We start from the raw sequence: 57,671 nt of genomic DNA, 5'->3' as shown, positions 1-57,671 counted from the left end.
TGTTCTTTTTTCAAATTCATAATCTGTGGGAACTTTGACTTCATCAATCCGAGCTCCGCGCAAATAATGTTGTAAATAATTGAGATTGTCAGAGCCGATGATATCTGTATAGATATTTAGCTTACGATTTTCATAACGATGACAGATCATCTGGCAGGCCTTCAAAAAGTCCTCCGATTGAAGATTACTGAGTTGGTCATCCAATGTGATTCCCAATAGTTCGCTGATCGATGTACTGCTCTTATTACCATAGACAAGAATGATATCAAGTTCTTCGGCTTTCGATTGCTCTATACTATGAATCACAAAAAAAAGTGAATCAATCGTAAAATCACTTGGAATCAATACACGCATTGCCTTTGCCATATCCAATTATTTTTATACAAAATTAATAGGTCATCATGGCAACCGAATGAATCTGGAATTAACTTTCTATTAGAATTTTAAGACCGATATTAAAATGAGATTAAAAAAAAGATACAGATTAAAATGGGATTAAAATTTAGTTCCGGCTTTGTAATATAATTCCGCTAGTGCCTTTCTGTAGTCCGTAACAAGCTTCTCTTGCTTGATCCGCATTTCGATCAGCTTGTTTTCCCTACTATTAACTACAAACAAGGTTGATTCACCCAGTTCAAACTTATTTAATTCCCCCCGAAGAAGCAGTTCCTGATTACTTATATTGATCGATTGAAGTTCAATCTGTTTACTGTAAGCATTTAAATCATTATATTTTTTAACGACTTCATTGTAAATATTTCTCTCGGTCGCAACCTGTTCAAATCGTAGCTGATCTTGCTTAATACGGACCTCTTTGAGCTTCCCTCGTTCGGCGCGAATAAAAAGTGGAAATGCAAATTCAAAACCTACCTTATAATTCTGCCAATTAAAATCATACTGCGGTGGTACAAAGTCATTAAAACCGTGACGGCTAGAAATAAGCGTGCCCGACACATTAAATTTAGGTTTAAGCATTTCTTTTCGATAACGTTCTTCAAATAGAAGTTGTTGATTTTTACTCGCCAACTTTATCATTTCGGGATGAGCAATTTTTGCCGAATCAAGTAGCGCCTCGATCACACTATTATCTGGCAAAATAACAGGATCTTCGAGCTTATGCGGTATGGCATGATCGGGAAGTTCTACTGGAAATTGTTGATCATTCCACAGATGATTGGACAATACAATTTTCGCGTTTTTAAGTTCAACTTCATACTTTGAAAGTTCTATCCGCCGTTCTTTTACAACGACCGAAGCTTCGATGGAATCAATTACAGGTTTATCTCCCAGCGTCGTCTGTTCACTGATTGCTTTAAACCGTTGATCAGCCAATTTTACACCCTCCAATAAAAGCTGATACTGTTGATAGGCAAAATACCAATTCCAGTAATCTGAAAGTGCCTGAAACCAAATGGCATTTATTTGTTTTATCTTTTCGCCTTCCAGGTAGCTGATCATAGCCTTTGCCTGCTGCAACGTATTTCTTCTGCTATCGACAATTAAACCTTGCCCCAATGGAATACTTAAACCGATTGCGGAAAGCCCTGCATTATTTGTTCGGGATTGCGGGTTTGTATAATCACCAACATTTCGATCATAAGCAATTTTCAGATCTGCGCCAGCTAACCAAAGTGGAATTTTCAACTCACTATTCCATTGATTGTAATAATCCGTCTTGCCAAAATGCTTATTTTTAAAACTGGAATTTAGCGTCGGATCAAACTTCCCTAAAGCCTGTGTTACCTGGGCTTTTGCAGTTTCACTCAGCAGATTCACTTGTTTAACGATGGGATGATTGGCCATTAAAAGCTCTTCCATGTCATCCACGGTAAAAGTATTCCTTGCTCCATACTCCTTTTCCTGAGCCGAAAGATGAGGAGAGAAAAAAATGCAAAACAGGATAAAAATAAAATTCAATTTATTCATATAACAATTACTTTTTCTCACTTTCTTTTGGTTCTCTTTCCAAACTCGGTGGAAAACCATTCAACTGTCGCCATATCTCATACCATAAAGGAACTTTATTTAAAATAACTCTGCCATATGCACCTGAGCCCTGATTTAACTGAACAGGCCAAGGCTCATCTCCTTCCGGAACAGGATCTGTTGCACGTATCAAAATCCTAAATCGACCATTCGTACTGCTCACCTTGTCAATGACCGAGACTTTGCCGGCAAAGGTACCCACCGCGACAGACGGCCATCCGGAAAATTGGATCGATGGCCAGCCATCAAATTGTAGCCTTACATCACTTTCCGGCTCAATCAGTGGGACATCCATCGCGTTTACATAAAGTTCTACGGCAAGCAGTGGTTTTTTAGGCTGTAATGTCGCAACGGACTCACCCTCCTTCATATTTTCACCAATTCCTGCCTTAAAGGTTTTTACAATAAAACCATCTTGCGGAGCCCTCACGACATATAACCCTCGTCGTACATCAATATTGGATATCTCATTTCTCAATTTGGCGATATCCCCTTGAACTGAGGCTTTGGAGGAAAAGGCGGAACTTAAATCGGACTGCGCTTTCGCCAATGATTCATTATACTTTGCACGGATGTTGTTCAATTCGATACTGGCGTTCGTTAATGATTGTCTTGAATTCGACAACTTGTTATCTGCACTTACAACTTTAGCTCGATCATTTTGCAGATTTAAGCGCCTTGTTTCGATATCTGTTAACGAAAATAAGCCGTCACGATAGCCCTCTTCGTACCGTTTAAGCCGCTTTTCACTGGTCTCAAAAAAGCTCATGACAGCGACCAATTCTGCGCTATCTATTTTTACCAGATTTTGAGCTTGAATAACCTTATTTTTAGCTGACTTAAGCTGAAAATCCAAACCATTTTGTAAAGCCTGAATCTGCGCTTCAGTGGCTTTCATTTTTTGATTAGCAGCATCTTCTCCGCTTTGTTTGGCATTCAATTGCTCTTCTAACCGCAATGGTAACATGGGATCAAAATAAGATTGAGAAGTCTCCGAAAGCACTAAAATCGTATCACCTTTCTTCACTTCCTGCCCCTCAGTAACGGCCCAATATTCAATGCGGCCACCAATCTGATTTTGGATAGTCTGTGGTCTATCTTGTGGACGTAAAGCAGTAACCGTTCCTACTCCAGGAATTGTCTGCCTCCATGGGAGAAAAAGTGCTAGTACAAAAACAATCCCAGAAAACACAAGAATTCGCCCCAAGACTAGGGATCCCCGCTCTTTCAATAACTTATCAACCGCATCATGGGAAAGATCTCTCCATGAGAGCGTTTTCTGACTCGAACGATCCTTATTAATCAACATAAACCGCAGCGTCCTCCTCCAACGCAAGATCCGTTACAGCCGCCAATTTGACAACTCCAGTAAGCATATCAAAAATAGTATTCAAATTTGTCATCAGTTTTTCAATGGCATAACCAATTTGAACGATGACAACTTCAGCAGCAACAAATTGACCAAAAGTCATTTGCCGCTCAACAACAAAATAAGATCCAAGCAAGAGCATCGCTCCAAACAACAGGGTGCGAAGTAGGACAGAACCAATAAAAAAACGCTTTAAAACCTTAAAATGATCGTTCCTCGCCCCTAAATACTTACTGACAATATAATCTGTTGTTTTTGTCACTTCGTTCATTTTCGTCTCATCAGCACGATAATGGTCAATTTGTCCGGCAACAGCTTCCAAATAGGCTACCGTCTCATATTTGTATTCAGACTCTTCAATACTTGTTTTCAACCCTCTTTTATAGTATAAAACAAGTATCGTAATAACAGAAAAAATGACAATAAGGCCAAAGGCTAGAAATGCAGGATGATAAAATGATAATAAGACCACACTAAAGAAAATTGTCACCACTGCAGCGATAATATCGATCAAAAGTTTGATAATTCCCTTTTGGATAATGATAACATCAAAAAATCGGTTGACCAACTCCACAAGATTTTTTCCAAGTAACTCTTCAGGTTTAATTCTCGGCAGGCGATAAGAAAATTCAACCGCCGATTTTAGAAAGATTTTCTGCTCTAAATACTCTACTAAGGTCAATTGTCCAATCAATAGTACCCCGCCCACAATCACGCCAAATAACACAAAAGCAATTAAGATATAGGTAGAGCTATACATCGCTCCATTGCTTAAAAAATTAAAGATAGCTGTTATCCCTATTGGAATAGTCAAACTAAAAATACCGATGACGATGGCATAAATAAATATATAATTGATCGTTTTTCGTTCAGTATGTAATAAGCTAGCCAACCGTTGTAAAGGTGATGGTCCGCCTTGTATATGCCCCATAAAAATAGATAGAAGATAAGTTATAAATGATGAATTTCAGCTAAAAACAACAGTAAAAACTCCGATCGATCATTCAATTAGTCCGATCTCTCTGTTTCTAATAGTTGATTGCTCCTTAAATGAAATCGTAGCACGAATTTGACTCTCGACTTTACGGAGTGCATTAGCGACATTAAAAAAATTGCGTGTTTTCTTTTTATAGGTATAATCGCGTGGTATTATGACCTCATTCACAGACTGTCCTTTGAGGTAATGCTGCAAATAATGACTGTTATCGGTACCCAAAATATCTGCAAAAATACTGAGCTTACGGTTTTTATAGCGCTGATAGATTCCGCTACAGGCTTTTAAAAAAGATTCAGATTGAAGTGTCTCCAGTTGATCTTCCAATCCAATTCCGAGTAATTCACTCGCAGAAGTGCTGCTTTTATTGCCATACACAAGGATAATATCGATAGAATCAGCCATTGACTCTTCAATACTTTGACGCACAAAATGGAGTGAATCAACTGTAAAATCACTAGGTATTAATATACGCGTTGTTTTAGCCATGCTTTTTTTTAGCAAAGTTAAAACGCACATATGGCAACGGAATGAATCTAAAATTAGCTTTCCATTAGAAAGCGAGCAGCAGTATTAAAATGAGATTAGAAATACGATCAAAATTAAAACTACATTAGAATCGAAGGTAAGTGGGTAGTTCAATTTCTACAGTGGTGCCTTCACTCACAACAGAATTGACCTTCAATGTCCCACCATGCAACTTAATAATATTTCTGGCCAAAGGAAGTCCTATACCATAACCGTCAATGCCACTCGTATTGGACGCTCTAAAATAAGGATCGTAGATATGATCCAATTCGCGGGAGGGTATTCCGATACCTTTGTCTTTTATTAGAATAAAGACTTTATTGTCCAATGCCCCCAAAGCAATATAAGCAGTCCTATCGGATGAATATTTACAGGCATTACTGATAATATTGGATAGCGCAAGCTGTAGCAAAATTGCATTTCCATTCACCTTAAGTCGCATACTATCATCTGGTAACAGACTGAAATCTGTTATAATCTTAAATTTATCATTGATGGCCTTAACAGTCAGCTCGGCGTCCATCACGATCTGATCAATACGAACGGGGCTAAATGCAGTCGCATTATTAACAAAACCTGTACGCGCCAACAGTAAAAGTGCTTTTGTTTTCTTTTCCAAATGCTCTGCCGACTCAATGATCTTAAATAATGTGCGTTGGTACTCCGCTGTTGTTCGCTCTTTGGATAAAGCAAGATCTGCCTGTCCTATGATGGATGTCAAGGGTGTATTTAGCTCATGTGACGCATTGCTGATAAAGTTCTTTTGTGTTTCGAAAGAAGTTTCCAAGCGCGTCAACATCCGATTAAATGTGAGTGCAAGGCCATGAAGCTCACCTTTGTACTTATCCTCATCTAATCGTTTATAAAGATTTTCCGAACCAATCTCTTGCACCTCTTTCATCATGGTTAGTATTGGCTTTAAGAACGAACGTTTCATAAAAACCGAAACAACGAATATAAAGAGAATTCCCAAAATCAGACTTATAATAAGCAGATTACGAAGGTAGGCCAAATGGTGTGTATAAAAGTAATTTTCAGCGGAAGCGCCTACAATATACTTTCGACCATTTTGCGAAAAATATTTAGTTGAATAGAATTGATTACCCGACTTGAAATTTGAGCTTCCCTTTTTATTGATTTTATCCCAAAGTTCTTGATGAAATCCCTGGCTTCTTAAAATAGCACCATTGCTATCAAATTCCACTAAAAATTCATGCTGATTATTGAGATTTTCTATAAAATCAAGGCTCCACTGATCAGCTTGGGATGCGGATTTACTATTCAGAAATTTTTCAGCAGCAATATTTCGCCGCAGATCCAGCCGTTTATAAAAATCTGTAAAAGCAAAATTCGTAACGGAATAAAAAATAAAGCCAACAAAACAACTCACATAAATGACCAGAATTGCAATGAGATAAATAAGCTTTCGATTATAATTGTGCATTTTGAAATATTCAGTCTTCTATTTTTAGAACATATCCCATACCAATAACCGTATGGATCGCTTTTTTGCTCGTTATTTTTTCAATCTTTTTTCTCAAATAATTCACATAAACATCGACGACATTTGATCCAATATCGAAATTTATCCCCCATATTTTGTCCAAAAGCTCCGTTCTCTCAAATACCTTTTTGGGGCTCTGAATAAACAACAAGAGTAAACGATACTCTGTACTTGTCAGATTGAGTTCCTGCCCCTCACAGTAGGCTATTTTTTTATAATCATCGATACTCAGAAAACCATAACTAAATGTGTCTTTCGAGGGCTGTAACTCACGTTGTGTTGCCTGTACGATAGACTGTTGCCTGCGGATCAATGAACGTATCCGAGCCTTCAATTCAATTAGCTTAAAGGGCTTGGAAAGATAGTCATCGGCACCATTATCGAGTCCGAGCACCACATTTTCTGGAGTACCAAGTGCAGTCAGCATCATAACAGGTAAATCGGTATACCCCCACTGTCTGATCTGCTTACAAATATCCAGGCCATTGGTTCCCGGCAAAAGAATGTCCAATAGCACAAGAGAGACATCTTGCTTCGCCAAAAGCTGTTCCAGACCTTCCGAGCGCCCCAGATGAATGACCCTATAGCCATCCTCGCCTAAGCCTTGTACGATCAAATCAGCAACATCCTGTTCATCTTCAACCAAAATAATTTTTTGCTCCTCCATATTCGTCATGATGTGTAGCTCTCTGTAATGAACTACGATCCAAACCATAAAAATAACGTTTTGACACAAGAGACACAAATCCCATTTTTGCCCGAATCCACACAAAAAGATCCTTGCTCTATTTTGCAAAAGCGAAAGCGCTGTGTTCATCGATCGTGAAACAGCGCTTTCGTCCTAGTATTTAATTGGTTCAGCTATAATTTTACTTTACCCATCAACGGATCCGTCTTACTTGATTTACCAGTCTCTATATGTCCAGCATAGCAGAATTTGACCGCATGATCTTCTGAACACGTTATTTCGATATCATACCAACCTTCACTCTTGCTGCAATCGATTTCAACCAAAGCAGGATCATCCTTGCGCATTGCCTTCGCATGGAAAAGATCATAGGAACAGTCTTTAAGATGTAAATCCCAATTTGGCGACTCTGATTGTACACAAAGAATAGGCTTTCCAGCAACTACTTTCGTATACACATCAATAGCTGGAATATGTGACTTTGCGCCTTCAATCGCACGATAGAAACCATTAGGGCCATGCAATGCAAATGATATGTACTCTCCTACAATTTTATCGAGTTCCCATTCATACGCTAATTGATCCCCTTCCCGTACCGTAAAATTCCAAACTTTACCCGCCGCATGGCCATCATACGCCACATAGGAAATAACATAATAAGGCATGCCCGCTCCCGCTTTAGCTGTATTGAGCCTTCTTTCCAAGGTTGAGCTGATGGAAAGCATCGTTGGTGTATACTGTACTTTTAGCTGCAATTCATAAGGTAAAGCACAAGCATCCTTCCATCCCTGCTCTTGCATCTGCATAGCTGCATGATACTGACCTGTCGATTTGATTTCCTCCAGTTTTTGGCTGTCGATTTTCACAAAATCTGTTGGGAGTTTTTTATTCCTGGCGGAGAATATACGTTCAACATACCCGTCTCTGTCTACCGGATTAAGCCTTGTTTTGGAAATGTTATCTACAGGACGAAAAGAAGTTGTTAAGTCGCCACAGACCATTCTTCGCCATTGACTGATGTTTTCTTCCCGTATCACCTTACCCGTTTTCTTCTCCAAAAAATGTTCTAAAAATTGAAGACAGGAGGTGTGGTCAAAAACTTCGGAATTGACCCAACCACCCTTAGACCAGGGTGAAGCTATCACCATTGGTACGCGATAGCCCAAACCAATAGGACTTTCAAAACTTACATTATTACTATTTTTCCTTTTTCGCTCCTGTTCTAGCGTAACATATTCATCCGAAGTGTCGATTTCTGACACGGCACCCTGATCTTTGTTCGTGCTCAATGGCGGAACAAAAGGAGCGATATGGTCAAAATATCCATCATTTTCGTCATAAGTTAAGATGAAAATTGTCTTTTTCCAAACCTCAGGGTCTTTGGTCAATATATCGAGGACTTCGGATACGTACCATGCCCCATACCAAGGTGAGCCCGGATGATCCGAAAAACGACAAGGTGCCACTAACCACGACACTGTAGGTAATTGGCAATCTTCAACATCTTTTCTAAACTGATAAAAAACATCTCCGGCTGGCACCTCAACTTCCTGCCGCTTTCCACCTTCTTTATAACTTAATTTATCAAGTTTGTGAAAGTTGGGATCAGCTAGATTAGTCACAAATGCATTGCGATGGATATCTTTTTCGAACTGGGATAGCTTTTCAAAATTCTCAGGGGTATAATGAATGACATCTCTTTTCAAATCTTCCAATTCCGCTTTGGCTTTGTGCAGCAATTCTTCTTTTGGATTTGTTTCCAAAAATTTATGCAGCTCTTTTACCCGTTCTTTCATCCACTGATAATGTGCCAAATGATATCTTACACCATACTGTTGGTGAAACTCCAGGTTGTTATCGGTAAAATTGGCCAACCAATCTTCCTCTTCTCCTTTAAAGCCTACTGGTAAACTTAGTTCATTTTGATAAACTTTCCACGAGACCCCTGCTTTTTGCAGTCGTTCAGGATAGGTTTTCCATTTGACATCCTTGTAGTTGATCTGACCATTGTCTACATGCGCAACAGATTCGGGATTACGGGGTTCTTCGCGCACTGTACCAGTCCAAAAATACGATCGATTAGCGCTCGTTCCCGTCAGTGAAGAACAAAAATGCTGGTCGCAAACCGTAAATGCATCTGCAAAAGCATAATAAAAAGGAATATCTGCACGGTTATAATAACCCATTGTTAAAGGCATGGCCTTATATTCTGAATTACCAGAGCTCTTTGCTTCCAACCAATTATCCATTTTCCCGTCATGACGAGCCGCAACCATATCACGCCAGCCATGCGGAAGCGACCCCATCCAAGTCGATTTACTATTGACGATATCTAAATGGAAAGGTGCAAAATATGCACCTTCCTTATTTCCTTGTATCCATACAGGTAGACCATTCGGCAATTTCATCGCGCGGGGATCGTTAAAGCCACGTACGCCCTTCAAAGTTCCAAAACAATGGTCAAACGATCTATTTTCCTGCATCAAAAAGACAACATGTTCGGCATCCAAAAAAGTTGATCCTTTTGGAGCTTCAATCGCCAAGGCTTTTTGTATTGATTCAGGCAGCCAGTTTATAGCGACTGTACTCCCTGCCAGCATGGCTGCTTTTTTTAAAAATACCCTCCTTGAATCCATTATTTTAACCACCAAGTCTCTAAATTAATATTGTCATTTCCGCCAAATTGTGATTTGATCGCATCAGATACATTCGCCGTATTATTATTGTACTCATCTTGAGGATACATCCAGCGATAGGCTGTTTTCACATTCGCCGATTTACGGAAACTCGGATACCCCGTGCGCAAATGATCAAAATAAGCCGAGTATCCCCCCTGATGAAATGAGCGCAGGTATTTCTGCATCAAGATGCGTTCGAGCTTTTGCTCATTGGAGCTAGCCCCGTCAAGACTTACCGAATTTTGTTCAAGATATTTGGCCGCTTGTGCTTCATTTGTATAAGTTCCTATATTTTTCGCATACTTTTCATAAAATTTGAACGATGCCTGTACTCCTTTGGTATACGTTGCATTGAGATCGCCCGTTATCCAACCTTTCAAAATGGCTTCAGCCAAAATAAACTGCATCTCCGAACAGCCCAATAAGACCAATGGCTCAGCTGTGGGATCTTGATAAAATCGTTCGTGGACTTTCGATAATTTACCTAATACAGCTTTTGCATTCACCTGCGCATAAGGAACAATCGGATCTCCGCCTTCATAAGCCGTAAAGTCATTAATCGCTTTACCCGCTTCTTTACCCAGTCTTGTTTGTGTAGCGACGGCAAATAACCGCGGATCTTTCAGGTCCTGCAATCGTTGGATAAAAGTGGAATCCATATACATTCCCGATCCATAACCGCTAGAGTTAAATTCAGGATAGCGATTACCCTCTTGATTCAAAAAGATGAGTTGCCCATCTTCACCACCACCAACATCAGTGATTCTAGACTCATTGGTAAATATTTTTGAAAATTCTGTTGCTGCATTAAATGGAAGATCAGTCGTTTTCTTCGAAAGCGTCAATAGTACTTTTAGGCGAAATGAATTGACTAACTTGTTCCAATTGCCACTATTTCCACCATAAATAATATCCCCATTTATGGTGTTATTGTTCTTCTTCAGAATAATACTTGCTTCCTCGAGCTCCTTCAATACACCCACCAAAACGTCTTTCTGTGTATCGTATTTCGGCGCAAAAATTGCTGAATTTTCACCCTTTGCTGCTTCTGAATAAGGGACATCACCAAACGTTAAGGTAAGATTATAAAAATAATACGCACGGAAAAATTTTGCTAATGCCAAATAACTGTCAGCGCCAATACGTTCAGCTTCTTCGGTCATCTTGGTAATATTGCGAAGATTACCATATTGCTCAAAGCTTCCCCTTTGCCAATTATAAATTTGATTCGCATTTTCACCATCTGTTTGCACAATCATTTTCAAGGCATATAGTGGTGAGGTACCGTGCCAGGTCCGAAAAGCATCCCATTCTACCTTCGTCAATAAAGCTTGCGGGTGGGTTGTTGTCGCTTCATTTGGATTAACATTTACTTCCGTCAATTTCTGACAAGAAGTCATGATTGAAAGAGAAAAGAATCCAAGAAATATATGTTTATTAAATAATTTCATCGTACTACGTTATTAAAACTTAAAATCTAGAGAAAAACCAATATATCGCGTGGAAGGGTCTTGTAAGTTTCCATCGTTTCCAACACCAAAATCAGGATCGATATAAGGTACTTTCTTCCACATAGCCAAATTATAGCCAAATAGTGATGCATTTAAGGCCGTAAGCTGTTTTAATTTAAACACCTTATTGACATCATAACCTACCGATAGTCTACGTAGTTTTACAAATGATCGATCAAATACATTGGCAAACAGTTTACTTTCAGACTCTGTAACTCTGGCCTGATAAGGATAATTTTGACTCCAAGCCTGCCAATCAACAGCTTTTGTATTATTTGTATACGTTCGGGTATCTGAAGTAATATTACCGTTCACGTCGCGGGTAAGCTCACCTCCTGTTACGATCACCCCATCTGGCACAAAAACTGGTTTCCCTGCATCATATTGTTCCTGACGATATAAGACCGAAGAAGGATGCTTTCCACCCCACCACATTTTTTCTATGGTTGTCGAATTCATCACGCCGCCAATAGATCCGTCGAAATCAAGATTTACCTGAAATCCCTTAAATTTGAACTGGTTTGCAAAACCAAATTGCCAGTCCGGTTGAAAGTAACCTAAATACTGTGGAAATGGATTTTTGGTCGGCATACCCGTATTCGGATTCAAGATAACCTTACCATCAGCCGATTTTTCCCAGACAGTACCATAATAGCTGTCTGCACGATCGCCTTTTTTAAGATTACCGTATTTCGCTTGGTTATTGTAAATTTCTTCCAAACGCTGAATTGCACGAGACCAGTTAACAGTAGACGTCCACGAAAATTGTTCATTTTTAATTATATTCCCTGTCAAAGAAATCTCCAATCCTTTTGTACGGTATTTATTTCCATTTACTTTACGCGAAGTAAAAGCGGATGCTTGGGAAATACTCAAATCGATGATCTGATTTTTATCAACAACATTATAGTACGTTACATCAGCCGAAAGCCTATTTTTAAAGAAAGCCATAGAAGCACCAATTTCTAAGGAAATGGACTGCTGCGGAAGGATATCAGGATTAATAATACCTACAGGATAGGTTACTGATGGCGTCGAACCATAGGTAACATCTTTTTTATAAGTCGCAGCAATGCTATAAGGATCCAGATCAGAAGATACTGATGCCCAGGAACTGTACAATTTAACAAAGTCAATTTGCGCTGGCAGTTTAAAATAATCGGAGATAACACTACTTAGTGAAACCGATGGATAAAAGAATGACTGATTTGCCTTTGATAATGTGGATGACCAGTCATTTCTTCCTGAAAAATTCAGATAGGTCGACTTAAACACATTTAAGTTTACCGACGCATAAGCACTTCGGATTATTTTCTCAGTTGTTGTATTTGTTGCCTTAACTGGACCTTGGGTATTGCCTAAGTTGTAGACAAATGGTACAACTAAACCATCAGTAGTTTGATAAAGCTCACGATAATCTCTTTTGAAAGTGGAAGATCCCGCATTAACGGTTACACCGAAATTATCAGACAACTGCTTAATATAGGTTGCTAAGACGTCCGCATCAAAATTGAGCTGCTTGCTATCCCAGTTTTTATAATCCCCATTCCGTGAATCGCCATAATTCATGTAAGACTTAGGACTCTGCATGTCCTGGAATAGATTTTTTTGTCTTGCTGCAGCACGACCTTTGATGGTAAATTCAGGTGAAATACGCCAAGTTAAAGCAGTCTGCCCGGCCAAAATATCCTGATCGTATACTTGGTTCAGCTCATTAGCTGCAAAATAAGGGTTGTTGTACCAAGCATAGTTATAGTTTGCTTGACGATAGCCTTCCTGTCCCGGAATATAGAGGTGATCCTTTAATTCCTGTCCATTTACATCATTTCCCATCCACAACAGAATCGTATACATATGATTTTTAGGTCCATATCCATACCTTGGATAATTTGGAGATTTCACTTTGTTATAGGATAAGTTAAGATCTAATTGTACCTCAGGAGTAAAACGGTAAGAGGTATTCAAATTTAATCCACCTGTAGAAAGCTTTGTATTGGGCACCTGACCTTTTTGATAGGCATATTTTCCTGTTCCAAATATGCTTACCTTTTCCGAACGATACGATAATGTCGCATTATTCTCGGTAATCAGTCCAGTTCCAAGGAAATCCTCTAAATTGTTATGTGCGACCCAATCAATCGGCACTCTTTCGTAACGTGACTTATCATTATACTTGGTTCCACTCACATCACCCCACCAAGGAATCACTTCACCAGTTTGCTTATCACGAATCGGACTGTTCCATTGAGCAACCTTTATTCCGGAGTTCAATTTGGGTCCCCATGTCATATCTCCATCTGAAATCCCCCCATCAGCACCATCCCAAAACTCATATTTACCGTTGGATCCACTTCCGAACTCCTTCTGCGATTCAGGAAAAACTGTAAATCCAGCAGAAAACATATTACTGGTTCCAACCGAAAACTCCAGCCTATCGCTTTTTGCACTTTTGGTTGTAATTAAGATCGCGCCATTTTTACCGCGTGATCCATATAAAGATGAAGCGGCTGTTCCTTTTAGTACATTGATATTCTCTATGTTTTGACTGGACATGTCGTAAAAATCAGATTCTACAGGAATGCCATCTACGACAATAAGTGGGGTCTTACCACGCAATTGAAAAGATGGTGCCTGAAAAATCCCCGTTGGATTATTAACGATCAGACCAGATACTTGTCCCGTTAGCGCTGTACCAATATTCATTGTTTTAGACTCTTTAAGTACGTCTAATTTAACTTCTTGAGTAGCGTAACCAATTTGCTTCTTTTGTTGCTTGATACCAATTGCCGTGACAACAACCTCATCCAACTTTGAATCATCCTTTTCCAAAACCACCACAAGATCCCCATCTGTAGCAGTTATTGTAGCTGTTTTATATCCTAAAGAAGAAACACGGATTTGGTCGCCAACCTGACCTTTCAGATTGAATTTACCATTAAACTCTGTACGCGTACTCTGTTTGCTGGTTTCATTGATGATCGTGCCGCCGTCAATAGGTTTGCCGTCCTGATCCTTAACAATCCCTTTAATAATAGCTTGATCGGCAATTTCGAGCTTGGTAGTTTCATTCGCAAAGTTTGCCCATACGCTATCGACATGTGCCGCATTCAGCAATGCAATAGCTAAGGTCACCTGAGCTGTTTTCCTAAATTGAGGTAGTTTAATAGGTTTCATTATTTTGAATTTTGCCCAAAAAAATGAAACCTATATTACTAGAAGATGAGTAGTATATTAACAATGCAATCTTAAAGATTGCTTAACTTAACATTAACATCGTTCGCGCTGCAACGTCTTATACATCAACTTGCATATTGAGCTTCCGCGTGCTTCGTCGAACCGCATAGATGACTATAATGAAAATAATCCAATCTATCGCCGCGCTCGCTACGTAAATGCTGTGTACACCAAAATATTTTGGTGCAATAATTAAGATAGGAATATAAAATACAACCTGCCGCAATACACTGATAAAAGTCGCAGGCTTGGCATGATCAATGGAAGGAAACCACACCATCGCCATAAAAATAAATGGAAGAACCAATAAAACACTCATGTAAATTCTGAAATCCATTAGCTGCTGTATTGAAAAAATCGCTCCTGGGATCATGATCGATATCACAGCAACGGGATGAAGCATCACCAGCAACCAGAACGGAAGCAGAATCAGCAGCCCAGTAATGGCAAATAAACGGTACGAATTGATACTTCTCGTATACTGCCCAGCACCATAATTCATCCCCGTTACAGGCTGCAAAGCCCGCATAAGCCCCCATAGTGGGGTATTTAATAAAATATAAAGCCGATTGATCGCCGTAAAAAACGTAATATCCATATTATTTCCGTAATTGGCCAATGCGTTGAAGACAACAATATTCTGGATTACAATCATGACCATCATGACAAAGCCGGGCATTCCTAATGAAAGCGTTTCTTTTAAAATCGATAAATCCCAAGATAAAGACCAAAACTTTGTTTTGAACGAAGCCTTTCCCCCGGCGTAATACCATACACCTAAAAATGTGTAGATGATCATCGATATATTGGTTGCCCAAGCTGCCCCTGATACACCCCAACCAAAGTGTTCTATAAAAACCGGTTTAAGTAAGACATCAACAAGCAATCCTATTGCAATCATCCAGGCCGCAGTTTTCATACGACCCTCTGCACGAATAATCATGTTGAGGGCCAAACCATAAATCCAGAAAAAACTACCCAATATGGTTGTTCGAAAGTAATCCACCCCAAGAGCCAATATATCACCTCTACCACCCATCATGTAGACCAATTTGTCGGCAAATGCATAGCAAGGGAGGGTAATTATAAGAGAGAAAATAATAGTCAAAAAATGCACCGTACCAAATGACCTATGTAATTTCTCCTGTTGATCCCCACCTATCCAAATACTAATTGCTGCCCCCATACCTGTTCCGATCAGGGTACCAAAACCTTGTGCAAATTGGGCTAAAGGATAGGTTACACCGACAGCTGCCAACGCTGTATTGTTAATCAGATGACCAACAAAAATACCATCCAGAAAATTGTTCAGACCATACAGGACCATTGCAATCACGGCAGGCCACGACATCTGCCACATCACCCTACTTAACTTACCGTTTAAGATCAGTTGTTTCTGTTTCTCCATAACCTATCGTAAACGTTAGGCCTGGATTTCTTCACTCTCACTACGGCGATCTGTAGCAGATTTATCTTCAGCAACTCCAGCTTTCCAATACGAATAAGCATAAAGCTCCTCTCTTCCCCAACCGAGATCCTTACGCAAATAATTGCGAATCTCCTTAACTGTCGAAAATTCAGCAGCTACATAAGCAAATTTATCCGCTACAGGCAAGGATCTGATCTTCACCAAATCCGCCAAAAGGCTACCTTCCTGTGGCGTATCATTATGTAACCAAATAAAATCAATAGCAGCCTTAGTCTTCAATTGCTGTATATCTTCGCTACCATGTACTTCAATCATACAGATTCCCTTTGCCGAAGGTGGCAAATCTTCTAAGATTGCCCCCAGAACAGGAATTGCAGTTGCATCCCCAACAAGGAGATAGTTAGCTGCAACTTCATATAGAGACGTCTTACCTGCTTTCATCAGAATCCCAAGCACGTCGCCAGGTTTTGCAGCCATAGCCCAAGCTGAAGCTGGCCCCTCATCACCATGGGCAACGAAATCAATCCATACTTCATTTCTATCAAGGTTGATACCGCGATGTGTATAAGTTCGAACTGTTGGCCTAATCGCCTCATCCATCGGCTTCCACTGCCCTCGTTCATAATCAAATTCTGGAAAATAAATGCGATCTACATACTTTGGCGGAATCAAGATCTTGTTATTGACTCCGACGGTCGTATTAGCGATTTGATCTACACCATCACCAGTCAAATAAACACGGATATAATGTGGCGTCAGGTATTCTTTTCTACTTACAGTCAGGGCGAGCTGTATTACTTTCATTTCAGTTTTTCCCATGATTTTCTAATTACGTACATATTTGATCAAAAGACCATTATTAAGAATCTTTCTAAACAAAGGTAATTATTCGACTTTTATCAAACCCGATTCATGCGCTATTAAAACTTCCGTAAGAAGGAATAAAAGGTCCGTAAAGTGTAAAAAAAACTATTCCACATTACAAGGTATTTTTTAGCTTACTCGGTGGGATTCCAAATTTACGTTTAAAGGCGTCCGAAAAATGGCGTTGATTTTTGTAACCGACCAAATCAGAAACTTCACCGATTGTTCGATCTTCATCTAAGATCAGTTTCTTGGCATGTTCCATTTTTGCGTCATGCCAAAAACCAAAAACAGTCGTACCAAATAGCTCCTTAAAACCTTTTTTCAATGTGAATTCATTGGTACCCACCAGATGCGCGAGATTGACTAGTGTACTATTGGTATCCATATTTTTTAGTAGAAACTCACGAACGGCATATATCTTATCGATATCGGCTTTTTTTAACGAAACTGCTACAAAATCCTCTTCCTGAAACTGTTCCAATTGAAGAAGCAAGAGCTCCATAATCTTTGCTTCCAGGAAAATTTTCTTAAAAATTCCCTTTCGTTGACAATTGATTACATCGTCGATAATTTCATACATATCGTGGGTAATCCGTCTATGCATATTGGTCAGCAATCCCGATTTACCACGGTCAATAGCATTCCGAAAATCTGCAAAGAATTTAGAATCTTCGGGCAGGAATCTTTTAAAAAATTCGGGCGATAAGTTTATTTCACATAACTGAAACTCCTGATTCCCCCACTCCATTTGACCACACATTGAATTTCCGTAAATAATATTATGCTGGTATGTCTCAAAATTTACACCTAAGGGCATCATTTCGCCACTCGCCTGACTATTGCCTTTTAAGGCAAAGTGCATTTCAACTGTTTCAAAATCACTTTCAAAACGAAACCGCATCCGTTTAAATAACTGTGCATGACCGTAACCAATATGAATACCATCGAAGAAAACCTCCTTATAAAAGCCTTTTCCAAATGTAGTATCTAAATGTGTTACAGATTCATAAATTCCAGTGTCGACAGAAAAGTAGGTACTTGGGTAAGTCCGCTCCAATAATAAATTGGGTGAATCAATATCATATAATCTTAGTGCCATTTTTAATTCCTTTTAGGATTCAAATAGTCTTACGCACATTAGGCAATATACCTTAACAGAAATATTCCCTTCGACGGACATTTTACTCCTTTATGCAGACCCCATAACAATAGAATGCCTGCTATCTTTGACTAAAGTATAAAATTATCTAGAATCATTCTTAATTATTTAAAAAATAATTCACTATGGATACAAATAGAAATCAGGATATGGCAGGCAACTTTCCACTCATCCAGGATAGCATTTATAATAACATCAAGATTGCCAATCCAAATGCAACGAAACATGACATTATTTTAGCCGCAGAAAAAGCGAAAGTCTTAGATTTCGCCTGGGAATTTCCAAAGGGGCTCGACACATGGATTGATGATAGCAGATATCCTTTATCCAGCATACAACAACAACAAATTCAACTGGCCCGTAAATTTTTAAGGGCATTGTCGTAATGACAATGCCCTCCTTATGCTATGCCGGGTAGCGTACTGGGGTGGCACAACTATTTAATCACCTCAGTTTACAATAACCAGCCCTTTACGAGATCGTTATGTTTCTTGACCCATTCTTTTGCCGTAAATGCTTTGTCCTGGCTTCCCTGCATTTTTGACAACAAATCAGCCATTGTTGATTCATCGAAGTAGACTTTGGAGAAAAATCGGGCTAGCTCAGGCTGCTCAATGTTAAAGTTTCCCCGTGCAAAAATTTTAATTTGCTCGGCATCACCCAATGTCTTTTTGGGGTCATCCAAAAACTTCAATTTCATTTTAGCAAACATCCAATGCGGCTGCCAGCCAGCTACCACAATCCAACGTTTTGCTTTGATTGCATTTTGCAATTCCGTGATCATAGCTACGGTAGATGAGTTCACATGCTTATAATCGAGGCTATAATCTTTGATCACCTGATCCACGGCACGTGTTATTCCAGCCCCTTTTTCTATTCCAATGATCCGTTTATCAAACTCTTTTTCATGTTTTTTCAACTCTTCAATTCCATCAATTGTTACGTAATCCGGTACAACAAGTCCATTTCGCGCATGGTTATAACTCGTTCCAAGCTCTTCAATATTGGGGAATTTAGCCACTTTACTTCCATGGGTCAATGGCAGCCAGACATCCATATATAGATCTGTATCGCCATTGTTCATGGAGGCTAAGATCATATCTGGCGTAGCCCGCTGGACAACAACATGATATCCCTTTTCTTCCATAATAACTTTTGCGACCTCTGTCATTGCGACCCCTTCGGCCCAGCCATCGACCATACCGATATGAATAATATTTTTATTCCGACCTGTGCTGCATGACGCAAGCAACAACACCATCAGACACAATACCATACTTTTTATTTTCCTCATACTATGCTTTCTTTTTTACAAAGCCCTGCGTGATTCGATCCAAAATAATAGCGAGAATCACAACGGACAAACCACTTTCAAAACCAAGACCAATATCCAAGTTATTAATACCCTCAAGCACTTTTTCTCCCAAGCCACCAGCAGCAATCATTCCGGCAATAACAACCATAGATAAAGACAGTAATATGGTCTGATTGATCCCTGCTAAGATTGTTTTTGTAGCCAAGGGCAGTTCTACTTTAAATAAGATCTGACTATTGGTCGCGCCAAATGAACGTGCAGCTTCAACGATATCTTTTGGAACCGCATCAATCCCTAAAGTCGTCAAACGGACGGCAGGTGGCATAGCGAAAATAATGGTAGCAAAAGCTCCCGGGACTTTACCGATACTAAAAAATAACACCGCTGGAATCAAGTAAACAAAGGCAGGCATCGTCTGCATTAAATCAAGTAAGGGCCGAATGATTTTCGCTGCTAGTTTATTCTTCGCGGCCCACACACCCAAAGGAACTGATATAACCAATGCTGTTAGTGTAGCGACCAACACCAGGGCCAAAGTCTCCATCGTTGCAATCCAAAATCCCATCAGATAGATCAATGTTAATCCCACCAACGTTGTCAATGCAACCCCTTTCCCAGATTTCCACCAGGCTAAACCTGTAAATAATGCGATGATAATAAAAAAAGGTATCGTTGTTAGCACCCATTCCAGTCCAATAATGGATGCATTCCCCGTATTTTTTATCAAGTTAAAAAATGGTTCTAAATGATCTGTCAGCCAATTTACAGCTACAGCGATGTATTGTCCTATATCGATTACTTTATTCATTTCTACTGATTATTTGCTTTCTCTTTTAATTCAATAATTTCTTCTTCATTATACTTTGTCGCTTCGATAATCAACGATGTCTGTGTTACGATCCCCAACAAACGATTATGTTCATTCACCACAGCGATTGGCGACCGGATCTCCGATATCAGGGGCAACATTTCTTCAACGGTCACCTCTTTTGATACTGTTGGAACGGTCGTATGTATAATGGATTCTACGGTAGGTTCCCTACGCTTTGCAGATTGAATGACTTCATTCATGTGAACAAAACCAAGAAAAGTCTCATGAGCATCAACTACAGGGAGAATTTCAATTCCTGTCGACCGCATTTTCCGTAGAGCCCCCTCGGGGCCATCTTTTTTGAAACGTACAACAGTAGGTTTCTCAAACATCAGGGAACCTGCCGAAATGATAGACTTGCGATCCACTTTTTCAACGAAGGCTTTAACATAGTCACTTGCTGGATTTGTCAAGATATCTTCCGCGGTACCGATCTGTTCGATGACACCATCCTTCATAATAGCAATACGATCGCCCAATTTGATTGCTTCATCGAGATCATGGGTAATAAAAACGATCGTTTTTTGTAAATTATCCTGCAACTCCAATAGCTGATCTTGCATTTCGGTTTTAATCAGGGGATCTAGTGCTGAAAATGCCTCATCCATCAGCAATACTTCGGGATCATTGGCAAGTGCCCGAGCCAGTCCAACCCGCTGTTGCATACCACCAGATAACTGAGACGGTAACTGTTGCTCAAATCCACTCAGTCCTACTACATCCAGCGCTTTCTGAGCTTTAGATTCCCGTTTTTCCCGTTCTTCCCCTCTTAGTTCTAAACCAAAAGCGGCATTGCTTAATACGGTGTGATGTGGCAACAGACCAAACTTTTGAAAGACCATACTCATTTCTGTCCTACGGACTTCAAGAAAATCTTTATTATTTTTCCCTGTAATATCCTCTCCATTGACAAATACCTTTCCCGATGTAGGTTCGTTCAATCGATTAAGACAACGGAGCAGCGTAGATTTCCCACTCCCTGATAGTCCCATTATAACAAAGAATTCACCCTCGAAGATTTCAAAATTAGCTTTGTTGATTCCGATCGTGCAATCTGTCTTTGCCAAGATTTCTTTTTTGGAGAAACCCTCATTTAGTAATTTCAAAGCTTGCTTCTTCTGTTTTCCGAAAACAAGTACCAAGTCTTCAACTTTTACTTTTACCTTACTAGTTTTATCCATTTTTTAATTTTTTTAAACATAAATAAACCATAAGGGCATGAGTGATCCACTAAGGCCATACGCCTACGCTATTTTCTTACAAATAAAAATATCCCTACAGTTGAGTTCGTTTGATCGAAATCTTACTCTTACAGTTCAATCAACTTATTAACTAACATACTTTACTCTCGGTTCGGTAAGAGCAATGATGAAAAAGAAACTAATCTTTTAAAGACGAAATGCTCCATTCAAAAAGCATCTCCAAAATATACTTCAACAAGTATAACGAACAACCTAGGCTGTGCCAAAGGCACAAAGCCATAGCGGAATAAACTCACGCCATTCTGTCTTTTGACAGTACAAAGGTACGAAAAATAAATTAAACGTCTTTCCCCCACCATATACAACTAAAATACAGATAGTTAAAAAAAACGTCGTTATATTAAAAAAATACGATCAGCAGGCGAAGGGCTCGACCACTGATCGTATTTTCTAAGGGGTATTATTCTCCCCAGTTTGGATTTTGGATGAGGTTAGGATTTAACTGTCGTTCTTGAACAGGTATTGGATATAAATAGTCTTTCTTTTCATCGAAAACTTTTTTGATATGTGCGTTAATAATCACATTTCCTTTATTTCCATTTTCCAATAAGATTTCCGACCCTAATTTCAATAACTGAATGCCTGAAGCACTAGGCTTGTCACCTTCATAAATCCAAACGTCATCTTTACCATCATTATCTAGATCAAACTTACCTGTACCTGGAAAATACATCCCTTTAAATTGCCTTGTGACCAACTGCCCGCTTTTCCATCTTAAGATATCATCCCAACGGAAAGACTCCATAACCAATTCCACACGTCGTTCTCTTCTTATTTCCAATAGTACCCCCTTCATATCACCAACTACATTCGGATAATCTTTAGCTAAAAATGCATCTGGGTTTGATTTAGCCGCTTGCAGATTTAGATTTGGCATACCTACACGATCGCGTAACAACTTAATTGATTTGTCCAAATCAGCCTGGCTCAATGTACCTAACTCTGCTTTCGCTTCAGCATAATTCAATAAAACCTCGGCATACCTAAAAATAGGCATATCATTTTCAGAACGATTGTAATTATCATACTTTACATCACCTACAAATTTGATCAATTGATATCCCGTTACCGAATTCCCAAAGTTCGGTGCAACAACAGCAGCACCTCCTATACGCTTATAGCCTGGTGTACGTATCGTCTGGCTTAGGCGTGGATCACGATTTAGAACCTCTTCTTTAAACATCATTGTTTGGTAATTCGATTTATCGGTAAACCTCGTTCCATCTTTCATCAGATAAGAATCCACCAAATTTTTATCCAATCCAGGTTTTCCATAGGAAGCCGTGATCGTATAATAATTTACATTGTGCCAAATTTGCAAAGCATCCGAGAATTTCCGCGCTAAAATAACCTCTTGCGGCAAACTATTAACACTATAAAACAACGCACCATAAGAGTCTGTTCCCGCGGCATTGTATACACTGTATTGCGCTCCCTCCATAAGCTTACTGGCTGCATCGGCTGCCTTCTCTAACAAACCGTTTGCATCAGTTAGATTAAATTCTGTGTGATATTTACGAAATGTTCCTTCAAAAAGTGCGACTCGGGATTTTAAGGCCAATGCAGTCCATTTAGTCACTTTTTCATCACTTTTGGTAGCTGATAGATTAGCAATCGCATAGTCCAGATCAGCGAGAATATTTGATACAACCAAAGTTCTAGGATCCCTTGCCTTCTTAAGTTGTTCTTCGTCATTTTGGTCAATGACCTTGTCATACCAAGGTACATCTCCAAAACGTTTCAGTTTATCGAAATAAAAATATGCCCTAAAAAAACGCGCTTCGGCAGCATAAGGCGCAGCAGTTGTTTCTGAAACTGTATTAAAGCAATTTGCCAAAAAGTAATTGATATTACGAAGATTTGCCCAAGTCCATCCACCGCCACTTATCGGAACCTGTCTTTTTCCGGTCAATTCATCATCCAATGTTGTCTTAACGATATTATCGACCGATTCGTTATAAATACCTTCGGCCGAAGGCAGTGCGGCATCGTAAAATGACTTTGTAAATAGTGCCAAATCCTTTTCAGTTTTAAAGGAAGCCTCAGGAGTAACCGACGACTCAGGCAAACGCTCCAAATAATCTTTGCTACAAGCCATCATGCCGCAGCTCAACAATGCATATATATATACTATCTTTTTCATACTATTAAAATGTTAAATCTAGACCAAATGAAAATGTTTTAGAGATTGGATATGATCTTCCGTTGACCTCTTGAGCCGACTGTTCGGGATCGATATATTTGGAACGGAGCTTAGTCGCCGTCCAAATATTTTCACCTGACACATAAACCCGTGCATTGGCCAATTTCACGCGCTTCAGCCAGGCCTGAGGAACCGTATATCCTACGGTTAGATTTTTTAGTCTTATATAAGCTAAATCCTGTAAGTAACGATCCGATTTGACGTTCAAAGATCCACGATCATTTAAGGCAATATAACCTCGTAGCAGTGGATAATAGGCATTTGCATTTTCAGGCGTCCAAATATCTTGTTCAAAATCCTTCGGTACAAAAGAATAATAGGGTCTTGAGTATGGCCCCCAAAACTTATCTGCATTTGCTCCAGGCCACCAATGTTGTCGACCTATCCCCTGAAAGAAAGCCGAGATATCGAATCCTTGCCAATTTGCCCCCAAATTAAAACCAAATGTATAACGGGGTCTGTTATTCCCGATGATAACTTGATCCCCAGGGTTCATCAATGTATTGTCTCCAGCATCAACCTTTCCATCTGGAACTCCATCCTTTCCACCAATGTCAACAAATTTCAAATCTCCAGGATGAAGCTTAGACCAGTCTCCCGGTGCAGCCAACCGTTGTTTGTCCACATAATCCTGATTAACTTTCCAATTGTCAATTTCCGCCTGAGACTGAAAAAATCCATCGGTCCTATAACCCCAAATTTCGCCCAAAGTCTGGCCAACGTAATAGTTACTCAGCAACATTTCCTTATTGTCAAAACGCGTAATCTTCGCTTTGGAATCCGATAGTCCCAATCCAACATTATAGCCAAAAGGTTTTCCATCCAGCTCCAGTTGATCCCGCCAGGCCACAGAAAGCTCCCAGCCCTTATTCTGTAAGTCGCCTGCATTGGTCCGAGGTGAACCGGAACCAAAAACCGCTGGCAATGTCTTACCTGGGATCAACATATCCAACGTATTTCGAATAAAATAGTCAGCAGAAACACTCAATCGGTTTCTAAAAAATTCAAGATCTGTTCCAAAATTTAACGTATTCGTCCTCTCCCAGGTTAAATCAGCTGAAATTGGTGTCGGAGCACTCAGGTATTGTGTTTTTGTACCATTGGTTATGTAATTGGACAACCCTGCATTCAACAATTGGATATAACCATACTCAGCAGCCTCTTGCGCATTACCCAATGCCCCATAAGAAACTCTAAATTTAGCTTCATTCAAAACAGGTTTCAGATTTGCCATAAAAGACTCCTCAGAGATCCGCCATCCACCCGAAAAAGACGGGAAAAATCCATACCGCTGATTGGACGGAAATTTAGAAGTTCCATCATAGCGACCATTAACTTCCAAAAGATATTTCCCTTTATAGTTGTAATTCAACCTTCCAAAGTATCCTCGTAGTGCCCATGTATTTGCATTTCCGAGTAGTTGCATCTGACCAGTCCCAAGAGCAAAGTCATTCAGATCCTCTGACAATAGGTTATTATGTGTTCCACCAATTCGTTTGTATCCGGTAGTCTCCTGGTTAAAACCCACCGTAGCCGCCAACTGATGGTCCCCTAACTGCTTGTTATAATTTGCAAAAAGGTTGAGTGAGTGTTTAGGTCGATTGATAATCGTTTCGGTAAACGTATCATTCCCTAGGTAATTGATCACTCCCGGGAAAACAGACCAAGGCGCTACAGTTCTCCTATTCCAATTGTGTATAGGGTTATAGGTAAAGGTGTAATTCCCCGTTAAGGTCAAGTTTGGCGCCAACTGAAATACCGTCTCAAACATATTGATAAACTCATATTTATCCTCGCCTCCTTTTGACTTTCCATGCAACAAATCTGCGTAAATACCATCACCAATATTATAATTGTTCAACTCGGTCCTATATGTTGCTGTACCATCTGGATTCATTGGCACATAAGATGGTAAAGCATGTACCGTTGTCGAAATAAAATTATTGTTATTATCTGGACTTGTCGCCCATCCCGGATAGGTATAATTCTGATAATTGAGCTGGGTATTTGCACTTACTTTCAACCAAGGGGTGACCTGCGCATTTATGCGCGATCGAACATTATATGCATCGAATTTATCTTGGTTAATTTTCATTAGCCCACCTTTTTCATAAAGACGCCCCGACACATAATAATCAATTTTTTCACTACCACCAGAGAAATTCAACGAATGTTCCATCGATGCCTGTGTTTTTCGATACATCTCATTCCACCAATCTGTATTGCCATAATATACATATTGATCTTTTCCATTTCTATTCTGAATCACTACGGAAGGCAGGCTCGGATCTGTTTTTCGTTTCAATAGTTCAGCATAGTCATCTTCTGTATATCCCGTATAACTATTACCAGTGGCACGAATAAAAGCTTCATCATTTAGTTTCGCGGCATCATATCCGCTCGTCATAAAATCTGTCCGCACAGTCAGTCTAGACCAACCAAAATTATTACTATAATTAATGTTCATTTTTCCGGCCTTTCCTTTTTTGGTTGTTACTAGCATAACACCGAATGCCCCTCGAGCTCCATAAATCGCTGCAGCAGAAGCATCTTTTAAAACGGATATCGATTCAATATCACGCGGATTGATAGTATTGATATTACCTGGGACACCATCAATGAGAATAAGAGGTTGTGCATTAGCTGAGTTTATCGAAGCAAAGCCCCGGATATTAACATTCCCTTCCCCTCCTGGCCTACCATTGGTAAATGTAATATTCAAATTTGGTATTGCTCCCTGCAAAGCCTGAGTAGCATTGGCAACTGGACGGTTTTCAAGTATCTTCGCATCAATCTGTGTAACAGCACCCGTTAAGTTTACCTTTTTTTGCTTACCATACCCGACAACAATTACTTCATCAAGCGATTGATCTGTAGAAACCAGCTGAATCGTTAAAGTTGTTGCCTCTACTTTTACTTGCTGTGTTTCAAAACCGATCATCGACAAGCGCAGTGTATGCCCGATTTTCCCTTCAATGACAAAATCGCCATGCTGGTCAGTCTGTGTAGTTTTACCAGTAGTTAAATTAAAAATTGATGCACCTAAGATAGGTTCACCGGTTGCTGTTTTTACAATGCCTCGGATAGGCCCCTGAAATTTAGCAGAAATTTCAACATCTGGAATAGATGTCAGAAAGACAGGTTTGCTCTTGGCCCACGCGCCGAAAGACATCCCAATCATTACAGGAAGTAATACGTGTTTCGTTTTCATGAATTTGGTTTTGTTTTTCTTCGGTTACAAAGAAAGGTTATTTAATATTTGTAAATTATTAATAATGCATTACTAAACAATTAAACGACAATTGGTTAAATCAGTATTAAGATAATATAATTTTAACACGAAACAGAATGTCTTTTTTAATTTTTTAGCAAAACAAAGAGCCAATTAATTTCATTAAACTAATTAAATAGCTTAAAATCAAACAATTACACAAAAACAGACAAATAATATTTTAAAAAATATAATACGAAATAAAATGTAACATATTTGAAACAAAACAACATAAAAACAAAACAAGACACACCTATATTTAATCCATAAAACACACGAACGATTAGGCTAATTATTTCCTTAGTTTTAATTTAAAACTTCGTCATAAAAGTCATTTATACAAAAAATTCGTTTTCCATCGGTTTTAGCTAGGACCAAAACATACAATTAAAGGTTAAAATTCAGACTGCCGGAATACCGAAAATATCTGTATTTGTTAAGAGCTAGAACAAGAAAAGTATAGTCGGTATCCCTAGCTATCCACCCAATAGATTCCATAAATATCAGGCCTCTAACTCTAATAGAAAATTCTTGCTTCTATTTCTACAACTACGGTATTTCGAAACAAAGGTTCTTAAATCCAACTTTGGTGTTGATCAATTGACTGAAATACTCAAGAAATTATAAGGAATCGCCAGCCGGCAGCCGGTCTCGCAGCCCATATTGTACACATAATCCCTTTACCTTTTCCGCAAATGCCTGTCGATAATAGTTGGGAAGCTTATCGTCCGGACCAAACAATCGTTGGTATTTTTCCACGAACTGTGGATAGTGTTTTTCAACCGCGCGCATAACCAAAGTCCGATTATCACCAGGATCAGAACCATATAACGCCAAGGTTGCTGGAAAAATATAATTTGCATCAACGGATCGAAAAGTCGAAAACATCTGATCAAGATGAGCTCCTGTATCTGAAATAAATGGTAACAAAGGCATTAAACTTACGCCACTACACAATCCCATCATTCGCGCCTGACTCAATGTACTCAAACGAAGCTCAGGCGATGGTGCACCCGGTTCAAATATTCTGGCAATTTCGGTATCGATTGTCGAAAATGAAAAGGTAATAAAAGCACGATGTGTTAATTTACCTTGCAGATCAAATGGAAGTATTGCTTCAGCATCGATCTGCTTCACCAAATCAAAATCTCTACTGACGAGATCCGATTTGGTGATAATATGCACTGGGAAACGATAATGTAATATAATTTCCAACAATTGCCGCGTCAGTAACTCCGTCTGTTCAAATTGCAGATAAGGATCCGTTGCAGACGACAGTACAATTATTCCATATTGTTTTTTACGGGCACGGAGCGCTAAAGCACGATCCAACAAATCAATCGCGTTCTGTTTGACACTTAGCTTTTCAGCCATATTTACCCCATATTTACTACCCCTGATATAACAATATAGACAGTTAAAAGAGCATCCGCTATAGGGATTTACAGTATAGTCATCAAGAAACCAAGGATCTCTCTGTTTTGTTTTGTTAAGAATGGATTTAGCAATTACACGCTGCATACGGAACTTTACGTTTAATGAAAATCTATCTTATAAAACAGATTTTAACATACTAAGTTAATTCAAAATTACGACTAAGAGACAAAAAATAATTCCATAAAATTATTCGTTTAAATAAATTTCACAAAACTCCTTTCGGCTACATATTCCCTCAATTTGGCGATTTTTATTAGACGCTCTTTATGGAAGTTTGTATTACAAATACAAAGAAATATGACACAAAATACGCAAAGTAAAATATGGTTTATCACGGGCAGTTCGCGCGGATTCGGGAAAATCTGGACAGAGGCAGCGCTCCAGCGAGGCGACAAAGTAATTGCTACCGCACGACGACTCTCTTCCATCGCCTATCTCAATGAGAAATATGGAGACAACGTATTGACACTGGAATTGGACGTTACCGATACCAAAAAAGTAAAAACTGTTGTACAACAGGCATATGATCACTTTGGCCAGTTAGACATTGTCCTTAACAATGCAGGTTACTCTCTGGTTGGAACTATTGAGGAAGCTAGCATGAACGATATTCGAAAACAATACGAAACAAATATCCTTGGACCGGTCGCTGTCATTCAAGCTGTTTTACCATTATTACGTCAGCAAGGATATGGCCACATCTTAGGTACATCAAGTAGCCTAGGCCACGTTACACTGCCTGTAATCGGATACTATTGTTCCTCAAAATGGGCATTTGAAGCAATACACGAAAGCTTAGCACTTGAGGTCAAAGCGTTTGGCATCAGAGTAACCATCATAGAACCCGGAGCCTATGCCACCGAATTTGGAAGTCAGGAATCTCTACAATTTGCTGAAACATTAGATCCCTACCAGGATTTTAAAGCCCAATTTTTTACTGATTTAGGAAAAATGGAGAAAGGTGATCCGAATGCGACCCCAGCTGCAATCTTCAGTATTGTTGACACAGAAAATCCTCCCTTGCGGTTTAATCTAGGAAATGGGAACTTATCTTGGGTAAGTAGTGTGTATGCCGAAAGGATTGCCACATGGAAAGAATGGGATACCGTTTCAGCCCAAGCTCAAGGCGCTTCCAAGTAATCCCTATGTCAATAATTCATTCTCGTTTACATTATCGACTATTGTAAACGAGAATTATGTAAATTCAAAAATGAAAAAAGAACAAAAAGCTCTTCCAAAGATGGAATCCCTATCGGATATTCACCGTGCTTTTGGCCTTCCAACACCGGTCCACCCCTTGGTTAGCATGGTGAATGGCAGCACTCATCAGATTATGCTCAACAATATTCCTCAACCGCATGTATTGAATTTCTACAAAATATCCTACAAACCGAGCATTAAAGGAAAACTCATCTATGGACAAGGTTACTATGACTTTGACGAAGGTGGACTTCTGTTTGCCGCTCCAAATCAAATTATAGGAAACCATGGCGCAAATGAAGGCGAAGTATGCTCACAATATACCCTTTTGATACATCCCGATTTCTTTTGGGGATATCCGCTAGCAAAAAAAATAAAACAGTACGGTTTTTTTTCTTATACCACAAATGAAGCCCTACATTTATCCGAAAAAGAAAAAGACCGAATTATTTCCATCTTCCGACACATCGATGAAGAATTAACTAGCCGAATCGATGACTTTAGTCAAGATGTGATTATTTCCCACATTGAATTACTTTTAAATTATGCCAACCGATTTTATAAAAGACAGTTTATCACACGAAAAGCGATTAATACAAACTTAATAGCCAAACTTGAGGAAATATTGGAAGCATATTTCGCTAACAATATTTCTACCAAACAAGGCATCCCAACGGTACAGTATCTTGCTGATCGACTACACATTTCAGCTAGCTATTTAAGCGATATGCTCCGTTTGCAGACTGGTGAAAATACCCAGCATTTCATCCATGATAAAATAATTGACAAAGCAAAAGAAAAATTATCCATCACAAACCTATCTGTAAGCGAAGTTGCTTACGACTTAGGCTTTGGCCATCCCCAATCATTTAACAAGTTATTCAAAGCGAAGACAAATATGTCGCCTTTGGCCTTCCGAAAATCTTTTCCCCAACCAAATAAGTAGATAAATACGAGAAAAATAAGTGATATAGCACAAATAATTGCAAATATTTCATTTTCAATACCTAATAAAGGCTTTTATTCATTACCTTTATACTATTGAAACAAAACTCAACCCCAGCCATGTTTATCGGCGCAGTCAAATGGTTCGACAATAACAAAGGATTTGGTACTCTTGCGTTACCTTCCGGAGAAGAACTCTTTGTGCATATACGCAGGTTTAAAGTTCCTCCAGAACATATTATTCAACCTGGAGAAGTTATTGTCGGTGACAAGAAACCTGACCCAAAAAGGAGCGGTTATCTCGCTCAAAATTGTAGGATTCTCAAAAGGCCCGAAGATTGGAAATTCGTTATCTCGATCCTCGACAAAGAACACACCGTACTCCTCCCCGACAGCCACGGTCGAGAACAAAAGCATAACTTAACCTCATTAACAGCAAGACAACTTTTAAGAACTCAACCCAAAGAACATATTGTGGCCATGCTGACCGCTAATTTTGATGTTCATTTTGATAGCTCAATTTTCATTTCCTATGCCGAATTGATCGACAAAAGCATTACTGGTGTTTTTGAGAAAGAAACCGCTTACGATATACTTTCCAAAGTGTTCGAATACTTTGGGAAACATGTCTCGCATCAAATCCTATTTCGCGTGTGGAAAGAAAGCATGTTTAGGTACATCGGCTATCCAGCGGAAGGCGACTACGAAATTCCTGAGCTTGTATTTAATCTGAATGCCACCGAAATCAATTGTGAGGATCTGGCGAGAATAAACACTTACAGCTTTGGCAAATCTTTTTGCACTGATTTTGTAAATGCTTTATTTGAAGACATAGAAACAATGGACAAAAAGGATATTGAACCATTGTTACCTTATATTGAGTTTTTGGAGAATGAGGATTCTATTGAAAAAATACAGACGCTGCTGCAAGAATAGCTGAAACTATTTAATACTGTAAAATTAGCATGCAATCCGCCCCAATATAAATAAGCGAGATCAGGCAAAGAATCTGAACTATTGATTATCCTTCGTATGATAATAATTGAATATCTACGAAGGATAAGTTCTTCACCTAAAGTCCTCTTAGTGCGCTATGCAGGTGGTTAAGAATGATTGATACCCATTCCACCGTCTAAAACAAAATCAGCACCAGTAATGTAAGATGCATGATCACCACTCAGATAAACAACCATTTTAGCGACGTCTTCGGCTGTACCTATCTTTTTGAGTGGAGATTCAGTAGCCAACTTATTCCAAATATTTTCGACAGTCTGCTGGTCATAATTCTTGTTAAGCACATCTGTCCTAGTCGGACCAGGACTCACCGTGTTTACACGAATTTTACGGTTTGCAAGCTCCATTGCCGCTGTTTTGGCGAAGGAATTAACGGCCGCTTTACTCGCTTGATAAATCGAACTCGCTGGCATATTTAAGGTCGCTACATTAGAAGAAAGAATAACGACAGACGCACCATCGCGAAGTAATGGGATAAATCTGCTCAATGTAAAATATGAGCCTTTTAAATTGATATCCATTACTGCATCAAAATTTGCTTCTGATGCTTCATCAATAAAACCTCCTTCACCTGTAATACCGGCGTTTATAAATAGGACATCAATATATCCAAACCGATCTTTTATTTCCTGAGCAAGTTTTTCAATATCTTGCAGTATAGCCTGATCCGCCACGTAGGCTGTTGCTCCTATCCGCTCAGCAGCTTGATCAATAGCTTGCTTTCTTCTTCCTGTAATAATAACTTGTGCTCCATTTTCACTAAACTCCTTTGCTGTTGCGAAACCAATTCCACTATTCCCTCCTGTAACTAAGACGACTTTGTTTTCTAAATTTTCCATTGTTCTTTTTTTTTGACAAATATATCAGGTATTTGATATACATTTGATACCAGTATAATAGAGTATACCAAAATTACCATGGAAAGAAATCAAGTAGAAGAACTAAGAGCATTACAAGACACCCTGTATTTTATAGGCGGAAAATGGCGTATTCCTATTATCAATTCACTATGCAACGGTAATAAACGGTTTCGAGAAATTGAACGAAGTATCCCTGGTATCACGACACGTATGCTGTCCAAAGAATTGAAAGATATGGAACTCAACAAGCTTGTTAACAGAAAAGTCTATCCGGACAGCCCTGTGCTGATTGAATACCTACCGACTGCCTATTGCCGGACATTTGGTAATATCATCCAAGAAATGATTAACTGGGGCCGAGAGCACAGAAAGGTGATTATTGAAGAATCTGTAGAATAGACTTTTGAGCTCTATTCTACAGATTTAAATCGAAGTGCAGTAAGACTGAGTTTATCACCATCCCCATCCACTAAAGAAACAGTAATTTTGTAGCGCCCCGGAGCCTTAAATTTCATCCATCCCCAAGGGTACCAATTATACACAGAAGAGGCCGCTTGCTGATTCTGCACGATCTCCCCATCCGAGTTTTCGATCTTCCACACCACTCTCCCCTGCCCCCTATAATTTAGATCAATTTGATAATAGCCTGGCTTAATAATGTCTATAGCATACGTTAATTTACTTTCATCAGTCCACTGCCCTACTTGAACCACATGCTTCCATTCACCGAATTTTTCCATCCAGGATTTTCCAGTTTTATTACATCCTTCAACTTCAGCAAAATCAACAGGCACAATTGTCTCCATGGCCGGATCAACTCCAAACATTTTATCAATAACGGGCATTTCCCGCATAACTACCTCAATGACAGAAACCAATGAATCGGGAGCTACACCTGGCGTATTGATTTTTAGCCATTTTCCATCGAACGTGTAATTCAAGGACTTTTTGCCGTTGGAAGTTAAAAGGTTAATCGACTTTATCCCTTTTGTTAGACCCGGAACAAATAACTTTCCATTGGCCGGCCAATGATAGACCAACAATGAAATTTTACCTCCCTGTACAGTAGCATCTCCCCAGGGTAAGGCATGCCCCCAAGGTGACGCCTGTGCGCCATAAACGGTCTCTGGATATTTTCGGATCCAGGCACCCGCACCGCGCAAAGCTAAGCTCGCTGGCTCTGGAATAGTCCCGTCGGGTTTAGGTCCAACATTTAACATATAGGTCCCACCTCGACCAATAGTCGACAATGTACGTGACAAGATCTCACGAGCACTCTTCCAATTATTGTCGTACCAAGCATAACCCCAAGAATCGTTGGTTACATCTACTGCTTCCCAAAGACCCGGAACATTCTGCCGCGGCACTTCCATATCTCCTAAAGTAGCATAATCACCAAGCCCGTGCCCCACTCGCCCCGACACAAATGCTCCGGGTTGATTTTTATGAACCAATTCGACAAGTTTTTGTGCGTATTTCTTATCCATCCCACCTGGAGTATCGAACCAGACCAATTCTATCGGTCCATACTCAGTTGTAATCTGATTTACCTCAGGATAACATTTTTCCCAAAAATAATCATCAAATGTTTTCGGTTGACCAGCTGCATTCACCTTGGGGCCTCCATTTCCGCCAGGATAAGTCCAATCCTGATTTTGCGAATAATAGAAGCCAAAACCGATCCCACCTTCCTTACATGCTTTTGCGAGCTCAATCATTGGATCGCGCTTAAAGTCAGTCGCCTCAACAATATTAAAAGAATTCACCTTAGAATGAAACATTGAAAATCCATCATGATGTTTACTTGTAATCACGATGTAACGCATTCCAGCATCTTTTGCAAGCTGCACAATAGCTTTAGCATCAAAATGATCTGGATGGAAAGAACCCGCAGCAGCCATATAGTCCGCAACAGGGATATTGGCCATGCTCTTGTTCATGAGCCACTCCCCTATGCCATAAAACGTTTTTCCCTTCCAGGTATTTGCCAGCTGCGAATAGATTCCCCAATGGATAAACATCGCATATTTGCCTTCACGGAACAGTTTCCCTCTATTTTCGGCAATCGGTTTATTTCCCCCTTCACCATTCCACATGTGTTCCATCTGTTGCGCTGAAACCTGGTTCACAACCAACCCCGCCAGTGCTAGACAAAACAATATCTTTTTAATACCTATTTTTAACATCTTAGACTTTGGGCAGGTTATAACCATTATGATAAACTTTCGCCAGGTACTGATCTGCATCCTTATCATTGAAACTGCGCTTTTGTTTGTCCCAAAACAATTTCTTTTTGGCCCGATAAGCAATATTTCCCATTTGTGAGAATATCGCAATATGTGCCCCGGCTTCTATCGGAGCATGTAAACCCTCCACGGATTTCTTTCTAACTGCTTCAACAAAATTAACCATATGCTTGTCCAACCCATTATCTTGTGAACGTTGAAAAGAGACAGCATCCATTCGCCCTTTCTCCGGGATAACCTCCCAACCCTCACGATTGACCACCAAGGTACCATTATTGCCAATGAAAGCAACTCCGTGAGTCTTCTGGTAAGGACCCAAATCTATACCTGTTGCCTGCTCCCATTGAACATTAAATCCATCAAACTCGTATACCGTTGTTAAACTATCGGGTGTTTCAGCGGCATCGTCAGGATAAGCAAATTTACCTCCAGCAGCCATAACAGAAACAGGATCTGATACTTTCATTCCAATTAGCGCATAATCCAACATATGTACACCCCAATCGGTCATCAAGCCACCCGCATAATCCCAATACCATCTAAAATTGAAGTGAAAACGATTGGGATTAAATGCACGTTTTGGTGCTGGCCCCAACCATTTATCATAATGTACTCCCGCAGGAACAGGAGCGTCTGCCTGAACCGGGATGCTCTTCATCCAACCTTGATAAGCCCAAGCCTTAACAAGACGTATTTTCCCCAATTTTCCGCTATGAACAAAATCCATCGCATCTCTGAAATGTTGTTGGCTTCGTTGCCACTGCCCAACCTGTACAACGCGCTTATGCTTTTTAGCAGCTGCAACCATAATTTCACATTCCCGAATGGAGTTTCCAATCGGTTTTTCGACATACACATCTTTTCCGGCCGCAACAGCATCAACCATTTGCAGACAATGCCAATGATCGGGGGTAGCGACAATAACAACATCAACGTCATTTGCTTTTAGGAGGTCTTTATAATCGATGTAAGTCTTCACATTGATATTGCGTTTCTTTAATTCCTCAGCTCGATTTCCCAAAACATTTTCATCGACATCACATAATGCCGTACACTGCACTCCTGGTACTTTCAAGATGGCGTTCAGATTGGACCAACCCATTCCGTTTGTACCGATCAGCCCTACACGAACCGTATCAGCTTGAAAACCGAATACTTTCGTCTGTGCAAAAAGCGCCGATGCAGCCAATAGACTCGTATTTCGTATAAATTCTTTTCTCTTCATTCTTTAGTTTGGTTTATATTGATATTGTGTATTCATTACTAGGAAGACGATTATCTTGGGATCCCCCCTAGTGAGATTACTAATATAACATTTAGTCTTTAGGATGAAGAATATTAATCCAAACAAAATGGCTGAAATAAAGGACTTTGAATACCGTAGATAATTTCTATATTTGTTAAAAACAAGCATAAAACCATGGGCCGAAGAACTTGTCTTTCTCCTCCAGCAAAATAATATAGCGCAATGTCAAACGAATAATGGCTTCCGATCAGGAGCAAATTCGGATGATATAAGGATTAACTATTTATTTAGCTTTTAAATTTCCCTTTATGGGAAAGACATTTCTCTTATGAAAAAATCATATTTAGTACTTCATACCGCAGTACTGCTCGCAGGCTTCACCGGTGTTTTCGGCAAGCTCATTACGCTCAATCAAATACCACTCGTCTGGTTTCGGGTCTTACTTTCAACAATCATCTTATTCCTCGTTCTCAAATTATTCAAAATTGAGCGTTTAAAATCCACTAAAGATGCGTTTAAAATTGCGAAAGTCGGCGTACTAATCACTATCCACTGGATATTTTTTTATGGTAGCATCAAGTTTTCCAACATTTCCATTGGCGTTGTTTGCTATTGTCTGACCAGTTTCTTTACCGCTGTATTAGAGCCAATCATCAACAAGAAAAGATTTAGCGCAGTGCAGCTCATGTTAAGTATGCTGACATTGATCGGAATCAGTTTAATCTTTCATTTTGATAGCTCTTATCAACTTGGGATTATTTTGGGTGTAATTTCAACTATTTTTGCGGCTCTATATACCATTTACAACGAGCGATTAGTCAAACAATATGATAGTAAATTGCTCAATTTTTATCAGATGCTCAGTGGCACCATTGTATTGGGATTTGGGCTGCCCATTTTCTATTATCTATTTCCTACCGAACGTTTTATACCGAGCTTTTCTGATGGGGTCTATTTAATCTTGCTGGCTTTATTTTGTACAGTTGGCCTTTATGTTCTTTTTGCTGAATCACTCAAGAAGTTATCTGCATTTACGGTCAATTTGAGTTTCAATCTCGAGCCCATCTATTCAATTATCATTGCTTTTTTATTCTTCAACGAAGGCAAACAAGTCAATGCTTCCTTCTATGTTGGACTCGCTCTTGTACTCGTTTCTGTTCTTCTCCAAACGATGCGCTCTATCAGAAAAAAAGCTTAATAGTTCCTTATTCCATAGGCAAACATCGCATTGATTGCCTATGGAACCTCTATTTTAACATGAAGAAAAAAATTAATTTTCATCACATTTCTTAGACAGATGGTATCTTTGTCAGACTCGCAATATGTTGTCCGGCTTTCATGCCGGAGAAAATACATCCTCCCAAAAACGTGCCTTCCAGTGCCCGATAGCCGTGCATCCCGCCACCACCAAATCCCGCCACCTCACCCACAGCATACAAGCCCTTTATCACCTCGTCATCCTTTGTTAGTACTTGTGCTTGGAGATTCGTTTTAAGACCGCCTAAGGTTTTCCGGGTCAGTACATGGAGACGTACCGCAATGAGCGGTCCATTTTCTTGCGCCAGGATTTTATGAAGGGCTGCCACTCGGCCTAATTTATCACCACGGTAATTCCGTGTATTCCGGATATAATTCACTTGCGTGTCTTTTGAGAACTTATTATCTACTTCCCGGTCACGCGCTTCAATTTGCGATTTAATTGCTTCATAGTCCAATAAATCCTCCCCTGTCAAACGATTCATACGAGCTACCAGATCCTTTAGATTGTCCGAAACAATAAAATCAGATCCTTTTTCCTTAAAGGCCTCAACGGGCCCGGGAGCATTTTTCCCAAAAATGCGTTTCAAAAATAACCTATAATCCTTGTTGGTAATATCTGGATTCTGTTCTGAACCCGAAAGAGCAAACTCTTTTTTGATAATCTTCTGCGTCAGAATAAACCAGGAATAAGAAAAGCCTGTCTCTTGCAGATGCTTGAGTGTACCCAAGGTATCAAATCCAGGCAAATAAGGCGCAGGAAGTCTGGTACCGCGGGCATCAAACCACAGCGAAGAGGGCCCAGGCAAGATACGGATGCCGTGGTTAGGCCATATTGGATTCCAATTTTCAATCCCTTCCGTATAATGCCACATGCGATCGCGGTTTATCATATGAGCCCCGACCTCTTCCGCAATTCCGATCATTTTTCCATCGACATAGGCGGGAACACCTGAAATCATTTGTGCCGGTGCTTTGCCTAATCGTTCAGGCCAATTTTCACGTACCAATTGATGATTTGCGCCGATCCCTCCCGAAGCAATAACGACCTGATCTGCATAATATTCAAACGCTGCAAGAATAGTTCTGTTGGTTGCAACACCCCTTGCCTGGTGATCGTCTGCCAATATATCACCTCCAATTCCAATTACCGCACCATCTTGCGTTAGCAATTTTGTTACGCGATGTCGAAAGCGAAACTGCAGAAGACCTTTTTCCTGCGCAGCATAAGCTTTATCCACAAAAGGTTTCACAACTCCGATTCCGGTCCCCCAACTGACATGAAATCTAGGAACGGAATTACCATGCCCCGAGGCCGAACCATCACCGCGCTCCGCCCAACCGACCATAAACATCAACTTTATACCAAGCTTAGCGATGTAGGCAGACTTTTCTTCTGTTGCAAATTTCAAGTAGGCCTCAGCCCATTGTCGTGGCCAATAATCCTCCTCGCGGTCAAACCCGGCAGTCCCCATCCAATCCTGTCGGGCTAGTTCATAAGAATCCTTAATCCCCATGCGACGTTGTTGCGGCGAATTGATAAGAAAAAGTCCCCCGAAGGACCAATAGGCCTGTCCCCCTAGATTTTCTTCCGTTTCCTGATCTACAAGAAGCACTTTCTTACCAGCATTGGTGACTTCCATTGCTGTCGTAAGTCCTGCTAAACCCGATCCAATAATAATCACATCAGGTTTAAATTGTTCTACTTTTTGCATTGTTATTCTTTTACCGAACAGCTATCCCAATAAAAATGTGATTGCTCACAAGACCAACTGCCTTATATAAATTTACTAGTTTGGGCAGGATTGCACAAGAAAAACTTAACAGGAATCCCTTCGTTCTTTCCTTAAAAAAACACTTAATAATATATTATAAAAATAATAGAATAACACAATTTAAATTATTTTAATAATAAAAATCAGGATTATAACTTTGTGCTATCAATCATTCAAATAATAATAATAAGCGCTATTTCGAACAGATTTATTTGATAAAAAAGGTGCACTAGCATAATAAATAATTTTAACAAGAAACATAAAAAATAAAAAAAATGGAATACAGAAAATTAGGAAAAACAGATTTAGAATTATCAGCAATTACTTATGGAGCTTTCGCCATTGGCGGCAACATGTGGGGCGGAAATGAAAAGAAAGATTCTATTGATTCTGTAAAAGCATCGATCGACAATGGTGTCACTACATTGGATACAGCCCCTTTTTATGGATTTGGTTTAAGTGAAGAAATGATCGGTGCGGCAATACAGGGTTATGATCGGACCAAAATACAGCTATTGACCAAATTTGGTTTGGTATGGGACGGCAGTAACCAAGGAAAAGGTGAATTTTTCTTTGATGCAGAAGAAGCTGGTAAAACTATTCCAGTTTATAAATATTCGTCAAAGACCAGTGTAATTCATGAAGTAGAGAATAGCCTAAAACGCTTACGTACGGACTACATCGATCTACTTCAGATTCACTGGCCAGATAGCACGACCCCGATTTCGGAAACGATGGAAGCCTTGGATCTTCTTTTACAACAAGGTAAGATCCGTGCCGCCGGCGTCAGCAATTATAGTGTCGATCAAGTTTCAGAAGCACGGAAGAACCTCAACATTGCGAGTAATCAAGTTGGTTACAGTATGCTAAACCGAGGTATCGAACAGGACCTTGTTCCTTATGCAAAGGAAAATGATCTAGGTATCATTGTATATAGCCCTATGGAACGAGGTTTATTAACCGGTAAATATTTTAATACAGGTAAATTAAAAGAAAACGACCACCGCAATGGCTATTTCCAACAATTTGATCTGGCCAAGGTAAAGACTTTCTTGGATACCATCCGTCCAATTGCCACGAACAAAGGTGTAACACTTTCTCAATTGGTAGTACGCTGGACCAGTCTACAGCCTGCGATCACTGTGGTTTTGGCAGGTGCTCGAAATGCAGAACAGGCCATAGCAAATGCGCAAGCCATCGATATCACGCTTACCGCCGAAGAACTATCATTTATCAATCTTGCTTTAGCAAAAATTTAACATTCAGCGATGAACAAATTCAATCAGTTGACAGTACTCCTTATGGGTGTACTGTCACTCACAGCATTGCAAAGCAATGCGCAAAATAAAACACTGCTGGTAGACCCAACAGATCGTACATGGTATCATGCTGCTTAGGATAAGAACGACGAAAACACTATGGTCTTATTGTCGAAAAGTTATCGATAATCTTCATCAGAACCAAGGCTTCCTCAATCGGAGATGGATTTGGCCCGATACCGCGGAAATAATCTACCGTACGCGAAATCATCGGCAATTGAATATTTTCAGGATGATCAAATATAAATTCCTTCTCTCCATCTCTTGTTTTGACAACAACTGAATTTCCAAAAATAGAAAAAGTAATATGCCCAAGGCTTCCTACAATTTCAACCTTATCTACCTGGTTTTCTTTGGCAACATTAAAACACCAACTTCCATTGAAGACAAGCTGATTTTCAAACAAAATGGTTCCTGTGGTCTGATCAGCTACAGCACTTTCTTTATCCTGAATCAAGCTAAAACCATCGTATGAAACCGGCATTCCAAAAAAATAGAGCATCAAATCCAATTGATGTGGGGCTAAATCAAAGAAATAACCTCCTCCCGAAACAGCAGGATCAGTACGCCAATCTCCGCCACCTTTTGTCACTAGGTCGGGCATTCTACTCTGCCATAAACGCAATTGTACCGTCCTTAACTCACCAATTTCACCATTTCCAACAAGCTCCTTAACCTTCAGAAACAAGGGCAATTGCCGCCTATAATGGGCAACTACCAACTTCCCGTCTCTTTCTTTTACTTCCTGCAATAATTTTTCTGCTTCTATCGCATTTAACGTAACGGGCTTTTCAACATAAACAGATTTCCCTCTACGCAGGGCAGATACTGCATACGCGAGATGAGATGACGGTGGCGTTGCTACATAAATCGCATTGAGATCGATATTATCGAGCAAATCGTCCGCGTCTGAATACCACAAGGGTACTTGATGTCGACTAGCATAATCAGCAGCTTTCGTCGCATCTCTTCGCATTACAGCCATTAGCTGACTATTATTTATGCGATTAAACGCTGGTCCGCTTTTTTTTTCTGTGACATCACCACAGCCGATGATACCCCATACAATTTTAGAATTATCCATAAGTATATTCAAATTATTGCTAAGACTCTGACCAATAATCCCGATATCTGGCCAGCATTACAGTACATACATCGAAGTACTGGTCTGATTTCTTAGGGCTTTTCACGTCCCACAAATCGGTTTTTACCCAAAAGAAAACCGATTGCCCTTTCGATGTTTTTTCTTCGACTATCCGCAGTTTTTAAGGAAGAAATATAGCGGATAATTTCCTTTTGCTTTGATGGAGACAATCCATCGAATACCTGCAGAGCTTCCTTATTTAGTGCAAATGCTGCTTCGAGTTCGGGGTGAGGCAAAATAGTGCGGTCTTCCGGATCAAAAGCGATTGTTACGGCTAAGGTCTCACCGATTCGTTTCGGCGAATTCGACAATATAGCCGTGTTAATGTACAGTCTCCACTCCTCCTTAAACCGCAGCAACGTCTGAACATAATCCTTTTCATTCACTTTTCCTTTCACAGGAATATATCCCTTGTTTATTCCTGCATCCTTAAATAGGTTTTCAAGAATATCCGTAGGAACAAAAACAAAAGGATTGATACCAATAATTTCCAATTGTGCTTCAAAGGCAAACATGATATGATCAATTAGGTGATTAATTATGCTTCAGAATAGTATCTATAAGCGTCAATTCATCCGTCGTAAAATCCAACCTGTCCAGGGCCTTGAGGGAATCAACCAGCTGCTCACTATTTCTCGCCCCTACTAAAACCGAGCTTACGCGTTCATCTTTCAACAACCATGCAATTGCCATTTGTGCCAATGTTTGCCCTCTTTGTACCGCAAGATTATTCAACCGGTCGATCTTCTCCATTAATTCTGGAGTGATCATTTCACTTTTCAAAAAATGTTCTTTCGAAGCACGTGAATCCGCCGGAATGCCGCCGAGATATTTGTTGGTCAGCAGTCCCTGTGCCAAAGGAGAAAAAGCGGTCGCTCCGATTCCTTCTGCCTGCAGCACATCCAAAAGTCCCTCCTCAGGTGTCCGCACCAGCATCGAATACTTAGGCTGATGAATAAGGCATGGTGTCCCCATAGCACGCAATAACGCAGCTGCTTTCTGAGCAAGATCAGGAGGATAATTGGACAAGCCTACATAGCAGGCCTTTCCTTGATGAACAATATCTCGCAATGCTGCCATTGTCTCTTCCAACGGTGTATTCGGATCAGGTCGATGATGGTAAAATATATCCACATAATCGAGACTCATCCGTTTTAAGCTCTGATGTAAACTGGCCATCAAATATTTACGGCTTCCCCAATCACCATACGGCCCCGGCCACATGGTATAACCCGCTTTAGTGGAAATTAAAAGTTCATCACGATAGCCCACAAAATCGGTACGCAATAGCTGTCCAAAGTTCTCTTCGGCACTTCCCGGAGGAGGACCATAATTATTGGCAAGGTCAAAATGGGTGATTCCACGATCAAAAGCGGTCAGCAAGGTTTTCCGGAATACAGCTTGAATATCGGTTTCGCCAAAATTTTGCCAAAGCCCCAATGATATGGCTGGCAAGAGAATACCACTCTTCCCACAGCGTCTATAGGGCATATTCTGATATCGGTTTGGATTGAATGTCACGTTACAAAGTTTATACCTGCAAAATACAAAACTATTTCCAACAGTCCAGCGTATTTCCCGCTTTCGTCTTCTTTCGCAAACCTCTTTTTAACACTATATCATTTAACAGCAGGTCATGTTTCTAACACCAAATCGATTAGCAACAGGTCATGATAACCTTAGGAAAGCAGGCTTCGATGCATAATTCTTTTTGCATAGAAACGTATTTATATTGCATATAAAAAGCAATTTATCTAAGTTTGGTCTTATCCAAAAGTAAAGGGATTAATTAGACATAACATGATTGGCAGATTCTTCAGAAAATTCTATTTACATATTGTCATCTGGACCATATTACTGCTGTTACCCTTTATAACGTATCTCTACCAGCCGGATAAGATCGCTGATTTCAAAGCCTATTCGGCATTATCGCATTTAGTAAATATTGTATTTCTAGCTACTCATTTTTACTTGCATTGCTACGTTGTTGCGCCCACCTATTTTTTTGGTCGTAGAAAGATCTTTGTACTATTAATCGCACTTGGGTTTTCCACCTACGTCGCGCTGAACTACTGCATAGTCTATTTTAATCCAGCTGGAGAGCTTGCTCATCTGACGAAGGAAAATATTCTTTTCGTACGCTTGGTCATTGGCCCGGGCATTATTTATTCCCTTTGTATGATCACGTCTTCAATGATCTTCCTCTACGATGAACAAGCGCGACAAAAGGAACTCAACAAACAGATTGCGCTTGAAAAAACAACGGCAGAACTAACGATGTTAAAACTTCAGATCAGCCCGCATTTCCTATTCAATACACTGAACAATATCCGTTGGCTCATTCGTAAACAATCACCAGATTCCGAAGACACTATTGTTAAGTTATCCGAAATGCTACGCTATATACTCTACGAAGTAAACGGCCCCAAAGTCGAACTTTTTAAAGAGATCGACCATATGCGCAATTTTATCGCCTTACAGACCCTTCGTCTTCCTATCCAAGGAAATATAACACTAGATATCGAAGACAAGGTCAAAAATAGAATGATCCCCCCATTACTCTTCATACATTTTGTCGAGAATGCATTCAAGTATGGTGTGGATAGCAAAACTGCACCACAGATACAGTTTCAATTTCAGGAAACTCAGGGTGGCATTATTTTTATATCCCGCAATAGAATCTTACAACATACAGAACCGCGTCCAAACGAAGGTATAGGACTGACCAATGTACGCAGACGATTACAATTATTGTATCCCAATCGACATGACCTCAGCATCAGAAAAACCGATGTTGGAGATTTCGAAGTCACCCTCAAACTGATGACCGATGAAGATTAAATGTATACTCATAGATGATGAACCCTTCGCACTCAATATTTTAGAAGACGACTTATTGAATTTTGAGCAAATCGAAGTCGTCCATAAATTTAATGCGACGGCCGAAGCGGAAGAATATTTAAAAAATCACGCTATCGATCTGATTTTTCTGGATATTGAAATGCCCGATCAATTGGGCACGCAGTTTATTCGCGAGCTCGCTCCCCGACCCTTGGTTATCTTCACCACGGCCTATCACCAATATGCTGTTGAAGGTTTCGAGCTAAATGCTATTGATTATCTGCTTAAGCCGATCTCAAAAGAACGACTCGCAGCTGCAGTCCGAAAAGTGGAAGAGGGTATGCTGCTCCGTGCAAAACAGCTCCCCGAACAGGATCATATTATCGTTAATGTAGAATATAAAAAGACGAAAATTTTTCTCCATGAAATCAGCTACATCGAAGGCTTGAAGGACTATGTAAAAATATACCTGGTGGACCGTGAATCGCCCCTTCTTACGCGCAGCAACCTCCGTGGAATGGAAAAAATATTACCTACAATAGACTTCCTACGCATACATAATTCTTTTATTGTCAATAAAAATCGTATTGAGCAGGTCGCCCAAAGCAAACTCACCCTACCTGAAACCGCCCTTCCTATCGGTAAAAAATATATCAAAAATATTGAACAATTTATCTAATGCTACCGCCACAAATTGAATCGATGCAATTATCCGTTCGTCTACACATTGGCCGCTTCGGTCTACAGATGATTGCATAGCTAAAAAATCCTTTTCAAATTTGTGTACTATCGAACAGCCTAATCCGCGTAGCCGGTAGAATAGCAAAGAAAAAATGAAAAGATTTATAGCAATAGCGCTAATGGCAACTGCGGTTGCTTCCGTACACGCTCAAGCCCCTGCAGGTGGTCGTCCTGCTTTCGCCATGTCCGAAGGTCAGCTCTCGGGCCAAATTGTGGACAACAACGGGAAACCTATCTCACAAGCTTCCGTGAATTTATTGAAGGTTATCAAGGATCAAGCTACAGGGAAAGAAAGGGAAATCCTGGTAAAAAGCACCAGCTCTTCAGAAAATGGAAAGTTCAATTTCGCAGCCATTTCACCAAAAGAAAAATGGAAACTAAAAATTAGTTCTGTAGGCTATGCGCCGATAGATCTTGCTGTAGACTATAGCGATAGCAAAACAACAAACAAAGATCTAGGTGCGATCAAATTGGACGATGACAACCGTAAACTCGATGAAGTTACCGTGACTGGCCGCAAGGCACTACTCGAAATGGACATCGACAAAAAAGTCTTCAATGTAGAGAAGAATATCGTTGCAGCTGGCGGTACTGCGATCGATGTACTCCGCAATATGCCTTCTGTACAAGTAGATATCGACGGAAACGTAAAACTGAGAAATGCAGCCCCTACAATTTTTGTCGATGGAAAACCTACAACGCTCACCCCCGACCAGATTCCTGCCGATGTGATCGATAAAATCGAAATTATCACAAATCCATCTGCCAAATACGACGCTTCCGGAAGTATGGCCGGTATCCTCAACATTATCCTGAAGAAAAATAAGAAAGCTGGATACAATGGTATGGTCACCTTAGGTGGAGACCGCTTTGGTGGAACCAACTTTATGGGTAGTTTAAATCTGCGTCAAAATAAATTCAATATCTCACTGACGGGAATGAATATGCGCATGCGGACCAACACCGAGGGCGACAGCCACCGTACAAGTACAATTAATGGCATAGAATCAACAGTAGATCAAGATATTGAAGGCAAAACAAAAGGTATGATTACTTTTGGCCGGCTCGGCGTAGATTACGACTTAAGTCCCAAAACAACGCTATCTGTAGCCGGCGTATTGGTTCAGGGTAAATTTAAGCCGAATGAGAACTCGTCGATCTTAACCACCTCTGGCAATAGCGAATCACGCAGCGATCGGATTTCCGAGTCTGAAAGAAGCTTTAAACCACGGGGGTTGCAGGCAGGTCTTGTTCAAAAATTCAAAACTGAAGGCGAGGAATTGTCTGTGGATTTCAATTATTTCGGCGGCAGCAACACATCCAATGGTTTATACACCACCAATTACCGCAATGCAAGCAGCGAAATCAGCGGAACTCAGATTCAAAAGAACATCGGTTCCGGTGATAATAAGTTCATGACTGTGCAGGCAGATTATGTCAAACCATTCAAAAATGGCATGAAACTCGAAACTGGTGTGCGTGCACAGATCAATAAACTCAAAAATCTCAACAATAATTCCTTAAAAGCAGTAGGCGAAGATGATTTTGAGAATATAACCGCAGCATCAGCTAACTATAACAATAAAAACAGCGTCTACGCAGCCTATGCCTCACTTGGAGGAAACCTCAAGGACTGGATATCCTATAAAATTGGGCTGCGCGCAGAAAGTTCAACGTACGACGGTGAACTTTTGAATACAAACGAAAAGTTCCACAACAAGTATCCCCTGAGCTTATTTCCTTCTTTGTTCTTGAGCAAAAAGCTAACCGAAAAAGACCAAATACAGATGAGCGTAACCCGTCGTGTCAACCGTCCGAACTTCTTTCAACTCATCCCATTTGTTGATTACACGGATAGCTTGAATATTACACGCGGTAACCCTGACCTTGTTCCTGAATTCACAACATCCGGCGAACTTTCCTACAGCCGTACACATGGAAAAGGTACATTTTTGGCAACAGTATACTATAAACGCACAAACAATCTAATTACACGTTACCTGACACAGGAACTCAATCCGGTAACGAACAAAATGGATTTCATTAATACCTATATCAATGCCAATTCCAGCAAGAATTATGGGGCAGAATTTACTTATACCAATAATCTCAAAAAATGGTGGGATCTGACTGCAGACCTCAACTTCTACAATTCCAAAATTGAGGTGGATGAGAAAACGCCTTCGGAAGGTATGTGGACAGTATTTGGAAAACTGAACAATACATTCAACCTACAGAAAAACTGGAATCTACAGCTAGCCTTTGAATATCAAGGCAAAACAAATATGCCAGTGACACAGGGACAAACATTCGGTCCACCAATGAACCAGGCGCAAAGCTCTTCACAAGGCTATATCAAACCATTCTATGGTATCGACTTTGCCATCAAGAAAAGCTTCTTGAAAAATCAGGCTGCCTCAGCAACATTGGCCATCAACGATATCTTCAGAACACGTGGCAATACCATTGTTTCATCGGGTGAAGGGTTCTCTCAAACCTATTATCGACTTTCTAATCCACAGTTGATCAAATTGAATCTTTCCTACCGTTTTGGAAAAATGGATATGAATATGTTTAAGAAAAACAAAAACCAAAATTCAATGGAAGGCATACAAATGCAATAACATGTGGATCATATCACAATCAAAAGCGGGTATTTCTTGTAGGAAATACCCGCTTTTTTATTAAACTGCGTCAAAGACTAGACGACTGTATTGGATATATTCTTCTTTTCAAGTATTTCAACAATCTCCAGTAGATCATCAATCACATAATCTGGATTTGCCGATCTGAGTTGAGCCGCATCATGTGCACCTGTTGTTATACCAATACTCAAAGCACAACCCGCTTGTTGCCCCTCCTGTATATCGATGATGGAATCTCCAATTTTCATCACCACACTCGAATCGGTAATTTCAAATTTTTGCATGGCCATATCAATCATATCTGGATAAGGTCTGTTTCGAGGTACATCAGAAGCAGTAATTAACGCATCTACATCTTTGCCAACTTTCCAATTAAGCTTCTTCAAAAGTGATTCGGCTGTCTTACGATCATAGCCCGTATTGAGCACACGCAAGATATCCCGCTCTTTCAAGATTGCAAAAAGTTCTTCCGCATTCGCATTAGGGTAAATTTCCTCGACTTCATAAGCATGTTCCAAGTCTTTCAAAAACAAAGTAAACATCCGTTGAGCCAATTCATCATCATCAACATCTAAACTATTTTTGAGCACAGTCTTAATTGCCTGTAGCTTCTCCTTACCTGCAGCATGGGCCAATACCTCTGTTAATGTCAGTTCGTATCCCCCTACCGTATTTATAGCATTTCTAAGTGTTTTATAAACAATATTATTTTCGTTCACTGTCGTACCCGCCATATCAAATACGAGCATCTTGATGGCTTCTTTCATTCTATTCAATCTAAAAGTTTAGCAAAAATAAAAAAATGTTAAACAAAACTAAACAACACTATGTTAATTTATTGCTATGCTTTGGTTAAGAAAACTACTTTAACGAACCACAAAATAATAGGTCCAGGCGATCAGCAAGATTTGGAACGGAATACGAAACCACAAATAGTTTGGACCGGCGCCCTCAAAAGTAGCCGTCTCGTAATTGATACGCCTTAAGTTTGCCCGAATATTTGTAGGTAATACCAGTAGAAAGAAGACAATTAATAGGATTCCCGTTATGCGACTCACCTGGGGAACAAATAGTCCAATTGCAGCCATGAATTCCATTAAACCGGTTCCATAGATCATTTCTTTTTTAAATGGAACGAAGTCGGATAGCATCAACATCATTCCTTTGGTATAAAGTAGGTGTCCCAATGCAGTGAACAACAGCATCACTGCCAATCCAACTTTACCCGCTAAAAGAATATCCATCTCCCCCTTCAGCAGCAATAGGATGAGATTGGAAATAATGCAAACGACAATTAAAACAAAAAATGGTTTCATCTTTTTTATAACAAAAATAGGTGCCCTTCCTTTTGTTATCAATGAACATTTGTTAATAAATTTCTTTCCTGATCCGGCTTAACGATTGCGGTCTAATACCAATATAAGAAGCCAGATATTTTAAGGGAATGTTGCGAATCAGTTCAGGTTGCTCACGCATCAAATTGATATACCTGGTTTTTGCCGAATCTTCAAGTAGCGTCAGTTCCCGTTTCATTTTTTTTAGAAAAATGTCCTCAACCGCTTTCCGACCAATTAGGTTCCCAACCGTTGTTGTTTGATATACCGCATGGAGATCCTCAAACGATATCCGCCATACAATACAATCTGTTATTGCCTCGAGATGATACGATGAAGGCTGCTGCGTCAAGAAGGAATCGTACCCACTTACAAAAGAGTTTTCGAAAGCAAATCCAAAAGTAAAATCATAGTCCAGTTTTGGGATATTGAAACGTACGATTCCTTTTTCAATAAAAGATAAATACTGTTCAGTTTTTCCGATTTCCAAAATCAGTGACTTTTTTGGAAACTCCATCTTAACAAGCTTAGCGGAAAATACTTCCCAGTCCGTATCATTCATGACAACGAGCGATTCAAAATATTCTTTGATCTTGTCCATGATTCATATTTTTTAAGAGCAAGATAAAAACTTCTGTTCAAATACATCGTAATGATTATTTACTATTTAATCGATTATTTATTTCAATAAACATACGATCTATTTTACCAAAAAATATTAACTTAAATACAGTAAACTTTAATTATGCATATTCTTAACGAAAACGCCCCAGAACGGTGGCCTGCCTTTAGAAAATTAGGTTTTCGATTTTCCTTTATTTTCATTTTGTCCTTTATTCTTGTTTTTAATAATGGTACTTATCCGTTATATGGATATATCAGCATCCCTCTTACTCATTTCATGCAAAGGTTGACTCCCTGGTTTGCAGAAAATATATTGGGCTATTCTTACGACCACAGCATCTTCATCAACGGAAGTGGAGATACCTCCTATGCCTGGGTATCCTTATCGATCCTATTCCTGCTGGCATTAGTTGGGGCGGCTTTATGGTCCATATTGGATCGAAGAAGAGCCAGCTACACAATCCTTTTCTATTGGTTAACTACAGCAATACGTTATTATCTTGCTTTTATGCTTATTCATTATGGAATGATCAAAGTCTTCTATATGCAAATGCCGCCGCCGAGGTTAACACAACTCCTGCAGCCATTGGGCGAGTATTCCCCCATGGGTCTCGCATGGACCTATATCGGTTATTCTCAAGGCTACAATATACTTATTGGTTCAGTAGAAATATTATCGGGCTTATTGCTTTTCAGAAAAACGGTGGTTGCTGGTGCACTAATTACGGTTGCGACCAGTATCAATATTATGGCTGTCAATTATTTTTATGACGTCCCCGTTAAAATGGTCTCTACAGCACTCCTGCTACTTTCCTTATTTCTACTGCTTCCCTACTTGAAAGCATTGTTCGCAATTTTTATTTCAGGAAAACCTGTACAGTTACTCCCTATCCAACAACCCCTATTCAACAAAAGCTGGAAAAGAAAAAGTTTGTTTATCGCCAAATTGGTGGTGTTACTGCTCTTTATGGTGCAACAGGGCATGGGCATATTAAGTACAAAAAAAAAGATAGCGGAGTACCAAACGAAGTCACCACTCTATGGAATCTACCGTATTGAACAAGCGGGAACACAAGGCAAATCAATTCCCGAAGATTGGCGACTTATTGTTTTCGAAATTGATAACAACAAGGTCTTAATACGCAACACAGACTATACCCCACAAAGGGAGAGCGTTGTTATTGATGCCCCCGGGAAGAAAATTACCCTAAACAATTATCAATTTGATTATCAGATCAACCCTGACGGAAATATTCTTCTGACAAAAACCTTTGATGACCATACAGCGTACATTAAACTTATTAAACAAGACGTGCAAGCACTTGAATTGATGCGGCGCAATTTCAACTGGATACAAGAATATCCCTATGGCCACTAAATAAAAATCGTAAAAACTCAATAAAACAAATCGTGCACTTAATACATCCTCAGACCAAAATAACTATGTTTAATGCTGCAAACATAACAACATGCGACGACGAGGTAGAGCATCTCGGTTTTTTATATCGAATGCGGAATATCAGGGTACACACCTACCATATGCTGAAAAGCAAAGAGGTTGTGACCCTTATCTTAATACATTCGAGCGGAGGTCGCCGTGAGATTGATCAGGGGCAACATAATATAATGGGTTATCAAATTCATCTAATGTTCCCCGGTCAGTCAAGTTCTTTCTATTTTTTCAAAGAAACCGCTGTTTATCATTTTAGAATTCCCTGGCAAAATTTTGAAAAATTATGTCATGCGCTTTCAATCAACATAAAACTCCTTAAAGATTATCCGATACTTCAGGTCACGCCATATAAATTTGAAACGCTCCGTTATGAATTCGATAAGATCCGTAATGAACTCTATCACTATCAGCCACCATTATCACTCATTTTATCACGTTTGGCAACTAGCTTACTAGAGATTAACCACTCCTTAATCAACCACATCGATAATTTAGCACCATACGCTTATCCAGCCATCCTGAATCGCTTTCTTGAATTAGTAGAACTTCATTATAAACAAGAACACCATGTCGCTTATTACGCAAATTTACTGAATATAACTGCAAAAAGTCTTTGGATGCAAACACAGCAATACATGGAGACTAGCCCCCTCAAACTGATTCATAATCGTTTATTAAAGGAAGCTATGCACCTGCTGATTTTGGGGCCCAATCCAATCAAGACTACCCTGATTGAATTGGGTTTTGAGGACTCCGCTACTTTCTCTCATTTCTTCAAAAAACAGACAAATATGTCACCTTCAGCATATCAAAAGAAACATTTACCACATAAAAAAACATAAAAATGGCTCCTACGTAATATACATGGAGCCAATATTTATTAAGAAAACTGCATTATAACGATCTTTTTTTCAACGTGATATTATCCAAAAATGCATTTCCCGTTCCTACATTGGTAAATCCGATCCGAACAATTTTTTTATTCGGATTAATCTCCTTGCCAGTAACAAAATCAAGCTCCTGTTTTCCACCTTTCTTTTCTAAATCAGGTATTAACGTCTTTAAATTCGACAACTTTCCTGTTACGACAGCGACATCATCGACTTCCACCTGCACTTTGTCTCCTTTACTCCAATAGACAAGTTTGAAGTCTTGTTGGGGATCCAAATAAACATATTGCTCTATTTTTTGACCCGGCGCAAGTACCACCGCTTTACTCCCCTTTTCGCCGCGCCCTTCTTCGATGACCGCTGCTCCTTCCCAAGGCGCAAGGCCAGACTTACCCTCAAAATCTGGATTAGGCAATTCATTACCATCTTTTAAAGGCCAGTTATACGCCCGAATATAATCGACCTCCATATTGACTCCGCCTTCAGATCCATAGGCTCCAAGAAATACGTTCAAAAAGTGGTTGGGTGAATAAATCTGATTTTTATTCGTATATTCTTTGATCAGATCTCCATTGATATAATGTTTAATACTTGTGGGTGTCCACAATACCCCATGTGTTACCCATTGTCCGACATGTTCATACCCCTCTGCAATATGTGTAGCAAGGTTACGTTGAAATACCCCTTTTTGATCAACATGTCCATGTATCACAAACTGAGCCGTAATATATTCGAAAACGTCGATTTCAAAAAGCTGTCCCTTGGGGCGAATGCCTTTAATTCCGTCGACTTCGGATCCTTCTTGAAGATAATAACGAATATCTGGTCCAGGTGAATCAAACCAAAAAGCTGTATTTGTTCCCTTGGGATTCCCCTGTCGGTTACGTCTTACCTTAACTTCAAAGTACCCACCTTTGCTGTTGTCCAATAAATTTTCATTGGACTTCCAATCGTAGGTTTGGATGGATGAAATCTTCTGGTTGCCACCCGCTGTAAAAATCCGTTTGGGAATAGTATCATTGACATACAGATTGATCGCTGATCCATTTAAAGTATAAGCGGGTTGTGGCAAACGATCATGCAACATTTCATCCTTGGATTTTGCATTCAGATAATTCAAGGATGAAAAATAGTTGGTCGTCCATTTATTCCGATTAAGTAATTGATCGTTAAATTCATCCTGCCAATAAACTTCCATACCAACAGGAACTGCTCTTGAACTTGGATTCTTTCGCTCTTCATCGAGTTCAGTATTATCCAGCTGCCATCTCTTGCTCGTATACACTTTTCCATTTGCCAAGGATTTTCCTGTAGCAGATTCTACCCAGATATAATAGGTCGTTTCAGGCTCTACCTGCTGAATATAATAACGTTTGGCACCTTCTGCCAATATCGCATTGGCTGTCTGCGGTTTCTTATTCGTTTTTGCCCAAAAGACTTTCGCTCCGGATATGCTCGGTTGATTATCCTTCATGTCTACACGGATCCAACTCCGGGTACCCAATAGCTGTAATGGTACATTTGAACTTGTCGTTTGAGCCGATAGCCCTAACGCTGACATTACCTGAATACCTGCAAGAAATAGATATTTTTTCACAATTTTCTTATTTTATAAACGAACAAACGATAGTCAATCTGCTTACGAACAGACTATAACCTTACGATAATAACGAGAATTATCAGCATTGGCAACTCTGATCAAAACGCAACCGTTTGTTCAATTTAGCGATTCCGAAAATTGGGACTTAAACAATGGATCAGACAACTCGAATTTTCCGCGCTAACGCGTTCTGCAGCATTGGTAAAGTCAAGAAAAAAGCCGCTTGGAAAATCCAAAACGGCTTGATATATAGCGTAAAAAAAGTTTCCATTCATATTATTCATGCAAAACCAAAATCGCTTTAACTGATCGGTTCAAAACTTCATTCACCGTACTACTTGCAAATAAACGGTAAATCATATTATGGTTGCGTTTGACCAAACACAGAATATCGGTCTGATTGTTTTCAACAAAGTCAATGATCGCATGTGATGGCCGTGTATCATCCTCATCCACATAATTAAAGTTGATATCTACGTTAGGAAGCAACTGACGCATTTTTTTCTCCCCATTACGCACCAGCTTTTCGTCCAAATCCCTTTCTGAGACGTGTAGAATTTCCAACTTCTTGGGGTCTGAAAGTTTTAAAATACGATTGAGCGCTTTGACATCACGAACAGACAATTTTGTTGTTTTATAATCCGTTGCCAATGTAATGACTGGAATAACCGACAGATTACTTTCAGGAGGTACAATCAAGGTCGGAATACGCAATTTTGTCACAGCCATACTCGCATTACTACCGACAATTTCTTTAATGCCTGTCGCCCCGGTAATTCCCATCACCAAAAAAGAAACATCCGTATATTCAACATACTTTGTGACTACATTACGCAGATAACCTACTTCAACAACGGTTCGCACTTTGAGGTCATTGTATTTATTTTCCTGGACCACCTGATCAGTCCATTCTTGCAAAGCAGCACGTTTTCTAGCGTAATAATCTTCTATAAAGATCGCGTTATAAGTACTGTTGTTGATCCCTTCTGTCGGGTGTATGGCATGTACAACAGCAACTTCCATATTCAAACGAGAAGCCAAAGACAAGGCGTAACGCAAAGCATGACTTGCATTGATTGAAAAATCGGAGGCAACAAGAATTTGTTTCATTTTTTAAGTTTTTAATATTTACCTGTCAATAGCCATGTGTACAAATGCAATGGATGACAAAAACATTCAGATAACAATCAACTAAATAAAAAGATGGAAGAATACAAATAGTAATAATGCCAAGCCAATTGACACGGGTAAAGTAAGTACCCAGGCAAGACCGATACTTTTGAGTGTCCCTTTATTCAGATTGCTCTTTCCTCCAGAAGCGACCATTGAACCGGCAATACCACTTGAAAGCACATGCGTTGTACTAACCGGCAAACCCAATACGGTACTGATACCAATTGTCGAAGCAGCAACAATCTCGCTTGAGGCTCCTTGAGCATAACTTAAATGTTCATTTCCTATTTTTTCACCAATCGTTACTACAATACGTTTCCAACCGATCATTGTCCCAAGACCTAAGGCGATTGAAATAGTTAAGATCACCCAGATCGGTGCAAAGTCCGTAAGATGTTTCAATTCGCCCAACTTACGATTAAGCTCCAATCGATTTTCAGGATTGATATCGATCTGTTTACTGCTCTCTAATGTAGCAATGGATTTAACTAAACCTTCAACCTCTTTTCTGAATTTAAAAGTACCGGCTTTATCCGTTACACTTTTATCCATCAAATGCAACTTGACTTGCTCAATCTCCTGATTGACTTGCACAAACATCGTTCCCTGAGCGACATTACTGGAAGCAATTGTCTGTAACACGATTTCCGTTTGATCGAGCGTTTTAATGACAGCCGCATCTGGTACGGAATGGTTTATTGCAAAACGAGCAGGCAGAAATGCAATTAAGATCAACATAAACAGTCCTACACCTTTTTGTCCATCGTTGCTACCGTGAAAAAAACTGACCAATGTACAGGTCAGTATAAGAATACCGCGTACTAACAAGGGAGGTCTGTCATCTTCTCCCTGTGGGATGTGAAAAAGTGCTTTATAACGGACGACATGCTTTAAAAAGAGCATCAATAACACCGCTAGACCAAAACCAATCAAAGGTGAGAGAATCAAAGAAAGACCAATTTCCTCGGCCTTATGCCAATTGACACCACTGCCTCCATAATACCAGGTGAAGCCTATACCAGCCCCGATAAGGGCACCAATCAAGGTATGTGAACTCGAACAAGGAATACCAAAATACCAAGTCCCTAAATTCCAGATAATAGCCGCCAATAATACAGAAAGGACCAAACAAGCGCCTACCGAAACCGGTAGTGCCATTAAAGTATCTAGAGGCACCAATTTAAGTATTCCCATAGCCACTGCGATCCCACCTGCAAAAACACCTAGAAAATTCCAAAAGCCAGACCAAGGAATGGCTACAATTGGTTTAAGTGCTTTGGTATAAATTACCGTTGCAACAGCATTCGCGGTATCATGAAAGCCATTGACAAATTCAAAGGCCACAACGGCAAATAAACAAAGGGCAAAAACAATAAGAAGTCCAGTACTAAGATCGGTTTCCCCTAAGAGAGGAATCATGTTGCAGAAAATTTGCATATTATTCTTTCATAAGATTTATGGTTGTCCTTGCTGAGTTTTTCTTACTTGCTGAGTTTTCCTTAAGGAAAACTACCGCAGGAACAATCGCTTCATTCAGCTCAAAAATAATTTTCAGATGTTAACTTTTGATAAAGGATATATTACGTTATACAACACGAAAGAAAAACTTAAAACACTGTTAACGAATCTTATTCCATCGCTATTTTATTTCCCACAAACTTTCTTAATTTTCAGGGAGCTAATACGGACTTTATAGGGACCTCATTCGGACTTCATTCGGATGAAAGCGAATAAAGTCCGAATAAGTTCCGTAGAAATAACGATTATAAAACGGATCAAAAGTAAATTTGATCGCTAGTTTTTACCCACAAAATATAGACAAACCAAAATCTCGTATAAGACCAACCGTAAAGTAAGAGCCATATTAGACCTTTTGTAAACTTTTTTCAGGAATGGACATAGCGTATCTGCGAAATACCAAGCAGAGGATTCGAGAGAATTTTAGTCCGCCATTTACAACGAAAATAGTACGATTTACCGATTCAAATCCACAGTCTACCGAAAAACGCACACTTTTTAGAATTAAACCCATTACTTTAGACAAAAGTAAATTTAACACCGAATTAATTATGCCTAAAACTTATTCATTAGACTGTTCCTTGACGAACTATTCTCCCTTACAGCGGATTACATTTAGTACGCTAACTTTTCTCATCGCTATTTATTGCGTGCTCTTTTCACAGCATACAAAAGCCCAATCTTTAGACTGGTCTACAAAAGATATTGTATTTAAGAGTGAGGGTATTAACCTGGCAGGAACCATACTTCAGCCTCGGCGTGCCCATGCTGCCATTGTCCTCATACATGGTTCTGGACAAGAGAAAAGAATGATGGAGTTTGCCTCATATTTAGCCCAAAACGGTATTGCCGTATTTACTTATGACAAGCGCGGAGTAGGAAAATCTGAGGGGACCTATGCTGGCCCTGAGGTCGGTACCAATAATATCGATTCTGCCAACCTCCACCTCCTCGCTAAAGATGCACAAGCGGCAGTAAAAGTATTCCATCAACAACTAGGGAAAACGAACATTCCTTTAGGGCTATTGGGATTCAGTCAAGCGGGATGGATCATTCCCTTAGCGACTAACCAAAATCCTTTGGTCGACTTTTTTGTATTGTACAGTGGAGCAGTTATCCCTGCCCGTGAGCAGCTCCGCTTCCAATTCTTTACAAATGGGAAAAAAGATTTTTGGGATAAACATACGGAAACCGATGCCCGACAACATGTAGCGAATGATCCAGATCGCTATCAATTTACAAATACCGATCCGATGACATCACTTAAAACGATAACAACTCCAGGACTCTGGCTTTTTGGATCCAAAGATATCCAAATACCTGTAGGCTTATCGATTGAACATATCAATGCACTGAAAGCACAAGGAAAGCCCTTCGAATATTGCTTATTTCCTTTATTAGATCACAATACAAGCCTTTCGGCATCGCGTGAACCAAGTGCTATTGCATTGAATTGGATCAAAAGTCAACGTAAAAAAAAGTCATAAAAAATGCCTCTTGACAACGATTCATCTGCATAAAATCAAGCATTAAAAAGGCC

Annotated in this window: 46 protein-coding genes (1 of these 46 cut by a window edge); 14 read left to right on the top strand and 32 right to left on the bottom strand. The window is 39.7% G+C overall.

What is annotated here, in order from left to right; genetic code table 11:
- The 13 genes from B4N43_RS11655 to B4N43_RS11595 form a co-directional block, all read right to left on the bottom strand.
- On the bottom strand, positions 1-366 hold the 5' portion of the coding sequence (locus tag B4N43_RS11655; protein WP_075993469.1) for a hypothetical protein. It extends 153 nt beyond the left edge of the window; the window shows 366 of its 519 coding nt (coding positions 1-366); its start codon is at positions 364-366; its stop codon lies off the left edge, out of view.
- A 129-nt stretch (positions 367-495) separates the two neighbouring features.
- Positions 496-1,926, bottom strand: coding sequence for a TolC family protein (locus B4N43_RS11650; RefSeq protein ID WP_286734802.1), 1,431 nt, complete (start codon positions 1,924-1,926; stop codon positions 496-498).
- Between the two features lie 7 nt (positions 1,927-1,933).
- The gene (locus tag B4N43_RS11645; protein ID WP_286734800.1) at positions 1,934-3,295 is read right to left on the bottom strand and encodes an HlyD family secretion protein; all 1,362 of its coding nucleotides are present in this window, start codon (positions 3,293-3,295) and stop codon (positions 1,934-1,936) included.
- Positions 3,285-4,286: an ABC transporter transmembrane domain-containing protein gene (locus B4N43_RS11640; RefSeq protein WP_286734799.1), complete on the bottom strand. Its 1,002-nt coding sequence runs from the start codon at positions 4,284-4,286 to the stop codon at positions 3,285-3,287. The genes B4N43_RS11645 and B4N43_RS11640 overlap by 11 nt, the downstream gene beginning before the upstream one ends.
- A 69-nt stretch (positions 4,287-4,355) precedes the next feature.
- Positions 4,356-4,838, bottom strand: coding sequence for a hypothetical protein (locus B4N43_RS11635; protein ID WP_088162276.1), 483 nt, complete (start codon positions 4,836-4,838; stop codon positions 4,356-4,358).
- 124 nt (positions 4,839-4,962) lie between these two features.
- Positions 4,963-6,321, bottom strand: coding sequence for a HAMP domain-containing sensor histidine kinase (locus B4N43_RS11630; protein ID WP_075993474.1), 1,359 nt, complete (start codon positions 6,319-6,321; stop codon positions 4,963-4,965).
- Positions 6,322-6,331: 10 nt separating this feature from the next.
- Positions 6,332-7,096: a response regulator transcription factor gene (locus B4N43_RS11625; protein ID WP_227550161.1), complete on the bottom strand. Its 765-nt coding sequence runs from the start codon at positions 7,094-7,096 to the stop codon at positions 6,332-6,334.
- Positions 7,097-7,242: 146 nt separating this feature from the next.
- Positions 7,243-9,705: a phosphocholine-specific phospholipase C gene (locus B4N43_RS11620; RefSeq protein WP_286734793.1), complete on the bottom strand. Its 2,463-nt coding sequence runs from the start codon at positions 9,703-9,705 to the stop codon at positions 7,243-7,245.
- Positions 9,705-11,198, bottom strand: a complete 1,494-nt coding sequence (locus B4N43_RS11615) for a SusD/RagB family nutrient-binding outer membrane lipoprotein (RefSeq protein WP_286734790.1) — start codon at positions 11,196-11,198, stop codon at positions 9,705-9,707. The genes B4N43_RS11620 and B4N43_RS11615 overlap by 1 nt, the downstream gene beginning before the upstream one ends.
- A gap of 12 nt (positions 11,199-11,210) precedes the next feature.
- Positions 11,211-14,432 (bottom strand): SusC/RagA family TonB-linked outer membrane protein, encoded by a 3,222-nt coding sequence (locus tag B4N43_RS11610; protein ID WP_286734789.1) that lies wholly within the window; start codon positions 14,430-14,432, stop codon positions 11,211-11,213.
- Positions 14,433-14,550: 118 nt separating this feature from the next.
- Positions 14,551-15,900: an MATE family efflux transporter gene (locus B4N43_RS11605; protein WP_286734788.1), complete on the bottom strand. Its 1,350-nt coding sequence runs from the start codon at positions 15,898-15,900 to the stop codon at positions 14,551-14,553.
- Between the two features lie 15 nt (positions 15,901-15,915).
- A complete protein-coding gene (locus tag B4N43_RS11600) occupies positions 15,916-16,740 on the bottom strand; it encodes a siderophore-interacting protein (protein WP_286734786.1) in 825 nt (274 codons plus the stop codon).
- Positions 16,741-16,900: 160 nt separating this feature from the next.
- Positions 16,901-17,887, bottom strand: coding sequence for a helix-turn-helix transcriptional regulator (locus tag B4N43_RS11595; protein ID WP_046675379.1), 987 nt, complete (start codon positions 17,885-17,887; stop codon positions 16,901-16,903).
- 185 nt (positions 17,888-18,072) lie between these two features.
- On the opposite strand from B4N43_RS11595, the gene B4N43_RS11590 reads away from it, so the two are divergent.
- Positions 18,073-18,333: a hypothetical protein gene (locus B4N43_RS11590; protein ID WP_088162283.1), complete on the top strand. Its 261-nt coding sequence runs from the start codon at positions 18,073-18,075 to the stop codon at positions 18,331-18,333.
- A 68-nt stretch (positions 18,334-18,401) separates the two neighbouring features.
- Here the strand turns inward: B4N43_RS11590 and B4N43_RS11585 are convergent, their stop codons facing one another.
- From B4N43_RS11585 to B4N43_RS11560, 6 genes are all read right to left on the bottom strand, one after another.
- Complete coding sequence (locus tag B4N43_RS11585; protein ID WP_088162284.1) at positions 18,402-19,241, bottom strand: glycine betaine ABC transporter substrate-binding protein; 840 nt, start codon at positions 19,239-19,241, stop codon at positions 18,402-18,404.
- Between the two features lies 1 nt (position 19,242).
- Positions 19,243-20,070 carry an ABC transporter permease gene (locus B4N43_RS11580; RefSeq protein WP_075993479.1) on the bottom strand — a complete coding sequence of 276 codons (828 nt, stop codon included), beginning with the start codon at positions 20,068-20,070 and terminating at the stop codon, positions 19,243-19,245.
- Between the two features lie 2 nt (positions 20,071-20,072).
- On the bottom strand, positions 20,073-21,314 hold the full coding sequence (locus B4N43_RS11575; RefSeq protein ID WP_286734783.1) for a quaternary amine ABC transporter ATP-binding protein: 1,242 nt from the start codon (positions 21,312-21,314) through the stop codon (positions 20,073-20,075).
- 481 nt (positions 21,315-21,795) lie between these two features.
- Entirely contained in the window at positions 21,796-23,538 is a 1,743-nt protein-coding gene (locus B4N43_RS11570) for a RagB/SusD family nutrient uptake outer membrane protein (protein ID WP_286734781.1), read from the bottom strand.
- Between the two features lie 4 nt (positions 23,539-23,542).
- Positions 23,543-26,809, bottom strand: coding sequence for a SusC/RagA family TonB-linked outer membrane protein (locus tag B4N43_RS11565; RefSeq protein ID WP_286734779.1), 3,267 nt, complete (start codon positions 26,807-26,809; stop codon positions 23,543-23,545).
- 681 nt (positions 26,810-27,490) lie between these two features.
- Positions 27,491-28,390 carry an SPL family radical SAM protein gene (locus B4N43_RS11560; protein WP_349677180.1) on the bottom strand — a complete coding sequence of 300 codons (900 nt, stop codon included), beginning with the start codon at positions 28,388-28,390 and terminating at the stop codon, positions 27,491-27,493.
- 213 nt (positions 28,391-28,603) lie between these two features.
- On the opposite strand from B4N43_RS11560, the gene B4N43_RS11555 reads away from it, so the two are divergent.
- The 3 genes from B4N43_RS11555 (at position 28,604) to B4N43_RS11545 (ending at position 31,387) form a co-directional block, all read left to right on the top strand.
- Positions 28,604-29,446 (top strand): SDR family NAD(P)-dependent oxidoreductase, encoded by an 843-nt coding sequence (locus B4N43_RS11555; protein WP_075993484.1) that lies wholly within the window; start codon positions 28,604-28,606, stop codon positions 29,444-29,446.
- Positions 29,447-29,516: 70 nt separating this feature from the next.
- The gene (locus B4N43_RS11550; protein ID WP_075993485.1) at positions 29,517-30,452 is read left to right on the top strand and encodes a helix-turn-helix domain-containing protein; all 936 of its coding nucleotides are present in this window, start codon (positions 29,517-29,519) and stop codon (positions 30,450-30,452) included.
- A gap of 95 nt (positions 30,453-30,547) precedes the next feature.
- Positions 30,548-31,387, top strand: coding sequence for a cold-shock protein (locus tag B4N43_RS11545; RefSeq protein ID WP_286734766.1), 840 nt, complete (start codon positions 30,548-30,550; stop codon positions 31,385-31,387).
- Positions 31,388-31,554: 167 nt separating this feature from the next.
- Here the strand turns inward: B4N43_RS11545 and B4N43_RS11540 are convergent, their stop codons facing one another.
- Positions 31,555-32,304 (bottom strand): SDR family oxidoreductase, encoded by a 750-nt coding sequence (locus tag B4N43_RS11540; protein ID WP_088163653.1) that lies wholly within the window; start codon positions 32,302-32,304, stop codon positions 31,555-31,557.
- Between the two features lie 78 nt (positions 32,305-32,382).
- On the opposite strand from B4N43_RS11540, the gene B4N43_RS11535 reads away from it, so the two are divergent.
- Entirely contained in the window at positions 32,383-32,724 is a 342-nt protein-coding gene (locus B4N43_RS11535) for a winged helix-turn-helix transcriptional regulator (protein ID WP_115050482.1), read from the top strand.
- 11 nt (positions 32,725-32,735) lie between these two features.
- Here B4N43_RS11535 and B4N43_RS11530 read toward each other — a convergent pair whose 3' ends face one another.
- Positions 32,736-34,511 carry an alpha-L-fucosidase gene (locus B4N43_RS11530; protein ID WP_286734761.1) on the bottom strand — a complete coding sequence of 592 codons (1,776 nt, stop codon included), beginning with the start codon at positions 34,509-34,511 and terminating at the stop codon, positions 32,736-32,738.
- Position 34,512: 1 nt separating this feature from the next.
- Positions 34,513-35,796 (bottom strand): Gfo/Idh/MocA family protein, encoded by a 1,284-nt coding sequence (locus B4N43_RS11525; RefSeq protein WP_286734757.1) that lies wholly within the window; start codon positions 35,794-35,796, stop codon positions 34,513-34,515.
- A gap of 349 nt (positions 35,797-36,145) precedes the next feature.
- On the opposite strand from B4N43_RS11525, the gene B4N43_RS11520 reads away from it, so the two are divergent.
- Complete coding sequence (locus tag B4N43_RS11520) at positions 36,146-37,015, top strand: DMT family transporter (protein WP_286734755.1); 870 nt, start codon at positions 36,146-36,148, stop codon at positions 37,013-37,015.
- 91 nt (positions 37,016-37,106) lie between these two features.
- Here the strand turns inward: B4N43_RS11520 and B4N43_RS11515 are convergent, their stop codons facing one another.
- Complete coding sequence (locus B4N43_RS11515) at positions 37,107-38,789, bottom strand: FAD-binding dehydrogenase (protein WP_286734754.1); 1,683 nt, start codon at positions 38,787-38,789, stop codon at positions 37,107-37,109.
- Between the two features lie 335 nt (positions 38,790-39,124).
- Between B4N43_RS11515 and B4N43_RS11510 the strand changes: the two genes are divergently transcribed.
- On the top strand, positions 39,125-40,108 hold the full coding sequence (locus tag B4N43_RS11510) for an aldo/keto reductase (RefSeq protein ID WP_286734752.1): 984 nt from the start codon (positions 39,125-39,127) through the stop codon (positions 40,106-40,108).
- A gap of 9 nt (positions 40,109-40,117) precedes the next feature.
- Positions 40,118-40,246 (top strand): hypothetical protein, encoded by a 129-nt coding sequence (locus B4N43_RS11505; RefSeq protein WP_276521425.1) that lies wholly within the window; start codon positions 40,118-40,120, stop codon positions 40,244-40,246.
- Between the two features lie 19 nt (positions 40,247-40,265).
- Here the strand turns inward: B4N43_RS11505 and B4N43_RS11500 are convergent, their stop codons facing one another.
- The 3 genes from B4N43_RS11500 to B4N43_RS11490 form a co-directional block, all read right to left on the bottom strand.
- Positions 40,266-41,252 (bottom strand): Gfo/Idh/MocA family protein, encoded by a 987-nt coding sequence (locus B4N43_RS11500; protein WP_088162291.1) that lies wholly within the window; start codon positions 41,250-41,252, stop codon positions 40,266-40,268.
- A 92-nt stretch (positions 41,253-41,344) separates the two neighbouring features.
- Positions 41,345-41,827, bottom strand: a complete 483-nt coding sequence (locus B4N43_RS11495; protein WP_075993494.1) for a YdeI/OmpD-associated family protein — start codon at positions 41,825-41,827, stop codon at positions 41,345-41,347.
- Between the two features lie 19 nt (positions 41,828-41,846).
- The gene (locus tag B4N43_RS11490; RefSeq protein WP_286734913.1) at positions 41,847-42,803 is read right to left on the bottom strand and encodes an aldo/keto reductase; all 957 of its coding nucleotides are present in this window, start codon (positions 42,801-42,803) and stop codon (positions 41,847-41,849) included.
- A 309-nt stretch (positions 42,804-43,112) separates the two neighbouring features.
- Between B4N43_RS11490 and B4N43_RS11485 the strand changes: the two genes are divergently transcribed.
- From B4N43_RS11485 to B4N43_RS11475, 3 genes are all read left to right on the top strand, one after another.
- The gene (locus tag B4N43_RS11485; protein WP_088162293.1) at positions 43,113-44,153 is read left to right on the top strand and encodes a sensor histidine kinase; all 1,041 of its coding nucleotides are present in this window, start codon (positions 43,113-43,115) and stop codon (positions 44,151-44,153) included.
- Entirely contained in the window at positions 44,143-44,832 is a 690-nt protein-coding gene (locus B4N43_RS11480; protein ID WP_075993497.1) for a LytR/AlgR family response regulator transcription factor, read from the top strand. The genes B4N43_RS11485 and B4N43_RS11480 overlap by 11 nt, the downstream gene beginning before the upstream one ends.
- Before the next feature lie 154 nt (positions 44,833-44,986).
- Positions 44,987-47,518: a TonB-dependent receptor domain-containing protein gene (locus B4N43_RS11475; RefSeq protein WP_286734749.1), complete on the top strand. Its 2,532-nt coding sequence runs from the start codon at positions 44,987-44,989 to the stop codon at positions 47,516-47,518.
- A 77-nt stretch (positions 47,519-47,595) separates the two neighbouring features.
- Here B4N43_RS11475 and B4N43_RS11470 read toward each other — a convergent pair whose 3' ends face one another.
- The 3 genes from B4N43_RS11470 to B4N43_RS11460 form a co-directional block, all read right to left on the bottom strand.
- Positions 47,596-48,306, bottom strand: a complete 711-nt coding sequence (locus B4N43_RS11470; protein WP_286734747.1) for an HAD family hydrolase — start codon at positions 48,304-48,306, stop codon at positions 47,596-47,598.
- Positions 48,307-48,405: 99 nt separating this feature from the next.
- Positions 48,406-48,855, bottom strand: coding sequence for a DoxX family protein (locus B4N43_RS11465; protein ID WP_286734746.1), 450 nt, complete (start codon positions 48,853-48,855; stop codon positions 48,406-48,408).
- 52 nt (positions 48,856-48,907) lie between these two features.
- Positions 48,908-49,474, bottom strand: coding sequence for a Crp/Fnr family transcriptional regulator (locus B4N43_RS11460; RefSeq protein WP_286734743.1), 567 nt, complete (start codon positions 49,472-49,474; stop codon positions 48,908-48,910).
- 300 nt (positions 49,475-49,774) lie between these two features.
- Between B4N43_RS11460 and B4N43_RS11455 the strand changes: the two genes are divergently transcribed.
- Positions 49,775-50,875, top strand: coding sequence for a hypothetical protein (locus tag B4N43_RS11455; RefSeq protein WP_286734741.1), 1,101 nt, complete (start codon positions 49,775-49,777; stop codon positions 50,873-50,875).
- A gap of 161 nt (positions 50,876-51,036) precedes the next feature.
- Entirely contained in the window at positions 51,037-51,792 is a 756-nt protein-coding gene (locus B4N43_RS11450; protein ID WP_248932041.1) for a helix-turn-helix domain-containing protein, read from the top strand.
- 52 nt (positions 51,793-51,844) lie between these two features.
- Here the strand turns inward: B4N43_RS11450 and B4N43_RS11445 are convergent, their stop codons facing one another.
- The 3 genes from B4N43_RS11445 to B4N43_RS11435 form a co-directional block, all read right to left on the bottom strand.
- Positions 51,845-53,437 carry a glycoside hydrolase family 16 protein gene (locus tag B4N43_RS11445; protein ID WP_286734738.1) on the bottom strand — a complete coding sequence of 531 codons (1,593 nt, stop codon included), beginning with the start codon at positions 53,435-53,437 and terminating at the stop codon, positions 51,845-51,847.
- Between the two features lie 279 nt (positions 53,438-53,716).
- Positions 53,717-54,550 carry a universal stress protein gene (locus tag B4N43_RS11440; RefSeq protein WP_145327879.1) on the bottom strand — a complete coding sequence of 278 codons (834 nt, stop codon included), beginning with the start codon at positions 54,548-54,550 and terminating at the stop codon, positions 53,717-53,719.
- A gap of 81 nt (positions 54,551-54,631) precedes the next feature.
- Complete coding sequence (locus B4N43_RS11435) at positions 54,632-56,032, bottom strand: inorganic phosphate transporter (protein WP_088162299.1); 1,401 nt, start codon at positions 56,030-56,032, stop codon at positions 54,632-54,634.
- A gap of 473 nt (positions 56,033-56,505) precedes the next feature.
- Here B4N43_RS11435 and B4N43_RS11430 point away from each other — a divergent pair, with 473 nt between their 5' ends.
- Positions 56,506-57,618, top strand: coding sequence for an alpha/beta hydrolase family protein (locus tag B4N43_RS11430; protein WP_286734733.1), 1,113 nt, complete (start codon positions 56,506-56,508; stop codon positions 57,616-57,618).
- Positions 57,619-57,671 lie beyond the last annotated feature (53 nt).

Origin of the sequence: Sphingobacterium sp. UBA1897 (genome assembly GCF_002337775.1) — a bacterium.
GTDB lineage: Bacteria > Bacteroidota > Bacteroidia > Sphingobacteriales > Sphingobacteriaceae > Sphingobacterium > Sphingobacterium siyangense.
Note: the sequence above shows the minus strand (reverse complement) of the source record. Positions and strands in the feature narration are given on the sequence as shown.

Bases quoted from the DNA above. Each gene is read 5' to 3' on its own strand.
- B4N43_RS11650 (WP_286734802.1), bottom strand. From the start codon at position 1,926: ATGAATAAATTGAATTTTATTTTTATCCTGTTTTGCATTTTTTTCTCT.
- B4N43_RS11645 (WP_286734800.1), bottom strand. From the start codon at position 3,295: ATGTTGATTAATAAGGATCGTTCGAGTCAGAAAACGCTCTCATGGAGA.
- B4N43_RS11640 (WP_286734799.1), bottom strand. From the start codon at position 4,286: ATGGGGCATATACAAGGCGGACCATCACCTTTACAACGGTTGGCTAGC.
- B4N43_RS11635 (WP_088162276.1), bottom strand. From the start codon at position 4,838: ATGGCTAAAACAACGCGTATATTAATACCTAGTGATTTTACAGTTGAT.
- B4N43_RS11630 (WP_075993474.1), bottom strand. From the start codon at position 6,321: ATGCACAATTATAATCGAAAGCTTATTTATCTCATTGCAATTCTGGTC.
- B4N43_RS11625 (WP_227550161.1), bottom strand. From the start codon at position 7,096: ATGGTTTGGATCGTAGTTCATTACAGAGAGCTACACATCATGACGAAT.
- B4N43_RS11620 (WP_286734793.1), bottom strand. From the start codon at position 9,705: ATGGATTCAAGGAGGGTATTTTTAAAAAAAGCAGCCATGCTGGCAGGG.
- B4N43_RS11615 (WP_286734790.1), bottom strand. From the start codon at position 11,198: ATGAAATTATTTAATAAACATATATTTCTTGGATTCTTTTCTCTTTCA.
- B4N43_RS11610 (WP_286734789.1), bottom strand. From the start codon at position 14,432: ATGAAACCTATTAAACTACCTCAATTTAGGAAAACAGCTCAGGTGACC.
- B4N43_RS11605 (WP_286734788.1), bottom strand. From the start codon at position 15,900: ATGGAGAAACAGAAACAACTGATCTTAAACGGTAAGTTAAGTAGGGTG.
- B4N43_RS11600 (WP_286734786.1), bottom strand. From the start codon at position 16,740: ATGGGAAAAACTGAAATGAAAGTAATACAGCTCGCCCTGACTGTAAGT.
- B4N43_RS11595 (WP_046675379.1), bottom strand. From the start codon at position 17,887: ATGGCACTAAGATTATATGATATTGATTCACCCAATTTATTATTGGAG.
- B4N43_RS11590 (WP_088162283.1), top strand. From the start codon at position 18,073: ATGGATACAAATAGAAATCAGGATATGGCAGGCAACTTTCCACTCATC.
- B4N43_RS11585 (WP_088162284.1), bottom strand. From the start codon at position 19,241: ATGAGGAAAATAAAAAGTATGGTATTGTGTCTGATGGTGTTGTTGCTT.
- B4N43_RS11580 (WP_075993479.1), bottom strand. From the start codon at position 20,070: ATGAATAAAGTAATCGATATAGGACAATACATCGCTGTAGCTGTAAAT.
- B4N43_RS11575 (WP_286734783.1), bottom strand. From the start codon at position 21,314: ATGGATAAAACTAGTAAGGTAAAAGTAAAAGTTGAAGACTTGGTACTT.
- B4N43_RS11570 (WP_286734781.1), bottom strand. From the start codon at position 23,538: ATGAAAAAGATAGTATATATATATGCATTGTTGAGCTGCGGCATGATG.
- B4N43_RS11565 (WP_286734779.1), bottom strand. From the start codon at position 26,809: ATGAAAACGAAACACGTATTACTTCCTGTAATGATTGGGATGTCTTTC.
- B4N43_RS11560 (WP_349677180.1), bottom strand. From the start codon at position 28,390: ATGCAGCGTGTAATTGCTAAATCCATTCTTAACAAAACAAAACAGAGA.
- B4N43_RS11555 (WP_075993484.1), top strand. From the start codon at position 28,604: ATGACACAAAATACGCAAAGTAAAATATGGTTTATCACGGGCAGTTCG.
- B4N43_RS11550 (WP_075993485.1), top strand. From the start codon at position 29,517: ATGAAAAAAGAACAAAAAGCTCTTCCAAAGATGGAATCCCTATCGGAT.
- B4N43_RS11540 (WP_088163653.1), bottom strand. From the start codon at position 32,304: ATGGAAAATTTAGAAAACAAAGTCGTCTTAGTTACAGGAGGGAATAGT.
- B4N43_RS11535 (WP_115050482.1), top strand. From the start codon at position 32,383: ATGGAAAGAAATCAAGTAGAAGAACTAAGAGCATTACAAGACACCCTG.
- B4N43_RS11530 (WP_286734761.1), bottom strand. From the start codon at position 34,511: ATGTTAAAAATAGGTATTAAAAAGATATTGTTTTGTCTAGCACTGGCG.
- B4N43_RS11525 (WP_286734757.1), bottom strand. From the start codon at position 35,796: ATGAAGAGAAAAGAATTTATACGAAATACGAGTCTATTGGCTGCATCG.
- B4N43_RS11520 (WP_286734755.1), top strand. From the start codon at position 36,146: ATGAAAAAATCATATTTAGTACTTCATACCGCAGTACTGCTCGCAGGC.
- B4N43_RS11515 (WP_286734754.1), bottom strand. From the start codon at position 38,789: ATGCAAAAAGTAGAACAATTTAAACCTGATGTGATTATTATTGGATCG.
- B4N43_RS11510 (WP_286734752.1), top strand. From the start codon at position 39,125: ATGGAATACAGAAAATTAGGAAAAACAGATTTAGAATTATCAGCAATT.
- B4N43_RS11505 (WP_276521425.1), top strand. From the start codon at position 40,118: ATGAACAAATTCAATCAGTTGACAGTACTCCTTATGGGTGTACTGTCA.
- B4N43_RS11500 (WP_088162291.1), bottom strand. From the start codon at position 41,252: ATGGATAATTCTAAAATTGTATGGGGTATCATCGGCTGTGGTGATGTC.
- B4N43_RS11495 (WP_075993494.1), bottom strand. From the start codon at position 41,827: ATGTTTGCCTTTGAAGCACAATTGGAAATTATTGGTATCAATCCTTTT.
- B4N43_RS11490 (WP_286734913.1), bottom strand. From the start codon at position 42,803: ATGCCCTATAGACGCTGTGGGAAGAGTGGTATTCTCTTGCCAGCCATA.
- B4N43_RS11485 (WP_088162293.1), top strand. From the start codon at position 43,113: ATGATTGGCAGATTCTTCAGAAAATTCTATTTACATATTGTCATCTGG.
- B4N43_RS11480 (WP_075993497.1), top strand. From the start codon at position 44,143: ATGAAGATTAAATGTATACTCATAGATGATGAACCCTTCGCACTCAAT.
- B4N43_RS11475 (WP_286734749.1), top strand. From the start codon at position 44,987: ATGAAAAGATTTATAGCAATAGCGCTAATGGCAACTGCGGTTGCTTCC.
- B4N43_RS11470 (WP_286734747.1), bottom strand. From the start codon at position 48,306: ATGAAAGAAGCCATCAAGATGCTCGTATTTGATATGGCGGGTACGACA.
- B4N43_RS11465 (WP_286734746.1), bottom strand. From the start codon at position 48,855: ATGAAACCATTTTTTGTTTTAATTGTCGTTTGCATTATTTCCAATCTC.
- B4N43_RS11460 (WP_286734743.1), bottom strand. From the start codon at position 49,474: ATGGACAAGATCAAAGAATATTTTGAATCGCTCGTTGTCATGAATGAT.
- B4N43_RS11455 (WP_286734741.1), top strand. From the start codon at position 49,775: ATGCAAAGGTTGACTCCCTGGTTTGCAGAAAATATATTGGGCTATTCT.
- B4N43_RS11450 (WP_248932041.1), top strand. From the start codon at position 51,037: ATGCTGAAAAGCAAAGAGGTTGTGACCCTTATCTTAATACATTCGAGC.
- B4N43_RS11440 (WP_145327879.1), bottom strand. From the start codon at position 54,550: ATGAAACAAATTCTTGTTGCCTCCGATTTTTCAATCAATGCAAGTCAT.
- B4N43_RS11435 (WP_088162299.1), bottom strand. From the start codon at position 56,032: ATGATTCCTCTCTTAGGGGAAACCGATCTTAGTACTGGACTTCTTATT.
- B4N43_RS11430 (WP_286734733.1), top strand. From the start codon at position 56,506: ATGGACATAGCGTATCTGCGAAATACCAAGCAGAGGATTCGAGAGAAT.